The 57671-nt window shown below is 72.7% G+C and carries 43 protein-coding genes and 5 pseudogenes (1 of these 48 running past the window's edge); 25 read left to right on the forward strand and 23 right to left on the reverse strand.

All coding sequences use genetic code 11. The features are described from left to right. Positions 1-370 precede the first annotated feature (370 nt). Positions 371-1585, forward strand: a complete 1215-nt coding sequence (locus NPS70_RS08165) for an IS110 family transposase (RefSeq protein ID WP_374211961.1) — start codon at positions 371-373, stop codon at positions 1583-1585. Here the strand turns inward: NPS70_RS08165 and NPS70_RS08170 are convergent. Beyond that, the gene (locus tag NPS70_RS08170) at positions 1582-2004 is read right to left on the reverse strand and encodes a hypothetical protein (RefSeq protein ID WP_256523408.1); all 423 of its coding nucleotides are present in this window, start codon (positions 2002-2004) and stop codon (positions 1582-1584) included. The genes NPS70_RS08165 and NPS70_RS08170 overlap by 4 nt on opposite strands. Positions 2005-2164: 160 nt before the next feature. Beyond that, positions 2165-4996: a hypothetical protein gene (locus tag NPS70_RS08175; protein ID WP_256523409.1), complete on the reverse strand. Its 2832-nt coding sequence runs from the start codon at positions 4994-4996 to the stop codon at positions 2165-2167. A gap of 334 nt (positions 4997-5330) precedes the next feature. Between NPS70_RS08175 and NPS70_RS08180 the strand changes: the two are divergent. From NPS70_RS08180 to NPS70_RS08200, 5 genes and pseudogenes are all read left to right on the forward strand, one after another. Further along, positions 5331-6365: pseudogene (locus tag NPS70_RS08180) on the forward strand (IS256 family transposase); the annotation flags it as partial. Positions 6366-6402: 37 nt separating this feature from the next. Further along, positions 6403-7214 (forward strand): annotated as a pseudogene (locus tag NPS70_RS08185) (IS5 family transposase). Between the two features lie 40 nt (positions 7215-7254). Further along, positions 7255-7848 (forward strand): DUF4291 domain-containing protein, encoded by a 594-nt coding sequence (locus NPS70_RS08190; protein ID WP_256523410.1) that lies wholly within the window; start codon positions 7255-7257, stop codon positions 7846-7848. Between the two features lie 180 nt (positions 7849-8028). Beyond that, the gene (locus NPS70_RS08195) at positions 8029-8262 is read left to right on the forward strand and encodes a transposase (RefSeq protein ID WP_256523411.1); all 234 of its coding nucleotides are present in this window, start codon (positions 8029-8031) and stop codon (positions 8260-8262) included. Between the two features lie 234 nt (positions 8263-8496). Beyond that, positions 8497-9894: a hypothetical protein gene (locus NPS70_RS08200; RefSeq protein ID WP_256523412.1), complete on the forward strand. Its 1398-nt coding sequence runs from the start codon at positions 8497-8499 to the stop codon at positions 9892-9894. 301 nt (positions 9895-10195) lie between these two features. Here NPS70_RS08200 and NPS70_RS08205 read toward each other — a convergent pair whose 3' ends face one another. Beyond that, a complete protein-coding gene (locus tag NPS70_RS08205; protein ID WP_256523413.1) occupies positions 10196-10567 on the reverse strand; it encodes a peptidoglycan-binding domain-containing protein in 372 nt (123 codons plus the stop codon). Between the two features lie 1047 nt (positions 10568-11614). On the opposite strand from NPS70_RS08205, the gene NPS70_RS08210 reads away from it, so the two are divergent. The 4 genes and pseudogenes from NPS70_RS08210 to NPS70_RS08225 all read left to right on the forward strand — a co-directional run. Further along, positions 11615-12148 carry a sortase gene (locus NPS70_RS08210; RefSeq protein ID WP_256523414.1) on the forward strand — a complete coding sequence of 178 codons (534 nt, stop codon included), beginning with the start codon at positions 11615-11617 and terminating at the stop codon, positions 12146-12148. A 963-nt stretch (positions 12149-13111) separates the two neighbouring features. Beyond that, the gene (locus tag NPS70_RS08215) at positions 13112-13753 is read left to right on the forward strand and encodes a carbonic anhydrase (protein WP_256523415.1); all 642 of its coding nucleotides are present in this window, start codon (positions 13112-13114) and stop codon (positions 13751-13753) included. A 40-nt stretch (positions 13754-13793) separates the two neighbouring features. Continuing rightward, positions 13794-14120, forward strand: a pseudogene (locus NPS70_RS08220) (transposase); the annotation flags it as partial. Between the two features lie 260 nt (positions 14121-14380). Continuing rightward, a pseudogene (locus tag NPS70_RS08225) lies at positions 14381-14620 on the forward strand (RNA ligase); the annotation flags it as partial. Positions 14621-15062: 442 nt separating this feature from the next. Here NPS70_RS08225 and NPS70_RS08230 read toward each other — a convergent pair. From NPS70_RS08230 to NPS70_RS08265, 7 genes and pseudogenes are all read right to left on the reverse strand, one after another. Beyond that, positions 15063-15641, reverse strand: a pseudogene (locus tag NPS70_RS08230) (IS5 family transposase); the annotation flags it as partial. Between the two features lie 417 nt (positions 15642-16058). After that, entirely contained in the window at positions 16059-17336 is a 1278-nt protein-coding gene (locus NPS70_RS08235; protein ID WP_256523416.1) for a protein-glutamine gamma-glutamyltransferase, read from the reverse strand. A 1482-nt stretch (positions 17337-18818) separates the two neighbouring features. Continuing rightward, positions 18819-19139 (reverse strand): YkvA family protein, encoded by a 321-nt coding sequence (locus NPS70_RS08240; protein ID WP_256523417.1) that lies wholly within the window; start codon positions 19137-19139, stop codon positions 18819-18821. 2190 nt (positions 19140-21329) lie between these two features. Then, positions 21330-21596 (reverse strand): hypothetical protein, encoded by a 267-nt coding sequence (locus NPS70_RS08250; protein ID WP_256523418.1) that lies wholly within the window; start codon positions 21594-21596, stop codon positions 21330-21332. Further along, on the reverse strand, positions 21596-21991 hold the full coding sequence (locus tag NPS70_RS08255; RefSeq protein ID WP_256523419.1) for a hypothetical protein: 396 nt from the start codon (positions 21989-21991) through the stop codon (positions 21596-21598). The genes NPS70_RS08250 and NPS70_RS08255 overlap by 1 nt, the downstream gene beginning before the upstream one ends. 54 nt (positions 21992-22045) lie before the next feature. Then, on the reverse strand, positions 22046-23677 hold the full coding sequence (locus NPS70_RS08260) for a HAMP domain-containing sensor histidine kinase (RefSeq protein ID WP_256523420.1): 1632 nt from the start codon (positions 23675-23677) through the stop codon (positions 22046-22048). Next, on the reverse strand, positions 23674-24408 hold the full coding sequence (locus tag NPS70_RS08265) for a response regulator transcription factor (RefSeq protein ID WP_256523421.1): 735 nt from the start codon (positions 24406-24408) through the stop codon (positions 23674-23676). Before NPS70_RS08265 ends, NPS70_RS08260 begins: the two co-directional genes overlap by 4 nt. 352 nt (positions 24409-24760) lie before the next feature. Here NPS70_RS08265 and NPS70_RS08270 point away from each other — a divergent pair. Continuing rightward, a protein-coding gene (locus NPS70_RS08270; RefSeq protein ID WP_374211962.1) for an IS5 family transposase occupies positions 24761-25695 on the forward strand; the annotation gives its coding sequence in 2 pieces (ribosomal slippage) (positions 24761-25148 and positions 25148-25695; 936 coding nt in all). Positions 25696-25702: 7 nt separating this feature from the next. Here NPS70_RS08270 and NPS70_RS08275 read toward each other — a convergent pair. The 3 genes from NPS70_RS08275 to NPS70_RS08285 all read right to left on the reverse strand — a co-directional run bounded on the left by NPS70_RS08275 (position 25703) and on the right by NPS70_RS08285 (position 27126). Next, positions 25703-25918, reverse strand: a complete 216-nt coding sequence (locus tag NPS70_RS08275) for an e9imm peptide (RefSeq protein ID WP_256523700.1) — start codon at positions 25916-25918, stop codon at positions 25703-25705. Between the two features lie 69 nt (positions 25919-25987). Beyond that, positions 25988-26233 carry an integrase core domain-containing protein gene (locus NPS70_RS08280; protein ID WP_308314993.1) on the reverse strand — a complete coding sequence of 82 codons (246 nt, stop codon included), beginning with the start codon at positions 26231-26233 and terminating at the stop codon, positions 25988-25990. 359 nt (positions 26234-26592) lie between these two features. Further along, entirely contained in the window at positions 26593-27126 is a 534-nt protein-coding gene (locus NPS70_RS08285; RefSeq protein WP_256523422.1) for a 2'-5' RNA ligase family protein, read from the reverse strand. A gap of 615 nt (positions 27127-27741) precedes the next feature. On the opposite strand from NPS70_RS08285, the gene NPS70_RS08290 reads away from it, so the two are divergent. From NPS70_RS08290 to NPS70_RS08300, 3 genes are all read left to right on the forward strand, one after another. After that, positions 27742-29295, forward strand: coding sequence for an MFS transporter (locus NPS70_RS08290; protein WP_256523423.1), 1554 nt, complete (start codon positions 27742-27744; stop codon positions 29293-29295). Between the two features lie 197 nt (positions 29296-29492). Then, complete coding sequence (locus NPS70_RS08295) at positions 29493-30635, forward strand: serine hydrolase domain-containing protein (protein ID WP_256523424.1); 1143 nt, start codon at positions 29493-29495, stop codon at positions 30633-30635. A 474-nt stretch (positions 30636-31109) separates the two neighbouring features. Further along, entirely contained in the window at positions 31110-31751 is a 642-nt protein-coding gene (locus NPS70_RS08300; RefSeq protein ID WP_256523425.1) for a cyclase, read from the forward strand. Positions 31752-32190: 439 nt separating this feature from the next. Here the strand turns inward: NPS70_RS08300 and NPS70_RS08305 are convergent, their stop codons facing one another. The 6 genes from NPS70_RS08305 to NPS70_RS08330 form a co-directional block, all read right to left on the reverse strand. Next, a complete protein-coding gene (locus NPS70_RS08305) occupies positions 32191-33843 on the reverse strand; it encodes an alkaline phosphatase (protein WP_256523426.1) in 1653 nt (550 codons plus the stop codon). Between the two features lie 538 nt (positions 33844-34381). After that, entirely contained in the window at positions 34382-35626 is a 1245-nt protein-coding gene (locus tag NPS70_RS08310; protein ID WP_256523427.1) for an MAB_1171c family putative transporter, read from the reverse strand. 12 nt (positions 35627-35638) lie between these two features. Continuing rightward, positions 35639-36172, reverse strand: a complete 534-nt coding sequence (locus NPS70_RS08315; protein WP_256523428.1) for a ParH-like protein — start codon at positions 36170-36172, stop codon at positions 35639-35641. A 250-nt stretch (positions 36173-36422) separates the two neighbouring features. Next, on the reverse strand, positions 36423-37691 hold the full coding sequence (locus NPS70_RS08320) for an MFS transporter (protein ID WP_256523429.1): 1269 nt from the start codon (positions 37689-37691) through the stop codon (positions 36423-36425). 18 nt (positions 37692-37709) lie between these two features. Continuing rightward, positions 37710-40322 (reverse strand): class III lanthionine synthetase LanKC, encoded by a 2613-nt coding sequence (gene lanKC, locus NPS70_RS08325; protein ID WP_256523430.1) that lies wholly within the window; start codon positions 40320-40322, stop codon positions 37710-37712. Between the two features lie 132 nt (positions 40323-40454). Next, positions 40455-40613, reverse strand: coding sequence for a hypothetical protein (locus NPS70_RS08330; protein WP_256523431.1), 159 nt, complete (start codon positions 40611-40613; stop codon positions 40455-40457). Between the two features lie 301 nt (positions 40614-40914). Between NPS70_RS08330 and NPS70_RS08335 the strand changes: the two genes are divergently transcribed. The 8 genes from NPS70_RS08335 to NPS70_RS08370 all read left to right on the forward strand — a co-directional run bounded on the left by NPS70_RS08335 (position 40915) and on the right by NPS70_RS08370 (position 50053). Then, positions 40915-42774 carry a BTAD domain-containing putative transcriptional regulator gene (locus NPS70_RS08335; RefSeq protein ID WP_256523432.1) on the forward strand — a complete coding sequence of 620 codons (1860 nt, stop codon included), beginning with the start codon at positions 40915-40917 and terminating at the stop codon, positions 42772-42774. Between the two features lie 55 nt (positions 42775-42829). Continuing rightward, a complete protein-coding gene (locus NPS70_RS08340) occupies positions 42830-43948 on the forward strand; it encodes a radical SAM protein (protein ID WP_256523433.1) in 1119 nt (372 codons plus the stop codon). Next, on the forward strand, positions 43945-44670 hold the full coding sequence (locus tag NPS70_RS08345; RefSeq protein WP_374211963.1) for an iron-containing redox enzyme family protein: 726 nt from the start codon (positions 43945-43947) through the stop codon (positions 44668-44670). Before NPS70_RS08340 ends, NPS70_RS08345 begins: the two co-directional genes overlap by 4 nt. Continuing rightward, on the forward strand, positions 44667-44900 hold the full coding sequence (locus NPS70_RS08350; RefSeq protein ID WP_256523434.1) for an aroma-sacti cluster domain-containing protein: 234 nt from the start codon (positions 44667-44669) through the stop codon (positions 44898-44900). Before NPS70_RS08345 ends, NPS70_RS08350 begins: the two co-directional genes overlap by 4 nt. A 20-nt stretch (positions 44901-44920) precedes the next feature. Continuing rightward, a complete protein-coding gene (locus NPS70_RS08355) occupies positions 44921-48085 on the forward strand; it encodes an adenylate/guanylate cyclase domain-containing protein (protein WP_256523435.1) in 3165 nt (1054 codons plus the stop codon). Continuing rightward, a complete protein-coding gene (locus NPS70_RS08360) occupies positions 48082-48924 on the forward strand; it encodes a S8 family serine peptidase (RefSeq protein ID WP_256523436.1) in 843 nt (280 codons plus the stop codon). The genes NPS70_RS08355 and NPS70_RS08360 overlap by 4 nt, the downstream gene beginning before the upstream one ends. Continuing rightward, positions 48921-49493 carry a GAF domain-containing protein gene (locus NPS70_RS08365; protein ID WP_256523437.1) on the forward strand — a complete coding sequence of 191 codons (573 nt, stop codon included), beginning with the start codon at positions 48921-48923 and terminating at the stop codon, positions 49491-49493. Before NPS70_RS08360 ends, NPS70_RS08365 begins: the two co-directional genes overlap by 4 nt. A gap of 131 nt (positions 49494-49624) precedes the next feature. Then, positions 49625-50053 carry a helix-turn-helix domain-containing protein gene (locus NPS70_RS08370; protein WP_256523438.1) on the forward strand — a complete coding sequence of 143 codons (429 nt, stop codon included), beginning with the start codon at positions 49625-49627 and terminating at the stop codon, positions 50051-50053. Between the two features lie 78 nt (positions 50054-50131). On the opposite strand, the gene NPS70_RS08375 is transcribed toward NPS70_RS08370, so the two are convergent. Then, a complete protein-coding gene (locus tag NPS70_RS08375; RefSeq protein ID WP_256523439.1) occupies positions 50132-51031 on the reverse strand; it encodes a LysR family transcriptional regulator in 900 nt (299 codons plus the stop codon). A gap of 277 nt (positions 51032-51308) precedes the next feature. Here NPS70_RS08375 and NPS70_RS08380 point away from each other — a divergent pair, with 277 nt between their 5' ends. After that, on the forward strand, positions 51309-52187 hold the full coding sequence (locus tag NPS70_RS08380) for an EamA family transporter (RefSeq protein ID WP_305885642.1): 879 nt from the start codon (positions 51309-51311) through the stop codon (positions 52185-52187). A 144-nt stretch (positions 52188-52331) separates the two neighbouring features. Here NPS70_RS08380 and NPS70_RS08385 read toward each other — a convergent pair whose 3' ends face one another. Together NPS70_RS08385 and NPS70_RS08390 are read right to left on the reverse strand one after the other, a co-directional pair. Continuing rightward, positions 52332-52805, reverse strand: a complete 474-nt coding sequence (locus tag NPS70_RS08385) for a hypothetical protein (protein WP_256523440.1) — start codon at positions 52803-52805, stop codon at positions 52332-52334. A 174-nt stretch (positions 52806-52979) separates the two neighbouring features. Further along, entirely contained in the window at positions 52980-53639 is a 660-nt protein-coding gene (locus tag NPS70_RS08390; RefSeq protein WP_256523441.1) for an NADPH-dependent F420 reductase, read from the reverse strand. A 398-nt stretch (positions 53640-54037) separates the two neighbouring features. On the opposite strand from NPS70_RS08390, the gene NPS70_RS08395 reads away from it, so the two are divergent. After that, positions 54038-54634: a GNAT family N-acetyltransferase gene (locus NPS70_RS08395; RefSeq protein WP_256523442.1), complete on the forward strand. Its 597-nt coding sequence runs from the start codon at positions 54038-54040 to the stop codon at positions 54632-54634. 648 nt (positions 54635-55282) lie between these two features. Continuing rightward, positions 55283-55954, forward strand: coding sequence for a triacylglycerol lipase (locus NPS70_RS08400; RefSeq protein ID WP_256523443.1), 672 nt, complete (start codon positions 55283-55285; stop codon positions 55952-55954). A 595-nt stretch (positions 55955-56549) separates the two neighbouring features. On the opposite strand, the gene NPS70_RS08405 is transcribed toward NPS70_RS08400, so the two are convergent. Then, positions 56550-57671, reverse strand: partial view of a globin domain-containing protein gene (locus tag NPS70_RS08405; protein WP_256523444.1) — the 3' portion only. Its footprint extends 249 nt past the window's final position; the window shows 1122 of its 1371 coding nt (coding positions 250-1371); its start codon lies off the right edge, out of view; it ends in the stop codon at positions 56550-56552.

The following is a 57671-nucleotide window of genomic DNA, read 5'->3' on the forward strand; positions in this document are numbered from 1 at the left end:
TACCGCCACGCATTACGCCTCTGAACCTTCGCGACACTCAACATGCCCACAGAGGACACCCGCTCTGACCTGCAAAAAAGCCCGATCCCGTGAGGCGGGACAGTTCACCGGAACTTCACGGCCGATCCCCCCCGTTACCTTTTTCGTGGCTCCGCAATGGGGCCTCCGGCCTTCGGGTCCGGCATGACTTCCCCCCCCTTGTTGGTGATGATCCGGGGGGTGGTGTCACCGGGCCCGGAGGCATCGACGGACCGCTGATGAGGGGCTTGAGCACCGGCTTCACCCGAGCCGGAAGAGCTCTCCGTAACGTGGATGTGGCAGCTCGGTGCCGAGGCAAGGCCGGACGAAAGCGTGATGGAGGGGCCTGCACGTGATCGACACCGGCAACATCGACGTCTTCCTCGGCCTGGACGTCGGCAAGGGCGAACACCACGCCACAGCCGTCACCCCGGCCGGCAAGAAGGCCTTCGACAAGCGGTTACCCAACACCGAACCCAAACTCCGCGAGCTCTTCGCCAAGCTGAAGGCCAAGCACGGAACCGTGCTGGTCGTGGTCGACCAGCCCGCCTCAATCGGGGCCCTGCCGCTGGCGGTCGCGAGGGACATGGGCTGCCCGGTCGCCTATCTGCCCGGCCTGACGATGCGGCGGATCGCCGACCTCTACCCCGGCGAGGCGAAGACGGACGCGAAGGACGCGTTCATCATCGCGGACGCGGCCCGCGCGATGCCGCACACGCTGCGGGCGATCGACGGCGAGGACGAGACGATCGCCGAGCTGGAGATGATCGTCGGGTTCGACGACGACCTGGCCGGCGAGGCCACGAGGGTCGCGAACCGGCTCCACGGCCTGCTGACCCAGATCCATCCATCGCTGGAACGGGTCCTGGGACCGCGATTGCAGCACCCGGCTGTCCTCACGTTGCTGGAGCGGTTCGGCTCACCGGACCAGATCCGCAAGGCCGGCCGGCGACGGCTGGTGACGCTGCTGCGGCCGAAGGCGCCGAGGATGGCCGAGCGGCTGGTCGAGGAGATCTTCGCCGCTCTGGACGAGCAGACCGTCACCGTTCCGGGGACCGAGGCGGCAGCGCTGATCGTCCCGAGCCTGGCCGGGTCCCTGGCCGCCGTCCTTGACCAGCGGAAACTGCTGGCCGCACGGATCGAGGAACTGCTGGAGGCCCACCCTCTTTCGAAGGTCCTGACGTCCATGCCTGGCATCGGCGTCAGGACCGGAGCCAGGATCCTGATCGAGGTCGGCGACGGCAGCACCTTCCCGACCGTCGGCCACCTCGCCGCCTACGCCGGTCTCGCACCCGCGACCCACAGTTCCGGGTCCTCGATCCGCGGCGAACAGCCCTCCCGAAGAGGGAACAAGCAGCTCAAGAGGGCCTTCTTCCTCTCCGCGTTCGCGGCCCTGGGCGACCCGGCATCGCGGGCCTACTACGACAAGAAGATCGCCCAAGGGAAGCACCACACTCAGGCCCTGCTCTGCCTCGCCCGACGACGGGCAGACGTCCTCTTCGCGATGCTCCGCGACGGCACCTTCTACGAACCGCAGCCCGTTAGGGCCGTCGTTCCGCAGACCTAGACCATGGTCAGGAGGTGATCCGTGGGTCCGTAATCGATCTTCCAGTCGGCATAGACCCCCGCGGCGCCGTCCTTCTGGCACCGCAGCCCAACGGTCACCCAGCGGACCGATCCGTCGTCGGCCAGGGAGAACGCGGCCGCGGTCTCGAACTCCTCGCTCCCGCACGGGCAGCAGGCCTCGCCCGGATCCGCGTCCTCCCAGAACTCCTCGCTATCCGCGATGAACGCGCGGACGCCGCAACCAGCGCACACACGCTCGGCTCCGCCCTCGACATCGTCAACGAGCACGAAGAACACGCGCCCGCCACACCCGCCGCAGACGGAAGGAACGATCTTCACCGGACGGCCCTCGGCGGCGTTCCGGAGAAACACCGCGAGCTCCGCAGAGACACCCTCGCCAACCTGATCATCAGCATGCACGGGCACATCGTTCCAGACGCCCGGACCAGCACCCATCCACCTTGACCAAAGTGATAGGGGCACCCCCCCCGGGCGGGCGCCCGCGGCGACACCGTGCCCGCCCGGCGGACACCACCGGGGCCATGTAAATGCTGCGCATCGGCGGTCGACCGAGTTGACCTCACGGGATGTTCGGGCGGCTCCTGTGGCGGGGGCACCTCACAGTTGATGCTGGGATACGACTATCGGGGGCCGGTCCGAGAGGCAGGGACCATGCCTTGCGAATGCTGTCGATCAGAGGACGGGCGCTGTAGGGCGATATCCCGAGTTCCTGTCGTGCATCGGATAGCCGTTCAGGATCGCCGTCCTGGCCGTGCCCGGCTGCCAGTTGCGTACGGCGCTCGAGTCCGTCGGTGCTGAAGATGTCGAGCAGGGTGAGTGAGAAGTAGGCGTACGTGGATGCTTCGTCGATGAGCTGGCGTGCGCTGATGCTGATCTCTGGATCGTCTGGTGGTCGATGTGACGAGTCGCCGGCGGTCGCAGGAAGAGGGCGGGCGCCGTAGGCGTGGAAGGCGAAGTGATCAAGCGTGCGGAGTACATCCGCTTCTACGCATGGACAGGGGTCACGCAGGTAGCTGCTGAGCGTGCGGAAGGAAGCGAGGATGCCGTTGGTGTCGTGCGACCACTGCAGTTTGCTCAGCAGGGTGCGGAAGCCAGCAAAGGTCTCCGCGAGTTCTTCCAGGATGAGTTGCCGCGAAATGTCTGTGAGCTCGTAGGACTGGGTCTTGTCCTGTGTCTCGCGGAGCTGTAGGCCGTAGCGGAGCAGGTCGCGCAGGATGCCGCCTGACAGCGCGTGGGCGAGCAGGATGTGGGGTTCCTTCAGTGTCTGGGAGCGCTTGGCGAGGATGGCGCGTGAGTCGCTGAGGGTGCTGGGCTGGACATGGATGATGTCGTCGAGGGAGCTGTCGGTGGCGTCCCGGTGCGGAAGTCCTCTGCGGACGAAGGCGGCTCCCACGTCCTCAGCAACCGAGATCAGGTAGTGGACCAGAGGAACGCCCAGGATGGCTTTGATCTCCCGAAGGAACGCGAGCGCATCGGTGTCCGCGCCCAAGCGGTCCACTTCGTCGATGGCGATCACGACGGTCTTGCCCGCTTCAGTCCTTTCGATGGCGATGCACCTGAGCAGTTCGCGAAATTCTTCAACCAGTTCCGGGTAGTTCGGGGGGACGGTGGACACAGACGCGGAGTGGTTGGTGCCCAGGCTCAGGATCTGGGCAGTGCTCCCGGTGGTCAGGCCGTGGGTGGCCTGCTGGATCGTCTGAAGACGGTAGAGGTGGCTCTGGCATCGCGTGACCAACTCGGGTTCTTCAGACTGCGGCTGCCAGTCCCCCAGCTTCGACACCAGGACTCCGGCGATGAAGCCTGCCAGTCGCAGCGGGTTTTCCGGGTCCTCCAGAAGGGACCGTATCTGCGGGTTCGTGATGAGGAAGAACAGCAGGTAGATTCCCGCGGCGGCGCTGATCGGGCGGAAGATCCTCTCCAGGAAGATGTGCCACCTTCCAAGAGGAAACTCGACTCCCATGTCGCGAACGAAGCGCAAGAACCACCACATGAGCAGCAGCCCTCCTGCGTAGCCGACAGCGCGGTAGAGGGCCTCGGGCTGGGTGGCATGGAGTTTCAGGGCCTGCTGGCGGATCTGTTCGTCGAGCAGCAGAGTGGCTGCGGATGCCCAGGCCAGGAGCAGACCGATAGGTCTGATGCCGCGCATCCACAGGCGTCCCAGCATGCGGGGCAGCCAGGCGACGTGCCGTGACTTCCACCAGGCGATCCCGCCGATCGTGACGGCCAAGCTCGCGACGACGGCGTGGCCCTGCCAGATGGCCGTGACGTCGTCGTGTATCGAGCTGGTGTACGCGTGCGCGGCGTCCGATGCGGACGTGGCGTACTGCTTGTAGAAGGACCGCACCGAGGCGGAAAGCCCCAGCACCACCAGGGCGGTGGCGGGCAGCGCGAAGGAGCTCCACCGGCTCAGCCGTTTGACTTGGAGCCTTATGCGCCGCAGGGCTCGGCGCGCGGGCGACAGGCGCGCGAAGCCGGTGGGCTCATAGCCGCGGGCCCGCATGTACTTCTCGCACAGCTGGACCGACAGCGACAGCAGGAAGTCGTGGGGGGCGTAGGTGGCCGGTGCTTGGACGATCACGCCGAAGCCGGCCTTCTTGACGCACTGCTCCAGCAGCGTCGATTTGCCTGCACCGCGTGGGCCGCAGACGGCGATGGTGCCGTCCTCAAGGTGTGTGAGCTTACGCTCGAGTTGACGCCGGGCCGCGTTCTCGATGATGAAGCCGGGCGCTCGGGGCGCGCGCAGGCCCCATTCGTAGTCGTCGGGGATGAAGAGGGAGTCGGGGTCGTCGCCCAGCATGTGGCGGACCAGGTCGGCCACCACGGGACCGGTACCTGTCTCTTGCAGCTCTTCACCCCAGCGTGCGGCGCACGCTCCTACCTCTATGCGCTGAACGAGCCACGCGCCCTTGAGCCCTGCGGCTATCAGGCACTGCCTCAGGTTGGACCACAGTCGGGACCCACGCCAGATGAACAGCGTGACCATGATGACTGCCGCCACCACAACCGCTATGAGCAAGGCGATTAGGCCACTGAATACCAGCAGGGCCAAAGAGCCGGCAGCGACCAGCGAGCAGACCACTCGCCAGTTCCATTGTGTCGCTCGAGCCGCTCGCTCGTGTTTGTCCCGGGCCTCGGCCAGGTCCTCTATCGCTCTGTCGAGCGGGGTTGATGGGCAGCGGAGGGTGGTATAGCGGTGGTACCGCGTCGTCATCATGCGCTCTACGACGGCGTCGCGGTCTACGCCGGCACGTTTGCCGAGCAGCCGCTTCGTCTCGGGCGCGTCAACTGCGGCCAGCACGCACCGTTGGTAGATCGCCGGCTTGTCGACACCGTCGACGAAGTCGAAGGCCCTCGCCGCCCATAACTCCAGCCAGGCCTGCAGCCGCAGCATCCGTCCACCTTCCCCCGAGTGCAGAGCCTGCGGATGCTACTCCCGAGGCCAGCACGGTGGGAGGCGTTCTCCTGAAGGTGGCGCAGTTTGTGCACACCAAGCAAGAGGATGGCAGGCATACCCGCAGCGAATCCCCCTTGAGCAGCTCGATCAGTTGCTCCACCTGCTCTGGCGTCAGATGGTGTCCCTTGAAGTGGTGTAGCCGTTCTTGGCTGATGTGCGCCCCCGGCTCGCCACCACGTTGCCCCTGGTGGACCGCTCGTGCGCCCTGAACACGGACGGGCCACCGTGCAACTCTCCGCGGTGAACGGTGAATCCGACCGGGAGGTGCACGATGGCCCTGGCCCATGATGACCTGCTCCGCCTTCTGGAGTCACTCCGCTCGGCGAACGAACTGGAGATCGTCCGGACCGCGGCCGAACGAGTCCTGCAAGAACTGATAGAAGCCGAGGCGACACAGCACATCAGTGCCGCATGGGGCGATCACACCGAGACCCGCACCGCCTACCGCAACGGCCACCGCGAACGGACCCGGACCACCCAGGCCGGCGACCTGGAACTCGCGATCCCCAAACTCCGCGCCGGCACCTTCTTCCCCAGCCTGCTCGAACGCCGACGCCGCGTCGACCAGGCCCTCTACGCCGTCATCATCGAGGCATACGTCCATGGTGTGTCCACCCGCAGCGTCGACGACCTGGTCAAAGCCCTCGGCTCGGACACCGGCATCTCCAAGAGCGAGGTCTCCCGAATCTGCGGCGACCTCGACGAAAGCCTCAACGCCTTCCGCAACCGCCCCCTGGACCACACCCGCTTCCCCTACGTCTACCTCGACGCCACCTACCTCAAAGCCCGCGTCGACCACCAGATCGCCTCCCGCGCCGTGGTCATCGCCACCGGCGTCACCGAGGACGGGGGCCGCGAAGTCCTCGGCATCATGGTCGGCGACAGCGAGAACGAGACCTTCTGGACCACCTTCCCGCGTGACCTGCGCAAACGCGGTCTGAACGGGGTCCGCCTCGTCATCTCCGACCAGCACCTCGGCCTGGTCGCCGCGATCGGCAAGGTCATGATCGGAGCAGCACACCAGCGCTGCCGCGATCACTTCGTCCGCAACGTCTTCTCGGTCATTCCGAAGCAGCACGCCGAGATGGCCGCCGCGACCATCCGCACGATCTTCGCCCAGCCCGATGCCGTCTCGGTCCGCGCCCAGCTCGACACCGTCGCCGACGCCTTCGGCAAGCAGTTCCCCAAGGTCAAGAAGATGCTCCTGGACGCCAAGGAGGAGCTGACCGCCTTCGCCGACTTCCCTCACCAGCACTGGAAGAAGATCCAGTCGACCAACCCGCTGGAGCGCTTAAGACGTCATCTCATTTGGTTGAGTAGGTAGCCTGTCGGTCGTGGTGGGGATTGTTGAGCAACTGGTGCCGGACGAGTTGTGGGAGCTGTTCCAGCGGGTGGTGCCGGAGGCGCCGTCGCGGCCTCAGGGCGGTGGCCGGCGGCGGCATGGTGACCGGGAGGTGCTGGCCGCGATCGTGTTCGTGGCCACGTCGGGATGTACGTGGCAGCAGTTGCCGTCGGCGTCGTTCGGGCCGTCGGGAGCGACGGCCCACCGGCGTTTCTCGGAGTGGACGAAGGCCTGCGTGTGGGCCAAGCTCTACCGCCTCGTCCTCGACGAGCTCGGCTCCCGGGGCGAGCTGGACTGGTCCCGCTGCGCGATCGACTCGGTGAACATGCGGGCCATGAAAAGGGGGACCTGACAGGCCCGAATCCTGTCGACCGGGGTAAGTACGGCTCGAGGATCCACCTGATCACCGAACGGAACGGTCTGCCCATCTCCGTCGGAATCTCGGCAGCGAACCTGCACGACAGCCGGGCCTTGATCCCGCTGGTGAAAGGCATACCCCCGATCCGGTCCCGCCGCGGGCCCCGGCGGCGTAAGCCGGGCAAGCTTCACGGCGACAAGGGCTACGACTACTCCCACCTGCGGCGATGGCTGCGTGAACGTGGCATTACCCACCGCATCGCCCGCAAGGGCATCGAGTCCTCGCAGCGGCTGGGCCGTCATCGCTAGACCGTCGAACGCACCATGGCCTGGCTCGCCGGCTGCCGCCGCCTCCACCGACGCTGCGAACGCAAGGCCGACCACTTCCTCGCCTTCGCCGCCATCGCCTGCACCCTCATCTGCTACCGCAGACTCGGCGGCCTCCCGCCTCGGTAATTCGTTGGCGCCCGTGAAGTGGGGTGATCACCCTGATCCAGTGACAGAACCCAAGCATCAGATCCGAGCCCTTCACACGGACGCCACGGTCACCGTCTACCAGGCGTACTCGCCGGAGATCGGTCTGGCGGCGGCCCGCGACGGCCGCTTCCCAGCAGTGTGGCAGCGGGACCGGATGACGTGGATCAAGCCGTCATTCCTGTGGATGATGTACCGCTGCGGTTGGGGCACCAAGGAAGGTCAGGAACACGTCCTCGCCGTCGAGATCACCCGGGAAGGCTTCGAGTGGGCGATGCGGCACTCCTGCCTATCGCACTATGAGCGCGGACTCCACACCGACCGCAACGCGTGGAGACGCCAGCTGAAGCGGGCCCCTGCCCGCGTGCAATGGGACCCGGAACGCGACCTGCACCTTCAGCCGCTTCCTCACCGAACACTCCAGCTGGGCCTGGCTGATGAAGCCGCCCACCTCTACGCCGACGAGTGGATCGTCTCCATCACCGATGTCACGGCGTTGGCCCGCCTGGTGCATGCCCGTGTGCAGGGCGGAGAGCTGGACGCCGCCCAGCAACTCCTACCGCATGAACGTCCCTACCCTGTGAGTGATGAGGTTCTGGCTCACCTATACCGGTAGCTACAAACCACCAAATGAGATGACCTCTAAAAACTCCACCGGCATGCGGCGGACGGTAGCCATGCCCCGGCAGCGATCGAAGATCTTCCTCCGAACCCCCGCACCAAGCCGATCACGTGTGCTAAACGACCATGATCGTTCTCACCGGGATTTCCTGTACGTCAACTACTCACACCCGTTGTGCACGTCAACACGCTTCTGGTCCAGCAGGTCCTCGCCGATCCGGCCTGGGCGAAGAAGCTCTCGGACGAGGATCGGCGCGGGCTGACCGCACTGTTCTGGTCGAACATCAACCCGAACGGCACCTTCCGCCTGGAGATGGACAAGCGGCTCGACCTCGCGCCCTCCCTGTCCGTTCCCCGCCCCCGCACCCCAGCGGACGCCGTCGGCCAGGTCCTGACGGAGCCGCGGTGAACCCCGTGCTGACGGGCCCCGTCCCGCAGATGCTGCGGGTCGCGGGCTTCGGCCTGGTCGAAGGCATCGGCGACGACCTGCTCGGAGGAACTTCACTTCCAGGGAAAACTGCGATGTATTGCTGGCACCGCACGTGCGTGGTCCCAAGGATGGTGAGCACGGTTCGGCAGACCTGGAAGGCAAACCATGCAGCACGCGCGGCACGAGGTGATGTGGGCGACCGCGGTACGCGCTATGGACGCGCAGCATCAGACCACCACCTGGCTCCGGTTGGGCCTTGTGGCAATGCTGTGGTCGGTGCTGCCGTGGGCGGCACCCGATCAGGTCGTCCACGCAGTCCTGGCTCTGGCCGTGGTCACGGTGGGGACGGTGGCCTCTCATGTGCATGCCCGCCCCTGGCTGATCGAGTACCTCGACCAACTGCCCGGCATGCGGCGTCTGGTCTCGCACCTGACCGGCACCAGGGGCCGTGCGACGGTGGATCTGCCCGGCCTGCTGGAGGGCGCGGGCATTCTGATCGCGGGATTGGCGTACGTGGGCCCGTGGGGGGTTGCAGGCATCTCGCGAGAAGCTGAGATCGTCGCACTGGTCTCGGTGGTGGCGTACACGCACTCGGTCTTCCTGAACGTCGTACTCGATCCTGGTTTCTACGCGCCCTCAATCCCTGTGGAACTGGGCCCCGACCGCAGCAGCGGTGCGCCACCCCTTCCCCTGCAATGGGTACGGCACGCCGTTCCTCCTGGCCTGACTCTGATCGGCGCGACTCTGTTCACACCCGACTGGAACCCGGAGCTGGCGGCCATCCCGATCGGCCTGCGCGTACTGCTCAGCGCCAGCTTCCTCCTGTTGTGGGTGGCATGGACGTGCTTCGATCAGGTCCTGAGTGCGGCGGCAGCCACGGTCAAGGACTGCGAGCAGGTCGTACGGCTGGGCGCCGCCCAGGATCTGCACAGCCTGGCGAAGAACTCCATAGTGTCCATCCTGACGGCCGTGGGGAGCCCCCACTACCAGCGCAGTGAGGTCCGGGGGCTGACGCGTAACGCCTTGGTGCAGTTGGAGGAAGTGCGCCGGGCCTGGCTCAGTCACGACACCACCGGCGCCGGTGGACGACTGGAAGATCTGTGGGAAGCCGCCATCGCAGTGCTGACCCGTGAATGGCGCGAGAGATGTCACTTGGACGAGGCGGCCCGCGACATCAAACTGCATGCGACCGACTACCAGCTCGTGCGGCGCATCCTCTCGGATCTGGTGACCAATGCACTACAGGCCAATGCCGAGCACGTCACCATCAAAGTCGCGATGCGGCACTGGAATCAGGCCCTGAGCCCTTTCCATCATCGGCCTGAGCTGGCTAAAATGAAGGGTGAGGACAGCTCGGACGAGGGTCGCCCGCCTCGACGGCGCCACCTACCCCACCGCCCTCACTCGCGCCGCCACCACCTTCACCGCGGTCATCACCCTCGCCACCGCAGCGGCCACGGCCCTCGCCGCGCTCCTCGCGTGACCACCACACACACCGCCCACCCCACCGAGCCACGGGACACGGATGCACGCGAAGAGGTACGTCCCGTCGCCCCGGCCCAGGTCGGGGCACGAGGCGCACACCGGGAACCGAGCACCGGCACTGGCTGAGGGAGGGGCCTGCCGTCGGAGACCTCGCCATCTACCCGGTACCGGGCCGCCCCCAGGACGAGGACTTCCTGAACTGTCCCCCGGAAGGCACGGGATACGGCCGGTCGTCCCCGTGCACGGTGCACCGACGCTCCCCAACCCCTGGGGTTGCCCGGCCCTGTGACCTCCCGAAGGCGACGCAGATACGAGGCTCCCTCCCTGCGAGGGGGCGACCGCTCTGGGAGGCCTGGCTCGCGCCCGTGTGGTGGGCCGGCCGCGGTCGGGGGCGAGCGGCCGTTGAGCGGCCCGGCTGAGGTGTCCGTCAGAGCTTGTAGTGCAGGCAGGCCCAGGTCTTGTTGCCGACGATGCCGTCCCACTCGGCGGGCCTGTTCGGGTAGCAGCGCTTCTGTGCCTTGATCACCGCACTCCTGGTCTTGGCCCCGAAGATGCCGTCCATGGCCACGTTGTAGCCCTTGACCTTCCTCAGCAGGCACTGGGCATGCTTCACGTGGCGGTTGCTGTCACCGTACTTGACCACTGCGTGTGACCCCACGTGCAGGCACCCGGGCACGGACATCACCGCGGCCTGGCCGTTGGCGGCCGGGGCCGGGCTCGCCACTGCGGGGGAGCCGAGCGCCCCCACCCCCAGGAGGGCCGCGGTCGACAGTCCGAGGGTCAGCTTCTTGGTCAGCACGACGTGTCTCCTTCTCATCATGTGCCTGCCTGGGCATCGGTTGCCCGAAGGGCAGGGGCCGGGCGGGAGCAGGAAGCGCGGTTCCCGCCGGGCGCCGAGACAAACGGTGATCGCTGTCCGCACGCCCCGGAAGGGCCGGCGGGGTTCCCGGGAGTTCCTGGGACGTTCCCGCCCTTGATCAGGGCCCGGACTGCCCTGAGACGGGACTTCCCGGGACGGGAAAGTGGCCTGGCGGTGGTGGCCGCAGTTGTTCACGGCAGTGCGCGGGTCGCGGGGCACTCTGGTCTGGCGCCTGCCACGGAACGTTGGAACGGGACGGCGACAGGGCTGCTCATAAAGCCGGCAGAGCGGGCCGCGCTCCGGGGCGAGCAGCACGCCGAGCGGGATGGCGGAGACCGCCTGCCACCTCGCCGGCATCGCGGGCCCGGGCACCTGGAGCGCGGCAGCCGTCGAGGGCGTCCTCCGCACGATCGACACTCGACCGACGCACTGGGAAGTTCCGGGCCAGAGGCGGCGCAGGCCCTCGCCGCTGTGGCGGCCACGAGCCGCGACGTCCCCCGACGCCCGGGCATCGCCGTCGACGACCACGACCGACCGCCACCGCGGTGACGGTGACCGCCGCACGGAGGCCGCCGAAGCGGCGCGGGATCGGGCCGGGCTTCCAGGGCATCCGCACGAGCCGCGGACCGCCGCGCACGACGACGAGCCCTACTGGACCCGCTGGGAGAACCAGAGTCTTCGCGTACTCATCTCATGGCCCCTCAGGCGTCGTGAGCCGCAATGGGAGCGGCGGGGCCACGAGTGAACCCACAGCCGGAACCCTCGCCCATTCGCCTCTGAGGCAGCGTCACTTTCTCCCTGCTGTGTCCATCGTCGTGACCTGCGGCAATGCGAACAGAAGCGCCACTCAGGAGCCCGACCGGGCGAAGCTCGCGCACCCTTCCCACATTGCGGTGATCACGCTCCGGGGTTTGCCTCGTCAGAGGAGCACACAGCACAGGCGCCGCATGGCTTAGCGGCCAGGGAACGTCCCCCGAAGGAGAAGGAATGCGTCTCGCACACGTTGGCCCCCAGGTCGCCCTGATCATCGGCGCCCTCGCTCTATCCGCCCCCGCCGCCATGGCCGCCACGTCGGAACCGGCCACCGGCGAGTCCACCGCCGACGTCAGCCTCAGCCCGCGGCAAGCATCTCCCGGCAGGACCGTCACCGTCACCACATCCGCCTGCGGCAAGGAGACCTACGGCAAGGGTGAGTCGGAGGCAGGCGGGAAGTTCCACCTCCTGGCGGGCGACCGGAAGGGTGTTCTGGTGGGCACGTTCAAGGTGCCCGAGAATGCCGCTTCCGGCACGGACACCGTGACCCTCAAGTGCCCGCCTCGGATCAAGCAGACCGTCACGTACCAGATCGTCAATCACCCCAAGGGCGGCATCGACGCGGGGCACGGCTGGGCCGCCGGCGCCGGGCAACTGGACGACGCGAACTTCCGGCTCACTCTGGGCGTGCTGCTGCTCGGCGGAGCCGTCGCCGGCGGAGTGACCACATGGCGTCGACGCTCCACAGGCACGCGAACAGCTGCCTGATCCATACGTCCACCCGGCCCCCGGCCCCAGGGCTCCGTCGTTCTCGTGGCTCGGTGAGCGGCTCCCCGGCCATCAGTTAGCCCATGGGGTCATGACAAGTTCTCTGGGCACCGAAACGCGGGAGCACCGCCCGGGGCCGCAGTCCTCGGTACCCCCCGCCAGGGCGAACCCCTCGACGTGACCATCACCTCGTCCGACAGTACGGCCGACCCCCAACCGCGAGCGGTTGCAGCGCGCATGACGCCCGCCACCTCCTGACGCCCCCCGCCGAGGCCGCTGCGGGGCCTGGGTCGAGGACGAGACCTACTTCGAGGAACTCCGGTGCGCTGCCCCCTCCGCACGCTGCGGAGGGGTGAAGAGGCCACGGCTCAGGGGGACGGCCGCGGCCGGTTCTCGTGCCGGCCCCCGCGCTGCCCCCGCTTGCCCCGCAGCCAGTGGCGGACATGAGCGTCGACGCCCTGCCGCCGCGGCTGACCGCGCTACGCGGAGGCCCCGCCCTCCCCGTGCCGGACCTCCCCCAGGCGCCGGCAGCCGGGCACGGGCTGATCCTTCCGGGCGGGGAGCCATGGTGGCCGGCAAGCGCAGCAGCCATCCCGGCCGCGCCGCCAGCCCGTGAAACCAGTCCCCCCGCCTGCCCCGGGGTGGTACCGGTCTCAGTGCTGTCGGCCGGGGCTGCTCCTGGCTGAACGCGTCCGCAAGAGGAAGAAACGACAAGATTGTTTGGCCGCAGCCGGTACGGCACGTCCTCAAGACCGGGGACGGATGGTCTGCGGGCGGTCGCCAGGGGCAATCACCACTGCGCGCCGGACGGCGAGCATCTTCCCCAGGAGTAGCAGGACACGGCTGCTCCGGCGTACACGCCGGGCGGTGACCGGGATCGACGGAGTCTCCAGCGTCGCCCGTTCCGGGCGCTGTCCGGCCGGACCGGTCGCTGCGAGGGTAGGCGCCCCGTAGGCTGCGGCCATGATCGAGACCCATAATCCGACGCCCCACGACGCCTTCGAGCTGCTCATGGCGGGCAACCAGCGTTTCGTCGCCGGCACTCCCGAACACCCTAACCAGGACGCCGCCCGCCGCACCCAGACGGCACCTGCCCAGCAGCCGTTCGCCGTACTCTTCGGCTGCTCCGATTCCCGGTTGGCCGCCGAGATCATCTTCGACCGCGGCCTGGGTGACCTGTTCGTGGTCCGCACCGCCGGGCACGTCGCTGGTACGGAAGTCCTTGGCTCGATCGAGTTCGGGGTGAGCGTCCTGAACGCCCCGCTGGTGGTCGTCCTCGGCCACGACTCGTGCGGCGCGGTCGCCGCGGCATGCTCCGCCCTCAAGGACGGACAAACGCCCGGCGGTTTCGTCCGCGACGTGGTCGAACGGGTCACCCCGAGCGTGCTGGCCGCCCGCGCCGCCGGACGTGAGAGCGCCGAGGAGATTCTCGCCGAGCACATCGAGCAGACCGTCGACCTGCTGCTGGAACGCTCCCGCGTCCTAGCCGACGCGGTGGCCACCGGCCGGACCGCCGTCGTAGGACTGTCCTACCGGCTGGCCGACGGCAGCGCGCAGCTCGTCGCCACCCGCGGCCTCGATACGGGGATCCCCACAGCATCCTGACCGTCCCGGCCATGCCCCATCAGGCCAGGACGTTGCGCCAGACCTCCTGACCGCCGCACACCAGCAGCTCGGCGACCCCATCTTCCTCGTCTGGGACAACCTCATGTCCGCAAAGCCGCCGACCTGCGGGAATGGGCGGCAGCCCAGGACTGGCTGACCATCTACCACCAGCTGCCTCACGCACCCGACCTCAACCCCGTCGAAGGGATCTGGTCTCCCCTACGACGGGGTGCCCTCCAACGTCGCCTTCTCCACCCCCGAACACCTCGTCCAGCGCATCCGGCGCGGCCTACAGCACATCCAGTGCCGTAGTCACCTCATAGAGGGCTACCTCGCCGCGACCGGCCTGACCATCAAACCCGTCTGAACCAACACGACATCACGACACTCCCAGGGGGCGTGCCACGGCTGGGGAGCCGCACTCCCCTTCGGTTCCGTCGCCTCGAGAAGACCGCACACGCCGACCCCTGCCGCACGTGGGTGATCGGTCACTCCGCCCCAGTTCAGGAGAGGCTATGCATTCCCACATAGGTGACCTGCTCGACCCCGCTCTTCTCGCGCACAGCATCGATGCCGACTACGTTCGCGAGCAGACTCACCCCCCTGCTGCTGCGCATCTTCGACTACATGGAGAAGGCCGTCTTCGAGCGGGAGTGGAACGAGGTCACCCGGCAATGCCGGGGGCTGGTCATCGACCGCCAGGGACGGATCCTCGCCCGGCCGTACGCGAAGTTCTTCAGCTACTCCGAGCACCCCGAGGGCACCTTCGACCCGGACGACGGGGTCGTGGGCACCGACAAACTCGACGGCTCGCTCGGCATCCTCTACCCACTGCCCGACGGCGGCCATGCCATCGCGACCCGCGGCTCGTTCGCCTCCGACAGGCGCTGCACGCAACGAGGATCTGGCACGAGCGCTACGCCGACACCGCGTCGATCAAGCCCGGGGTTACCTACCTCTTCGAGATCATCTTCCCGGAGAACCGGATCGTCTGCGACTACGCCACCCTGGACGACCTTGTCCTCCTCGGCGGCATCGACATCGCCACCGGTACCCCGCTGCCCGCTGACGAGTTGCCGTGGGACGGCCCCCGCGTCGACACCTTCGTTTTTCAGCACGCTCGGCGACGCCCTGGCCGCGTCGCCGCGCCCCGGCGCCGAGGGTTTCGTGCTGCGTTTCCCCGGCCATGACAACACCGTGATCAAGATCAAGCAGGACGACTACGTGGCGCTGCACCGGATCACCACCGGACTCAACGCCCGCGCGGTCTGGGAGCAACTCGGCGCAGGCGACACCGTGGCCGAAAGGGAAGTCGGTCGAAGTCGTATCCCTTGTGTCCGTGCAGCTTGGCCGGTCGACGGCGGCGCGGCCCGCGGCGGGACCGGATCGGTGGGATGCCCCGCACCAAGGGCTCCAACCCCTGGCTGTCATGGGTGTTCGCAGCCGAGATTCCGATCGATAGCGGCAAACCAGTCCGCTCGCTGATCACATGGATCTTTGATCCCTTCTTGCCGCGATCTACGGGATTCGGACCTGTCAGGTCCCCCTTTCGTCGCCCGCATGCTCACGGAGTCGATCGCGCACCGTGACCAGTCCAGGGCGCCGCGGGCTCCGAGTTCGTCGAGGACCAGGTGGTGAAGCCTGCCCCACACCCGGGCCCGGCTCCACTCGGTGAACCGGCGGTGCGCGGTCGGCCCGGACGGGCCAAAACCCGGCGGCAGTTGGCACCACGTGCAGCCTGTCGTGGCCACGAACACGATGGCCGCCAACACCTGCCGATCTCCATGCCTTCGCCGGCCACCCCCTGGGGTCGTACTGGAGCGGGCGGAACCACCCGCTGGAACAACTCCCCCAACCCGTTCGGCACCAGACGCTCCACCATCGCCATCACGGCCGCCAGCCTAGTGATCAGCCAGTTGAGACGACGTCTTAGACGGCCTCGCCTCCCGGGGGCGCCCCAGCCCTCGCGAAGGCGTCGTCTCGATCCGCCGATGCATCCGGCTCGGCGAGGACGAGACCCGCGCCGCAGCAGGGCTCGTCAGCGCCGACCCAGGGGCTGCCGTCCTGGCAGCGCCCGTCGCCTCAGTCCTGCCTCCTTCCCATCCGCACGGCCGAAAGCCGGATGCCGTCGCGCGCGTTGCGCCGCACCCGGTGCTCGCCGTGTCGGTGGAGCTGTGGCGGATGCCTATCGGAGCCCAGGTCACCGGGAACCTCGCGAGGTTCCCGGTGACGTCGGAGCCTGGCCCTCGGCCTGCGGCGGGCTGGGAGGCATCGGGCTCGGGCCCGGTACTCCCGCCCGGTTCCGTCACGGCCAGCCCTGCTCCACCTTGGCGGGGGCGGTGTTCCAGCTCTTGGGTACGAACGTGATGACGTAGGTTCCGCGGTCGAAGTCGGTGTACCCGGCGGACCAGTTCCGGAACGTGCTCTCGTATACGCGCATGGGGCCCACGTCGCTGTTGGGCGCGTGATAGTGGTTGGCGTGGGTCCAAACGGTCTTGTCGGCATCCGCTTCGGTCTGAGCCCCGAACCAGCCGTAGTCGAAGTTGACCCATCGTTCGCCAGGCTTCGCGGGACTGCGCGGGACGTTCCTGTCACCCGACATGTCGACGAGACCCGTGTCCGGGTCGGGGCGGAAGGCCTCCGGGTCGCCGAACATCCTCTTCTCGGGCGATGCCCACCAGCTCTGCCCGCTCCAGAAGTGCTTCGAGTAGATCACCGCCTTCATCCTGGACGGGTCGTGATTTCCCCCGCTCCTGTTCTTGAAGGACGGCGTGTCCCTGAGTGCCGAATAGAAGTTCGAGCGACTGCTCTCGTGGAGCAGATCGTCATTCCTGTTCTCCAGCTCCTTCTTGAGGTTCTCGATGTAGGCACCCTCGTCGTGGGCGTTTTCGAGAGCCTTGTTCATGATGGACGCCACGTCCCGAGCCCGCTTGAATCCCTTCTCCTCGTCGAAGCTGCCCTTGGCGATGCGCCCCTCAAACTCGGCCCGCGTTTCGTTGGGCCGGGGGCTGGAGTTCTCCAGGCCGTTCTCGTACTTCTCCTCGTCGAAGAACGCGAATGCCAGCCTGTTCGTCGGGTAGGGGCCAGAGTTGACCCACGTGATGCCGACACAGCCGTAGGACAGCTTCTCCCGCTGATCCTCGGTCATCTGCCGTATCCTGCCGTCGCGGTGACTGTAGGCCTGCTGCCACTTGCGTATGTAGTTGTTGACGACCGTGGTGGCCCTGCCTCCGTAGGCGCGGTACGCGTCGGGCATCCTGTCGAGCGGCTCGGCGGGAGGGGTTTCCATGCCGGAGCTTCGGGAGAACGCATCGGCGCCCGGCGGCAACCCTGCCGGGGACTTGCCGGGCCGGCCCAGGTACAGGGCCCTTTCGTTCAGAGCGTTGATGCTCTCAACATCAGCCGCCGTCAGACCATGTGTTTCGGCATAGGATCCCTTCCTTTCCTCGCCACCGCCGCCTTCGGCCGGACTGCCCGACGGCATGAACCCGGTGGTGCACACGATCGCACCCAAAGCGGTAAATGCGAGAAAACTCTGACCTTTGTTCATGAAAATCGCTGACTCCTTTGTCGTGTGATTCATGAAACGAGGGCATTCCGGGGCCCGAACCCGACGGAGGGTTCCGGCGGGCTCTCGCTCAGGGCCTCGGACGCACCGTCCTGCGTCGGCTCCGGCCAAGGCGGGAGCCCCGGCGCCGCCGTGGAAGACGGCGGGCGGTGAGTGCGGGCGAAGCCCGCGGTGCGGTCGCCGCCCGTCGTCACCGTGCTGGTCGCCGGGCGGCCCGGGTGCGACGCGGTGCCCCGCTTCCGGGCCGGCAGCCCGAGGCGGTCCAGGTCGGTCGGCTCTCTGCATGAGGGGCGTCGCCGAGGCGACGACGCGGCCTGTTCCAGGTGACCGGGGTCGCCGTAGCGGCCCTCGACACGCGGGGGCGTATGAAACCGGTGTCGGCCAGACGGACCTGACCAGGGTGACCGACCGTGCGCACGGCGACGTCCGTGTCGAGGAAGGCACGGGACTCACCCGTGACCGGCGCATAGACGAAGTACCTGCCCCCCTCGAACTCGTGCTGCATGACGTTGCCCGTCAGGACCGGAGACCAGAGACCCGCACAGTGGCGCGCGGGGCACATCAGCCGGAAGGCGGCTCGCAGGCCGTGCAACCCCATCCGGTGGAACGGGCCGGCGTCGTCCGCCTCGACCATGGAAGCGGTCTGCGGAGCTGCCGCGTGGGCTCCCTGAGGGAGGCTGGACGAGGACCGCGGTCACGGCGGTGAGCGCGCGGACAGTGGTTCGGCGTATCACGTCTCGAGCTCCTGGATGAGTGATCAGGTTGCTACGAGTGGTGATCGTCTCTGCACGCTGATTCCCCGGCAACACCAGGGCCTCATATTCGGCCACTCCGGTATGAAGAGCGATATCTGGCCGTTTATCCGCGCCAGACGAGCGTGAAGGGAGGACTCGGTACGGCAGCGTTTTTCCACTCCTGGCAAGCGGCGTGTGGCGAGGGCTCTGGCGATGTTGTCGGGAACCCCACGGTGCGGTGGACGAGATCGTGGGCGATCGGCATGCACTGCGCCCCTGTGCCCACGTGACATCGCAGGTCAAGAGAGTGGTGTGAGACTGCGGAGCAGGCCCTCCGCCTGCGGGGTCGGTGCCGGGCCGACGTGTGCTCGGCGGGATCCGTTCACATCCGGAGCCGCGTGTGTGAGGGGGGCACCTGCCGGGGCGTCAGCCGGCGACCCACCTGATCGCGCCGCCTCCGGGCCTCGCACCGCCACGCGTTGTTCTTCCGGAGGTGCTTGCGGTGCACGGGACTTCAGGAGAGGGAGACGAGGGCGCCGTGGAGTTCGGTGCGGCGTTCCCGGCAAGCAGCGAGGCTCTCGAACCGGTGGAGGAGGGCGACCGTCCTGCTCGACGGCATGGCGGCGTTCGCCCCCGCCCACGGCGATTCGGTGCGCCGGATTGGGCTCCTGCCCCGGGCCCGACCGGCTCGACGCCCCCTCCTCCGAGTCGGCAGGCCCGGCGGATCTCCTGCCGCTGCGGCTTCCGCGGTGGCGCAGGGCACTCAGCAGTCGTCGCCGTGCACGCGTCCCTCACCCATCACCAGCTTCTGCCGGGCCTCGGCGGCGGCCTTCCCGAGAAGGCTCAACGCCGCCGTCAAGAGTCCGACATCGTCCAGGTAGATCGGGTCGGGCAGCAGATCCAACGGCATGAAGAAGTACGCGATCGCCCCCCAGAAGGCAGCCTTCGGCCCGAGCGGCACCTGCAGTTCCTTGGCGGACCGGTACACGCGCACGAGGCGTACCAGCAGGAAGACGGCGATTCCCAGGATGCCGAGGCAGGCCAGCGCCACCACCGAGAGCAGAACGACGATCGCGGTATCCATGGTGTCTTCTTCCTTCCTGTGGTGCTGTGCGGTGGATGCCGAAGACGTCGCGCGGCACGAAGAGCGGTCCGATCAACCCGCCTGGGGAGACCACGGTGGCGGCGTTGAACGGCGGACGTACGCGGAGGCTCTCCTCGTCGAACAGCCGCCGACCAGGGACCGCGACCGGGACCACCGCCCGCTGCCACAGCGGCATCACGCCCGCGGCCGACGCGGACGGCAGCAGCAACCCCGGCGCACTCGGGACGACCAGCCCCACGAGCGCAGACGAGCGCTCCCTTCCCCCACCCCTCGGGTTCCCCACCGGCCCGCGTCGCACAGCGGAGAGTGACGTCCGGCCACCCGGTTTCTCCGACATTTCCTGATGCCACCTCAATCATGTCTGCCACCGCCGCCGCCGGGGCCAGACGACCGGGGATCGACCACCCGACGCCCCGGAATCGCCCGGTCGGCCGGGGGGAGCATGCTCGGCAGGGCCGCCGGTCCGCGACGGCACGAAGAACGTGCGGCGACAGGAGCGGCCTCCGCCAGGTGGAGGCGTCCCGTATCAGCGCCGAAGCCACGAGTCCGCTGCCGGAACGCTGTCGGCAAGCGGTACCCCGAACCGTGTGCGCGGGTCCGCGCACCTGTCTGCTGTCCTTGCCGAACTGGGGGCGCCCTGCAACGGCATTGCGAGAGTTCCCCATGCCGTGCAGGGCATCGCCGTCGAGCGCATCCCGTCCGGATCGCGTCGCTGGTCGTGGAGGGCCACTGCGTGGCGCATCCCGCCACCCGAACCCTCGCTTCCACCCTCGCCGGCCCGAGACCATCCGGCTGTCCGGGCCGTCCTCGCCGACCACCACCGGTGCGTGCCAGCCGGCCCGGCTTCGATGTCAGCGGCGGCGGGCGCGCCCTCGGCAGCGGACCCGTACGCCAGTCCCTCCCGCGACCGCGCGCCGACAGCGCCCCTGCCCTGGTTGCCACCGCCCGCCGACGGCCACGCAGCATCTGCTCCCCGCCGGAGATCCGGGTGAACGCGCGGTCCGGCCAGGGCCGTCGTCGAGGTCCCTTCGCAACAGATGGATGCGCCCCGAGCGCCTCGGACACGACACCCTGAAGATCGCGCCTACGGAACTCGCTCGCGCCCGGAGACGGAAGGCGGTGCGTACGCGGTGATCACGGCTGTGCCGGCAACCGGCCTGCCCTGGTGCATGGTAACCACATCGCCAGGCCGCACATGGCGCCACCGTTCGGGGCTGAGTGGTACCGAACGGACCGTCGCGCGTTCTCCCGGTGCCAGGCCGGGCCCGCCCTCGACCCACAGTCGCGCAAGGTTCACCGCCTGCCCGCCATCGGGCGCCCGGTGGCCGATGTCCCAGAGCGGGCGCAGCCGCCCCTGACCGGAGAGGGCGGTCCGACGCCCGCCCTCCTCCGCGCTCAGCAGGCTCAGCCGGGCCCGCAGGGTGCCGTGCTGCACCTACCAGGCCCGCCACCCGCACCAGCCGGCACTGTGCTCCGGCGGCATCTGGCGGGCTGCGTCCTCGAGCAGCGACCAGGATCGCAAGGGAACCGGCTGCTCGTCCGCGATCTCCATCAGAAGGTCGAGAACGAGCTCCCACTCCTGGTGCCGTTGAGCGCCCCGTCGCGTACGTCGTCGACCGTCACACCGTTCTCGGCCCGGGCGCCCTCGGGGAGCAGAGCAGTCGCTCGCCGAAGGAGCGTGAAGGCATCGTCCGTGAGGAGCATCTTCCAGGGCGCCAGCGATGTCCTCGTCGGCCACCCTCGCGGGAGCCGGCTCGGCGGCATGCCGGCATCTCCCCTACGAGGGACCAGGGCCATCGTGTGATGCGGGTAGGCCGGGTTCGCCGTCCCATGGGTGACGTGACGCCATGTCCCTTGTGTGGCACGGCCCAGCGGTTCCCGCCGCTCCGATGCGCCCTGCCGTCCGGATCCGCAGAAGCGGTAGCCGGTCACCCCGGCGTGGCAGCCTCCGTGACCCTTCCCCCGGCGCGTGCTGGTCCGCGCGGCAGCGCCCGGCTGGGCGACCCGTCGCACGGTCCCGCCGCCATCGGTCAGCGGGTGCGTGCGACCGGCTCAGTCCGTGGCTCGAAGGCCGGCCGCCGACGTGCCGTGGTCCCGGCGGCGGCCGCCCGGGTGGGCCCGGCCGCCCCCGACGGGGGCGGCCGGGTCCGCTGCCGGAACGTCGGATGCTCAGTCGTCGACGGTGCTGTCGGCGTCCGCGGCGTCGGCGGCGGATTCCGCGGCGTCCACGAGCCGTTGCATCCGTGCCAGTTCCCCGGGATCGGTGCCCGGCGGTGCACCGTCCTGTCCGGGGGCCGCCCCGGTCGGGCTTCCGGCGCCCGTGGGCGGGGGGTCTGCGGCGGTCCTCCCTCCTCCGTCGGCGCAGCCGCCGAGGAGCAGGGCGGCCAGCACCGTGAGCGCGACGGCGGCCGGGCCCCGGCGCCGGATCCCGTGCATCAGTCCTTGCTCCCCTCGCCTTGGGCCCCGCACCACGTGCTGACCGCATCCAGGTCCTTCCGGCGCTGCTCGAGCGTGGTCTTCAGCGTCGTGCGGGCGGTCAGCCGGTGGCTGAGGAAGGTGTGGACCTCCGTGTGGCCCGCCTTCTCGGCCGCTGTCACGCGCTGCCGGAGCCGGGCCAGTGAACCGCGCCCGGCTGCGTCGTCGTCGATGCGCCGGAGCGCGCGCTCGATGCGCTTCTCGATCGTGGGGACGCGCTTGCACAGGGCCTGAGCGCCGTCACCGGAGCGGGTGTCGCGTGCGGGGGTGCCGCCGTCCGCCACGGCGGCCCCGGCGCCGGCGAGCAGGGAAGCAAGGGCGGCGAAGGACACGGCCGCCCTCTTGAACGTCGACATGACTGTTCCTCCTGGAGCGTTGGACGACGGGCGGTTGCCCGTCCGCAGCGGACGCTAGGAGTGGTCCTTGTGGGAATCCTGTGGGCCGCTGCCGCGCGGCGGCTGTTCGGGCGGCCTCGGGTGGGCCGCCGTCTCGATCATCCAGTCGCGGCGCGGGGGCGGCTGGTCCTCACTGCTGTGCGCAGTGCCGCCCTGGTCGGCCCCCGAGGCCGGTCCGGCCGCCCCTGCCGAGGTACCGGCCATCGTGCCGCCCGTCGGGATGCGGACCTCGAAGCGGGTCCCGGTGCCGCCGGGTCCGTCGAGGACCCGGACGTGCCCCCGGTGGAGGGCGACCTGCTGGGCGACCAGGGTCAGACCGAGCCCTGAACCGGGGCTGCCGGGCCCTCGGCGGAACCGCTCGAAGACGCTCTCGCGTTCGGCGCTCGGAATGCCGGGGCCGCGGTCGTCCACGGTGAGGACCGCCACGGGCCGTCCGTCCCGCCCGGCGCCGCCGCGCAGGGCCACGGCCACGTGCGCGGGCCGTGCCTCGCCACGGCCGTGGACGACGGCGTTGGCGAGCAGGTTGTCGACCATGGTGCGCAGCCCCGGTTCCCAGCCGTGGAGGGTGGGCACGCGGTCGCAGGCGAGTTCGAACCGGGCCTCGGGGTGTACGCGGCGCAGGGAGGCGACCGACGCCTCGGTGGTCTCCACCAGGTCCACCGGCCCGAAGGTGTCGGTCTCGACCAGGTCACCGCGCCCGAGCTCACGCAGCATCATCAGCAGGCCCCGCAGCCGCCGGTGCTCCCTGCGCAGGTCGTCGAGCACCTCGGCCCGGTCGGTTCCGGCGAGATCGGGGTGGTCGGCGAGGATGTCCAGGTTGGTGCGCATGCTCATGAGCGGGGTGCGCAGTTCGTGCGAGGCCGCGGCGGAGAAGGAGCGGGCCGTCGCCAGCCCCTCGGCGGTGCGGGCGGCCTGCTCGTCGTAGCGGGCCAGCACCGTCTGGAGGGCGCGGGCCAGGTCGTCCACCTCCGTGACGCCGGTCGGGGTGTGCTCCAGGCGGGTCGAGGACGAGCGCGGGTCGAGTCCGCTGGTGCGCCGCTGCAGGCGCCGCAGTGGTCGGGTGGCGCGGGCGGCGACCGCGCCGGTGAGCACGCCTCCGAGCGGTGCGGCCACGCCGGCGACGGTGAGGACGCGGGCGCGGACGGCGCCGAGTCGTTCGTCGCTCGCCGTGTCGGGGGAGAACAGCCAGAGCGTGCCGTCCACGCCGCTGCGCGGGCCGGTGATCGGCACGGACAGGGCCCGCCAGCTCGTGTCCCCGTCCCGGACCGTCACCGGCTCGGGGGCGGCGGCGGGCAGGGGTACGTGGGCACCGGGTTGCGGTCCGCCCGAGGCGGTTCCCTCCGGTCCGACCAGCCTGATGCCCACATCGAGCGCGGAGCCGTACAGGCGGCGCTCCCGGGCCCGCTCGACGGCCGGGGTGCGGTCCGCCGCCACCGCCTGGAGCAGACCGCGGGCGTTTCCGGCGACAGCGGCGGCCCGGTTCTGCAGGTGGGTGTCCTGCTGGGAGTGCAGGTCGGCTGCGACCAGTCGTACGAGCAGCCAGCCGGCGGCCAGGACCAGCAGGAGGACGCAGGCACCCATCGCGAGGGCGATCCGGGTGGAGAGGCTCAGGTGCGGGGAGGGGCGCAGACGGCCGGGGAGCCTCACCGGTCCGCCGTCGCCTGGCTCGTGTGCGAGGTGGTGGTGCCGCGCAGGACGAAGCCGACTCCGCGGACGGTGTGGATGAGCCGGGGCCGGCCGCCGGCCTCCAGTTTGCGGCGCAGGTAGCTGACGAACGTGTCCACCACCCCCGTCCGGACGGCGAAGTCGTAGCCCCACACCCGGTCCAGCAGCTGGTCGCGGGTGAGCACCGCACCGGAGTTGCGGGCCAGCATGCTCAGGAGCTCGAACTCCCGCCGGGTCAGGGTCAGCGGGGTGCCGTCCAGCCGTGCCTCCCGGGCGGTGAGGTCGATGGTCAGCGGCCCGGCCCGCAGGCGGCCGGAGCTCTCCGGTGGGCGGCGGCGCAGCAGGGCCCGGAGGCGCAGGTCGAGTTCCTGGAGGGCGAAGGGCTTCACGAGGTAGTCGTCGGCGCCGGCCTGGAGGCCTGCTATCCGGTCCGTGGCCTCGTCCAGGGCGGACAGCATCAGCACCGGCACGTCGCTGCCTTCTGCCCGCAGGGTGCGGCAGACGTCGATGCCGCTGAGGCCGGGCATGGATATGTCCAGCACGATCGCGTCGGGCGGACCGTCGCAGATCCTGCGCAGGGCGCTGGTGCCGTCCTCCGCGAGTTCCACGGAGAAGCCGCCGAGTCTCAGCCCCCGGGCGAGCGAACGGCGGATCGCCGCGTCGTCGTCCACCACCAGGACGAGTCCGCGTTCCTCTTCTGCGGCGCCGGGCATCCGCACCTCCTGCCTCCGGGCCGTGGGCCCGGGTTCTCCGCGTTCCGCGGCGACCATCGTGCACCGAGGGAAGGGGCGCCGTCGGCCGTGCGGGGAGGGAAGCGGCACAATCACAGGAAATTCCCAGGCACGGTTTCTCGTCTCCGCTGCCATGGCACGTCATCGAATCCCCGGGCGGCCGGGCCCGTGCCTCGCGGCGACCGCGGCGCTCCTCACCCCGAGCGTGGCACTGCTCGCCCACCGGGCCGGTACCGGAGCGGGCAGGACCGTCCCGGCGGCTGCGACGGAACGGCGATGAGGAGCTGTCCGGCCGATCATGTGACTTTCGCTTGCCCTGGTCGTTGATTCGGGCATGGGGCGGGGTGATCTGACAGATACCGAGTGGGAACGGCTGCGGCCGTTCCTGCCGGTCGGCAACAGGCGTTGTGGCAGGTGGCGGGACCGCCGACAGGTGATCGACGGTATTCTGCACCGGGTGCGGACCGTCGTGCACTGGCGCGACCTGCCCGAGCGGTTCGGGCCGTGGAGGTCGGTCTACGAGCGCCATCGCCTCGGGTCCGCCGACGGCACCTGGGAACGGCTCCTGCAACAGGTTCAGACCGCGGCCGACGCAGCCGGCGACATCGACTGGGACATCTCGGTGGACTCCACCATCGTGCGCGCCCACCAGCACGCGGCCGGTGCCCGCACCACCCCGCCGCTGGCGCTCACCGACTCAAAGGGGGGCGAGGCGCTGGAACACCAGGACGAAACTCCGAGGCAGAGCCTCGTCGGCCGGCTGATGGAGGTGGTGCGGGAGGCGAGGACCTGGGCCGTTCACGCGGCGGCTTCACCAGCAGAATCCATCTGAGCGCGGACGGTTTCTGCCGCCCGCTGTCCCTGATCGTCACGCCGGGACAGCGGGCCGACTGCACCCAGTTCATTCCGGTGCTGGAGAAGATTCGGGTCCCTCGGCTCGGGTTGGGCAGGCCCCGCAAGAAACCGGACAGCGTCGTGGCCGACAATGCCTATAGCAACGGTCCTTGCCGCGAGTACCTGCGGCGGCGCGGCATCCGGCACACGATCCCGGGGAAGGCCGACAGCCAGGCCGCCCGCCTGCGCAAGGGATCGCGAGGCGGGCGGCCACCCGGCTTCGACGAGGAGCGGTACAAGAGGCGCAACACTGTCGAGAGGGCCATCAACAAGCTGAAGAACTCCCGCGCCGTCGCAACCCACTACGACAAGTGCGGCTACGTCTTCCTAGGCACCGTCACCGCGGCCACTCTGGTCATCTGGCTGCGGGCTTGAGGTCCTCTCACAGGGCGAAGGGCCGGTACTCCAGAGCCTGGTCGACGACCTCGGCAGCTGTCAGCTCCCGCCCCTTGGGCCAGAAGATCAAGTCGCTTACGTAGCCGGTCGGACAGCCAAGGGCCCTCCCCAGCGCCTCCAGCGCGCCGTACGCCTCGGCATCGTCGGCATAGTCGGCATTCATGATCTTCTGCACCAACGCAACGGTCGCTGCGCGAGCCATCACCGTCACAGCCACCCCTTCCAGATGAGTGAGCTTGCTCCGCTTTGACGGACACCTGCCGTGTGGTGGTCAGGCCGCGAGGACGGTCTCATACTCGGCGGGACTGCGGTAGCCGAGGCTGCTGTGCAGCCTGCGTATGTTGTACCAGCTCTCGATCCATTCGAAGATCGTGGTGCGGGCTGCTGCCCGGCTGGACCACGGGCGGTCGCCGATCAGCTCCCGCTTCAGCGTGGCGAAGAACGACTCCGCGAGGGCGTTGTCCCAGCACTGGCCGGTGCGGCCGACCGACAGCCGGACACCGAACTTTCGTGCCAGATCGGCGAATTCACGACTGGTTGAACCTGGGTTGGCAGCAGCGGTCCGAGTGGAAGATCACCGGGCCGTTGGGGCGGCGGTGGCGGGCGGCCCGCAGTGCTTGGGAGACGAATGCGGTCCGCAGGTGGTCGGCGGTGGCCCAGCCGACGACGCGGCGGAAGGCGATGTCGATGACGGTGGCCAGGTTCTGGACCCACCGCCGGCGGTTCCGGTCACGGCACCGGACCTTGACTCGGCGGGGGAACCCGCTCCGTGGCCGCCGCTCCGGTCCGGGCGGTTCCCCCGCGGCGGGGTCCCGGGGTGGGTGGAGGCGCGGGTCGCCGGTCGGCCCCGACGCGGTGCCGAACGTCCGGCGCGCCTCAGGTGCGGGGCTCCAGCACCTCCAGGTCGCCGGTGTCGGTGTCGTAGCTGCGCAAGGTGGTGAGCCGGGCCGACAGCGGCGGCGCCGGCAGCAGCTCGGGGACTCGCCGGTCGGCGAAGGCGCCGGGCCGCTGGCTCCGGCCGAGGGTGATGTGCGGGCTCCAGCGTCCGGGTGCGTGCAAGGGGTTGAGGGTCTCGGGCCGGCTGTCCGAGGCGACCGCCTCCCAGACGCGGCGGTGGAGGCTGGCCAGCGCAGGCTCCCGGTCCAGTCCCCAGGCCAGCACGGACGTAGGCCGCTCGAAACGGACCAGGCCGGTGAGGTGCACCGGCAGCGGGAGGGCGGCGACCACCTCGGCGAGCCCCCAGCGGATCGGGGCGGTCAGCTCCGGGCAGGAGGCAAGGGTGAGGTGTGGGCTGTTCGTCGGCGAGCGGTGCCGTGCCTGGCTGGGCAGCCCCGCATCCGCGAGCCGCCGCCACGCCTCCCGAACCGCCAGCTCCGCCTCCTCGTCCAACAGAAGCTCGACCGTGCGCACCTGGGCAGCCTACCGCCGTGGCGGGCAGGCGGGTACGACCGGGGTTGCCGGCCGTCGCCCTCGCCGCGGACAGCGACGGGGCGGTACCCGCGGCCGGCGTTACTCCAGCCCGAGAGCAGGGGCCCGGCCCCCGGCCCGTGACGGATGCGCCGAAACCCCGGCACCGCAGGCGGGCGTGGTGGTGCGCCTCCCCTGCTCCCCGCGAGCGGGCGCGGGCCCCCTGGGGGGCGGTGGGGCGGGAGCAGCACGCCGCTCCCGCCCCACCGGCCGGAGAGAAGGACGGTGTCCCGGCCCGCCGGCCGCCGTCGGCACCACCGATGCCGCGAGCGCAAGGCTGCCCCTCCTGGAAGTGACGCCCCCTGAGGTCGTGCCTCCCGATGCTTCCCACCCGGATCTGCCGCCGCGCGCGTCCCGCCCCGGAACGCGGGACGTCCGGCGAGCCTGCCCTGCCGTCGCACGGCCGTCCTTCTTCGGGGCGGGACGGGCGCGGCGGCGCGGTATGACGGGTTCCGATCTTCTATGGTGCGTGTGCCGCTGCCGCGATCCTCCCGTGCACGCCGTGCCGGCGCCGAGCGGACGGCCGGTGAGCCGGGGCCGACGTGCAGGGAGCGCGCGATGACAGTTCCGACCAGCCCGGCGGCCGGTGACTATCCCGAGCACCGGTGGCGGGCCCTCACGGGCATCTGCCTGGCGGCGACGCTGGTCTGGCTGGGCTTCGCGGACTTCGCGGTCGCCATCCCGACCATCGCGCGGGAGATTCCGGCCACGCTGCCGCAGCTGCAGTGGGCGAACAACGCCTTCGGTCTGGCGACGGGTGTGCTCGTCCTGGCGGCCGGGCGCCTGTGCGACGCGTACGGCCAGCGCCGGATGCTGGAGCTCGGGCTCGTGGGCATGTCGGCCTTCTCGCTCGTCTCTCTGTTCGTTCCGGGGTACACGGGTCTGGTGGTGGGCCGTGGACTGATGGGGGCGGCAGCGGCGTTCGTGCTCCCGGCCACCCTGTCCCTGATCCCGGCGTTGTTCCCGCCGGCAGAGCAGCCTCGGGCGTTCGGTGCCTGGATGGGAGCGACCTGGTTCGGGCAGGCGGCCGGGCCGGCCGTGGGCGGGCTGCTCACGGTCCTCCTCGGCTGGCGGTCGATCTTCTGGATCACGGTTCCGCTGGGGCTGGCTGCGCTGTGGCTGGTGCGGCGGAACGTGCTCGAGGTGCGGGACGCCGAGGCCTCCCGGCGGGTGGACGTCCCCGGGGTGCTGACCAGCGGGGTGGCCTTCTTCCTGCTCATCTACGGCTGCACGCTGGGGCAGGAGCGCGGGTTCGACGACCCGCTGGTCCTGGCGATGCTCGGTGCGGCAGTGGTCCTCGGTACGGCGTTCGTCCTCATCCAGAGGCGGGTGGCCGAGCCGCTGCTCGACCTCGTGCTGTTCTCCTATCCCTCGTTCCGGGGCTCGCTGCTGGCGAACACGACGATGAACGCGGTGTTCGCCGGTGTCGTCTTCCTGCTGGCCGTCTACTTCCAGGACGTGGCGGGCTACTCGGTGTTCGCCACGGGGCTGCTCCTGCTGCCGGCCAGCGCGACGGTCCTGCTGTTCATCCCGGTGGGCGGCATGTTCGAATCCCGGTACGGTCCGCGGCTCCCCGTCGCGACGGGGCTGGTGTGCCTGGGGGCGGGGGCGTTGGTGGCGGGCCAGGTCGCGCACGGTGCGGGGTTCGGTGTCGTCGTCACGGGCCAGGTGCTGGCGGGCATGGGCCTGGGGGTGCTGTCCGTCCCGATGTCGCGTGCCCTGGTCGCGGGGCCTCCGATCCGGCTCGCGGGCACGGCGTCGGGGGTGTTCAAGGAATCCAGCATGATCGGGAGCGCCCTGGGCGTAGCGGTGTTCTCCGTGGCGCAGCGCCTGTTCGAGGACGACACGGCCGTGGACACCGCCCGCGGGCAGGGCCTGTCCGAGGCGGACTCCGAGAAGCTCGCGAACGCCGTCACCGACTCCGCCGCTGCGGACGCGTTGCTGTCGGGGGTCTCCGCGGCGACGCGGGAAACCATCCGGACCGTTCTGCGCGACGTGCAGGAAACGGGGACCGGGGATGCGATCCGGGTGGCCGGGCTGGTGGCCGTCGCCGCCGGGCTGGCTCTCCCGCTGGTCTGGCGCCCCTACCGGCGGCACAGCACCCCGTCCTGACGGGAGCACCCCGCGCGCCTCCGGGCCCCGCGTCCGGACGTGTCCGCCCCGCCCCGGACGGCGTGGCGAGCAGGGCCCGGGGGCGGACCGCCTCGTCGACCGAGCGCCGGCAGCGACCCGCACCACCGCAATCTGTTCATCAGTCCGACCGGTCGGTATGATCGGCGCCCCGTCAGGTCACCGAAGGGATGTTCGGCATGGACGCGGTGTACGGCACCTGCGCGGACCGCTTCGCCGCGGTCCGTTCGGCCTTCGAGGAGAACTTCCGCGTCGCGGGCGAGGTGGGCGCCGCCGTGGCCGTGTCGGTGGACGGCGTGGTCGCCGTGGACCTGTGGGGCGGCTGGACGGACGCCGCCCGCACCCGGCCGTGGCAGCGCGACACCCTGGTGAACGTCTGGTCCACCACCAAAGGGGTCACCGCTCTCGTCGCCCATCTGCTCGTGGAGGCCGGCCGGTTGGACCTGGACGCCCCGGTGGCGCACTACTGGCCGGAGTTCGCCGCGGCCGGCAAGGAGAAGGTGCTGGTGCGCCACCTCCTCTCGCACCGCTCCGGGCTGTGCGGCCTGCGGGACCCCCTCACGGTGGAGGACCTGTACGACCGGGAGTCGACGACCGGTCGACTGGCCGCCGCCGAGCCCTGGTGGGAGCCGGGCACCCGCTCCGGCTACCACGCGCTCACCTACGGCTTCCTGGTCGGCGAGGTGGTACGCCGGGTGACCGGCCTGAGCACCGGCAGGTGGCTGGCCGACCACGTCACCGGCCCCCGCGGCATCGACTTCGCGATCGGCCTGTCCGCGACGCAGGACCACCGGGTGGCCGAGCTCCTCCCCCTCCCCACGGAGGCCGGCACCCCCGTGGAGCAGCCGCCTCCCGGGGCGCCGCATCCGGCCGCCCTGGCGGCGCTGGCCAATCCCCTCGTCGGGCCGAGTGAGGCGAACTCCGCCGCCTGGCGCCGCGCGGACCTGCCCGCCGCCAACGGCCACGGCACGGCGCGGGCCGTGGCAGCGCTGTACGGGATGCTGGCCGGGGGCCCCGGCGGCCTGTCGGGGGAATCCGTCGAGCGGGTCCGCGAGGGCCAGGGAGCCGGCACCGACCTCGTCCTGGGGCCCGTCACGGGGCCGGGGACCGAGTGCGGCCTCGGCTGCTGGCTGAGCGGAGACCGGGGCTGGTACGGCCCGAACCCGCGCGCATTCGGCCACGACGGCCTCGGCGGTTCCTTCGGCCTCGCCGACCCGGAAGCGGGCGTCGGCGTCGGCTACGTGATGAACGGCATGGGCACCCGCCTCGTCGACGACTTCCGCAAGCGGGCACTGGTGGACGCGGTGTACGCGAGCCTGTGAGGGGGAGACGGCGGGGGCACGCCCTCGGTGCTGCCGGTGAGGGCCCGCCCCAGGATCCTCGGCCCCGAAGGAGCGCCCCGCGGCCCCCCTCCACGCCCCCGTAGCACCGGGCCGTTCGGCCGCCGGGTGCACAGGGGCCGCCGGCCGGGCCCGGCCGGCGGAACCCGAGTGCGGCCCGACGCCGACGACTCCCGCGGGCACGTTCCGCGGCCACCGAGGGGCGGCCGACAGTGCGGCCGTAAACACACCTGTACACCACACTGAAATCGTGCTGCCATGTTCATGTCAGATTGCTCTGTGTGGCTGCTCCCCCGTGGTGTGCCACGAGACGCGGCGGATGCCGTGCCTCCCCGGCAGCACGGCGAGCTGCGCACCGGGCGTGCGGACCTCGCCCGGCATCCCCATCGGCCGGAGAAGGGCCAGCGGACGCAGCCGGTCCGCGCGGGGTCCACCCCCACCCCCCGAGGAGAAGCCATGGGACTCAGATCCGCGCTCTCACGTGTGCCGGCCACGGCGGCAGGCGCCCTGGCGCTGGCAGGACTGGCGGCCGCGCCCGCTTCGGCCGCCGGCACGGTCGTCGGCCTGGACTGCCGGGCCAAGCCCCCCGTCGGCTCTGCCCAGACCTTCGACCTCGACGCCGAGGTCGAAGCCACCGCTCCGGCGTCCGTCGCCTCCGGCGACTCCTTCACCATCACCCTGGCGACCCAGCAGATGACCGTGCCGGGCTCCGTAGGCGGCTACACGGTCAAGTCGCTGAAGAACATCAAGCTCACAGCGCCCGTCCCGGAGAACGCCGCGCTGAACGGTGTGACCCTCTCCGGGGGTTCCGGCACCGGTCCGGGCGAACCCACCGTCTCCGTCGGCGGCGGCACCATCGTCCTGACCGTGCCCGGCCCGATCAACGGCGGCGCCGACTTCACCCTGCCCGCCCTGACGCTGGACCTCACGGCCGGCCCCTCCGGCGGCACCGTCGAGACGCGACTCTCCGGGACCGGCTACGACGACCCCGGGCTGACCTTCACCGCGCGCGTGCCGATCCTCTTCGTCACCGTCAACGTCCCCACCTCCTGCTACCCGTCCCCCAACCCGGTACTCAGCTCCACGTCCATCACCTGACACCGGCCGCCACGACGAACTCCGGCACGCGGGCCACGGCGCGCCGAGGGCCCCCGCGGCTGCCGGCCCCACCGCGCCACCCCGCCCGGACCGCCCCCCGGCGGTCCGGGCACCCTGCCCCGACGACGGACACCGCGCCGGGTCGCCCGCGGCGGCCACCCCGTCGAACGGCCCGTCCTCACCGGCCGGTTCGAAGCCACACGCGAGACGCTTCAGCGCCGGTGGGCAGCCGGGCGGCCGCGACGCACTACCGCAGGGGCGGGGCGCTGCCCCCGCCACACACGGCGGTCGGTGCATCCTCAGGTGTGACGAGGCACGATCACCTGCTGCTCCGGCATCTCCCGGATGGTCGAGGAGCGGCCCCGGAGCGGTCGGCAGCACGCGCGCAGGCCGACGGCACGGGCGGCGCCTCCCCCGAGCGACGGCCGCCCGCACGCCGTCAGCGCACCGGCCGGTCGACCCGCTCGACCCGCTGGGTGCCCGTGCGGGTCCGGTAGGAGCGGAGCCAGGCGGCCGTCGCGTCGGCCCTGGTCCGGTCGGACAGGACGTAGTAGTCCATCTGTGACCGTTCGGCCGTCACATCGAGGATCCCGTACCCGTGGCCGTCCAGGTCGGCCCACTTCACATGGCGGTTGGCCAGCTTGATGGCGGAGCTCGCGACCCGCGAGACCGTGCCGGGGGCCACGCGCAGGACGTCGTCCAGGTTCTCGGTGGTCACCGAGGCCACCACGAACTCGGTGGCGGCCGACGGGGAGAACGGGTAGGTCGCCGCCTGCACCGGAACGTCGTTGGCCCAGGCCGTGTGGATGTCGCCGGTGAGGAAGACGGTGTTCGCCACGCCCCGGCGGGTCAGGTGGTCAAGGAGTTCCCTCCGGTCGTCCGTGTAGCCGTCCCACTGGTCCACGTTGACCGCGAGACCTTCGCGGGGAAGGCCCAGCACCTCCATGAGGGGCCGGAGCAGATGGGCCGGGAGCGAGCCGAAGGCCACCGGGGAGATCATCACCGAGGTGCCCACCAGCTTCCAGGTGGCGTCCGAGGACGCCAGGCCCGCCTTCAGCCAGTCGAGCTGGGCCCGGCCGGTGATGGTGCGGTCCGGGTCGTCGACCTTCCCGCTGCCGACGCCGACCTGCTGGGAGCGGAAGGAGCGCAGGTCCAGCAGGTGCAGGTCGGCCAGGCGGCCGAAGCGCAGGCGGCGGTAGACGGTGCCCTCGGTGGAGGTGCGTACGGGCATCCACTCGAAGTAGGCCCGCTTGGCGGCCGCAGCGCGGTCGGCGTAGTCGCCCTCGGCTCCGGGGGTGTGGTTCTCCGCCCCTCCCGACCAGTTGTTGTTCGCGATCTCGTGGTCGTCCCAGATGGCGATGACCGGGTGGGCGGCGTGCAGCGCCTGGAGGTCGGAGTCGGTCTTGTAGGTCGCGTGCCGGAGCCGGTAGTCGGCGAGCGTGAGGATCTCGTGCCGGGGCTCGTGCCGCCGTACCACGTACCTCTCGGCAGGCAGGTGGCCCGTCCCGTACTCGTAGATGTAGTCACCGAGGTGGACGACGGCGTCCAGGTCGGCGCGGGCGGCCAGGTGCCGGTAGGCGGCGAAGTGGCCGGACTCCCAGTTGGCGCAGGAGACCACGCCGAAGCGGATGCCGGGAGCGGAGGAGTCGGGGGCGGGGGCGGTGCGGGTGCGGCCCACGGGGGAGACCGCGGTGCCGGAGGTGAACCGGTAGTGGTAGGCGGTGGCCGGCCTGAGGCCCCGTACGTCCGCCTTGACGGTGTGGTCGTCGGCGGCCGTCGTGGTGGTCCGGCCCCGGGCGACGACGCGGGTGAACCCCTTGTCCTCCGCCACCTCCCAGTCCACGTCGGTGTCCGGGCCGCTGCCGGAACCGGGCACGGAGTCCGGGGTCGGGGTGACCCGGGTCCACAGGAGCACGCCGTCGGGAAGCGGGTCCCCGGAGGCGACGCCGTGGAGGAACACCGCGGCCGGTTCGGCTGCGAGGGCGGGGAAGGCCGACGTGGTGCCGGTCATGGCGGACCCGGCGATCGCCGTACCGGCGGCGGCCTTGACGACAGTCCGGCGACTCGTGGAGGTGCTGGCTCTGTTGGTCACGTCCGGGGAGGCTACTGACTGGTCATGCCAACCGTTAGGCGGTTTTCGGCGAGTTCGCGCTCCCGGCGCGCGGCGCCGCACACCGTGGCGCGGGCACAGCCAGCCTCAGGGAGCACACGGACCACGCACGGCCGGGGGCCATGGGTCGCGAGGTCCCCCAGGGGCGGCCAGACGCCCGCTACCCGGGGGCGCGAGCACCGCGCGCGGGACGGGGCCGGCCTCGGCCGCCCTGGGCATGACCGGCGCCTGGGCGTCCCGGCTCCGGCCCGTCATCGAGCCGAGGGACAGCGCATGGCGCCGGGGGCGCCGGACGGACCCGGCGGGGGCCGGTCCGCAGCCGGTGGAGGTGTGCGTGCCTGCCCCGTCCGCCCCGGCCCTGCGTCCCTCTCCCGGCGGGGAGACGGGCACCGCCGGTCACGGGCTGCCACCGGTGGCCGCAGGCGCGCGGGGGCGGCGTCATGCGGCCTTGCGCGAGCCGGGGAACTCGTGTCAGGAGCACGGGTGCCGCCGGTCGCGCGCCGTCCGCCGCCGGTGTCCCTCACGGGGTGCGGCTCACATGGCGGCACGCGCAGGCACGGGCGTACGCCACGGCCGGGGAGCAGGTCAGCTCCCTGGCGACGCGGGTGAGCCAGGCGGCCTCCGCATCCAGCGAGTCGCGCACGGCCTCCGGGCACGGGGTGGGCGGGGTGCCGATGGCCTCCCCGGTACGCCCGTCGGCGGCTGGGCCACCGCCTCGGGCCCCTGCGCACTCCAGGGCGACGGCGATGGCGGCGGCCTCGACGACGGCCGGCCGCCGCGGCCCGGGCACGGGGTGGCGGTCGAGCGCCTCGGCGGTCCAGCGGGCCGTCCGGGGGTGGAGGTAGGGGCGCAGCGCCAGGTAGCCGTCCCGGATCTCGATGACCCTGCGGTAGCGGGCGAACTCCACCCCCCGCCCCCGGCCCGCGAGAACGGCGTCGTCCGGCAGCACCGCGCGCAGAGCCGACCACAGCGGACGCAGCATCAGATGCTCCTGGCAGGCGCGCAGCCACCGCAGAGCGCGTGCGGTCAGCGGTTGCCAGCGGGCGGCCGTGGCCCCCATGCCTCCGAGGAGCAGGCAGCAGCTGCTGAGCACGACGGCCACCGGGTCCTGTCCGGCGCTCTGGCGTCCCCGGGTGAGCATGCCGGCGACCGAGGTGAAACCCCACAGGGCCCACAGCAGTCCGACGAGGCCGCCGGCGAGGACCAGCCGCAGTCCGGTGCGCAGCACTCCGCGACCCAGCCCCCGCGCGTGGCGGTGGACGACGAGGACGAACACGCCCAGGCACCACAGGCTGTACAGCGTGAAGACGCTGTCGAAGGCGGCCACCGCCAGCCGCCCGGAGCCCCGGGCGCTCACATACCCCTGCGCGGACCGCGCCCGCCCCAGGAGGAACGCGACCGTGCACAGGACCAGTGCGGCCGCGGTGAGGCGGAGGTGCCACCGGCGGGTACGGTGCCGGGTCCAGGAGGGCGCCGGGCCGGGGAGCTCCAGGGCGAAGACGGTGAGGACCAGGAAGCAGAGCGCCACCATCTCCAGTTCGCGTCCCAGGAGGTAGACCAGGACGCCGGGCCAGGCGGGCGGGAGCTGCGCGAGCGCTTCACGCGTCGGCGGAGCGAGCAGCGCCGTGGCCGCGCCCATGGCGAGAGCGAACAGGCACAGGGCCCGTGCGGCGGCCGGCGAGGCGGACGTTCGGCACTGCCGGAACTCGTACGCGGCCACCATGAGAGCGAGGGCCGTGGGCAGGTAGGCCGGAACACCGCTCACCCGGTCGTCCGCTCAGCCACGGTCACGCAGGCCCACGACGCCGCCGACGAGCGGGCCCGCAGCGCTCCCCCCGGACACCGGCGGCGGCAGCGCCGCATCCTTGCGCAACGCCCGGTGGCGCAGCAGAGAGGCCAGCAACTCGGCCTCACGCTCCGCCGGTTCGGGGAACGCCGTGCGCCCGAGGACACGACGCACGAGGTGCGGGGAGAGATGGCCGACCAGCGCCCGCGGCACCGCCGGATCCCCGCCCGCCACCCGGTCGTGCCCGAGAAGCAGGTGCGCCGCCTCGTGCAGCAGGATGTGCTCCCGGTGCAGGGCGGTGGTCTGCCGGGTGTGCAGGATGTAGTCGGCGCTGTCCGTGGTCACCAGCACTCCGCACGGGCCGGTGGACGGAAGGTCGACGGGCAGGACCGTGATGGGACGCCCGCGCCGTTCGGCCAGCGAGGCGATGAACCGTGTGGCGTCGAACGGCGTCGGGACGGCGAGACCGTCCACGATCCGCCCCGCGCGCCGCCACATCCGCCTGTCCGGCCGACCGAGCAGCACGGCACACTCCTCTCGATCCGGGCCACGCGGCAGGACGGAGCCCGACCGCAGGCCAGGGACGGGGCGGCACCCCGGCACGGCCACCACGCGACGGGCGGCGGGACGCACGGCACGAGCGTAACGACCGCTCCCACCGCAGGCGAGGGCGCCGACGGGGGCCGGCGAGCGGACCCGTCGGGTTTCGGCCGGGTGGGTGACCTTGTGCGGTGGCGGGCGGTAGGGGCCGTCCGGGCGTTGCGCAGGGGTGCGGTCAGCCGGTGGAGGCGGCCTCCGCGGGACTCTCCGCCTCGGGGGGCCGGGCGGAGCGCAGCCGCCGCGCCGCCCGGACGGCCGGCGGAATGGCGACGGCGACGACGCCCAGCCGGGCGAGGTTCAGGGCCCACAGGGCCGGGTGGACGCCGATCCACTGCCCCAGCAGGCCGCCGCCCAGGGCACCCAGGACGTTGGCCGCCGCGACGAGGACCTGTACGGCGGCCATGGCGCGCCCGAGTTCGTCCTCCGGCACGTCGGCGGTGAGCACCGAGCCCAGCCCGACGTTGGCGATGGCCCCGAAGAAGACCGGAAGGGAGATGCCGAGCGCGGCGACGGAGGCCGCCAGGGGGAGGGGGCCGACGGCCATCGGGAGCAGAAGGGCGCTGCAGGCGGCCAGGGCGAAGCTGAGCGCCGTCACGCGGCGGGCGTCGCTGCCGGGGCGGAGCACGCGCCCGGCGACGAAGGACCCGGCCATCCCGGTGACGCCCGAGAGGGCGAACACCAGGCCGTAGGCGGATTCGGGCAGTCCCACGCCGCGCAGCAGGAAGATGCCGGTGAGTGCGGTGACGCCCGAGAGGCAGACGGCGGAGGAGAGCAGGAACGTCAGCAGCGCGCGGTGGTAGGTGTGGCCGACGAAGAACCGCAGCCCCGCCGTGGCGCCCCGGGAGCGGTCGCCGGGCGTCCTCGTCTTCGCCGAGGAGCGGTCGGCGCTGCGCATGGCCAGCAGTGCGGTGGCGCTCAGGAGGTAGCTGGCGGCGTCGACGGCCAGGGCCGCCGCGCCGCCGAAGAGGGCCACGGCCGGTCCGGCCAGGGAGCGGCCGACCAGGGAGGCGCCGAACTGCCCGGCCTGGAGCCGGGCCCGCGCCGGTCCGACGCCGTCGGCACTGACCAGTGCGCGCAGGTGCACGAAGTAGAGGGAGCCGGCCATGCTGCCCAGGGCGGCCCGCACGGCGCTGAGGCAGGCGAGCCAGACGAGGGTGACGGAGCCGGCGGCCAGCCCGAGCGCGACGGTGCCCACGGCCAGGGCGGAGGCGGTGTCGAGCGCCACGAGCACCCTGCGGGGGCGGGTGACGCGGTCGGCGAGGGCGCCGAGGGGCAGCCCGAGCAGGAGCACGGGCAGCATGCCGGCCGCGCTGAGGAGGCCGGCCTCGGCGGCCGTGGCGTCCAGTTGGACGACGGCGATGAGGGGGAAGGCGACGGCGGTGAAGAACGAGCCGAAGGCGGAGGTGGTCTGCCCCCACCAGTACAGGGTGAGATCGCGGCGCACGGCGGTCCTCCGGAGGGCTCAGGCCGGTGTGGGAAGGGGGGCGCCGGCCAGGGCGTCGACGGTGAACAGCGCGTCGGGTCGGGGGTCGAGCAACTGGGCCAGGAACAGCAGCACTCCGGCGGAACCGCTGTACAGGTCGGCGCTGTAGCGCAGTGACTGGTCGCCCAGCATCCGGACGCCGGTCCCGTGCGGTATCGCGTACTTGAACAGCCCCCGGGCGGCCCTGACGGCGGCGCTGCGGGTCGCCGGGTCGCCGGTGATCCGGGCGTGGTCGGCCAGGACGAGCCCGTAGCCGGACAGCCCCTGGTAGAGGCCGGGCATGACGGTCGTCAGCAGGTGCAGCGGGGCCAGCAGCCGGGGCAGTGCGTCGGTGAGCCGCTCGTCGTCGACCAGGCCCAGGTAGCGGGTGGCCGTGTGCGCGAGGCCGGCCGAGCCGGAGTAGAGGTACGCCACCACGCGGCCGTCGGCCGCCGAGACGGGGAAGGTCAGGTCGGGGGCGGCGGGGTCCGTGGCCCGGTCGAGTTCGGCGTGGAGCAGCCGGAGGCCCCGGGTGAGGTGGTCGGCGTCGCCGGTCACGGCGGCGAGTTGCTGGAGGAGCAGGGCGACGCCGCAGGGGCCGTGCAGCAGCCCGGTGGCGTCGTCGGGGCCGAGCCGTTCGGCCAGGCGGTCGTCGTCGGGTGGCAGGGCGCGGGTGAGGGCGAGCGCCCGGTCGACGTGGTGCTCGTCGCGGGTGTGGCCGTACAGGGCCAGATGGGCCAGTGCGACGCCCGCCGACCCGCCGTAGAGGGTGGCGCTGCCGGCGGTGAGCGGGTGCCTGTCCGCGGCGGCCAGCAGGTCGGCCGCCTCGGTGACCATTCCGTGGTCGGCGAGGACCCGCGCGATGCCCGCGGTGCCGACGTAGAACCCGGGGGCCAGTGCGTCGGCGGCGTCGAGTGCGTCCCGGCGCAGCCGGTGCAGGACGCCGTCGGGCAGCGTCCTGCCCGCGTGGCGCAGCGCGTGGGCGACGCCGGCCGTGCCGTAGGCGACGCAGAGCGTGTTGCTCTGGTAGCCCTCCATGATGGTGGGGAAGACCCGTGCCGGGTGGTCGGGTTCGGCCATCGCGAGCAGCGCGTCCGCGATGCCGTCGCGCAGGGCCGTCAGGTGGGTGGCCGGGTCGCCGGCGACCTCTTCGGGGCCGGGCAGGGGTGAGCGGCCCTCCGGGCGGTGGTAGCGGGTGACGCGCGCCCACAGGGACCGCGGTACGGGGGCCCGTTCGGCCAGCTCCGCGTGCTGGTGGGCCAGGGCGTCGGGGTTGCGCCGGGCCACGTGCTGAAGGGGGCCGAGGAGCAGGTGGGTCAGCGCGCAGAGGCCGTAGTGGTCGTACACGACGGGGTCGTCGCCGCGCAGCTCGGCGGGCGGGCTGTAGCCGGGCGTTCCCAGCGGGGTGAAGGGCGTTCCGGCGGGCCGGGCGGCCTCGAAGTCGACCAGCCGGACGCGGTCGTCGTCGTCGACCAGGACGTTGCCGGGGCTGACGTCCACGAAGAGGAGCCCGGTGGCGTGCAGCCGGTCGAGGGCCTGCCCGATCGCCGCGATGATCCGTTCGCAGCGTTCGTAGTAGGCGAGGATGTCCGCGCGGGTGGCGGTGACGTGCAGGAGGGGGCTCGTGCCGGACATCCAGTGCGACAGCGGGCGGCCGTGCACGAGTTCCGTGACCAGGAAGTCGTGTTCCCAGACCCGGAACCGCCCGACGGGCCGCGGGGCCAGTCCGGGTGCGGCGCGGTGCAGGTGGCGCAGGGTCTCCCATTCGGCGTGCAGCGCCTCGGTGGCCGTGGTCCCGTCGGCGGCCACACCGCAGTGGGCGCGTGCCTCCTTGATGAAGACCCTGCGGCCGGTGGCCACCTCGCGGCCGCGGTAGGTGCCGCCCGCGTTGCTGAACCGGATCGCCTCCTCGAAGGCGAAGCCCCCGAAGATCGGCGGCCGGTCCGCGGTCCGGGGCCCTCGCGGCGCGGTCGGGCCGGGCGTGTCCGCGGGCCGGAAGGGGTCGGTGAGTCCTTCGGGCAGGGTGAAGCCGAGTGCGCGGCGGTCCTCGACGAGGTTCCCGCGGCCGTCGGCGACGAGGTACAGGCTGGTGCCGTCGGCCCGCACGCGGCGCCGGGAGACGAAGGCCCCGTAGCGGTAGTGGACGGTCCGCGAGGTGCCGAACCGGCGGTCGGTGAGGATGAAGGGGCCTTCCTCGCCGTCCAGTTCGGCGCTCAGGTGCTCCATCAGGCGGCGGGCGGCGGGCGCGTCGTGCGGATAGGCCGCGATGAACTTCCCGTTCTGGACGCGCGATGCCTGCTTGGCGTGCGTCCGGTAGTGGAGGACCCGGTCCGAGAGGTGCTTGAAGCGCACCTCGTGGGCGAAGCACACGCGGGCGACGGTGTCGAGGACGTGGGCGAGCCGGTCGGGGCGGGCCGAGACGTGCACCTTCCAGCCGTCCTCGGCACCGCGGGTCCCGCCGCGCCTCCACACGGTCCACGGTCCGGACGCGGTGCCCTCCCATCCGTCGGGCACCGCGGCGGGCCGCAGGGGCTCGCCCCGCCCGGAGCCGCTCTCCAGGGGCGCGTAGAACTCCTGGTCCGCGACGACGTACGCGAAGGGGTTCTTCTTCATGACGTTCCGCCACCTCGTTCGTCGCCGTTGGACCGGTCCGATGGGATCGTGGGCACGACGGACGGTGGTGTGCCGCGGCCTGCGGCACCGGTGCGGCACACCACCCCGTTCCGGGTCAGATCCGGCCCGGCGTCAGCACTCCCCCAGGCTGACGGTGCTGATCAGCTCGTCGCCGGGGGCGTCGGCCGAGAGGTCCTGCAGTTCCCGCACGGAGTGGGCCTCGACCTCGGCCTCCTCCTCGCTCTCGACGCCCGGGGTCTCCTCGGGGGTGGGCTCGTTGATCTCCGACATGGCCGGTCTCCTCGTCCGCTCGGGGATGGCGGTCACCTGCGGGTCTCCGCCTGTGCCCCGACGTTAGGGCGAGGGTGTTCGACGACGGCTTGCCATCGGTATGGCGCCGGTATCCCGGCCAGGTCCGGCGGGTGGCGCGGCGGTTGCGGCCGGGAAGCGGGCGCCGGCGCGGAGCGTGCACGGTGCCTGGCGCTCGACCGGCGGGTGACCTACGCTCCCTTAAGGCATCAGCTGAAATGAATGACATGCGCGATCTCATTGTTGCTGGCAGGGACCTGGTCCCGCTCAGGGGGGAACATTCATGGAAGCTCCGCACGCCCGGCCCCCGGTGCCCCTGCGGTTCACCGTCCTCGGACCGCTGACCGCCCGGTGCGGCCGGGACTCCTTGCCACTCGGGCCGCTCAAGCAGCGCCTGGTGCTGGCCATGCTGCTGTGCAACCCCGACCGCCCCGTCCCCGTGGCCACCTTGACCCAGGCCCTCTGGGAGGACGCCCCGCCCCGCACCGCGCGGAAGAACCTCCAGGTCTACGTCTCCACCCTGCGGGGGGTCCTGGCGGACGCGGGCGCGGGCGACCGGCTGACCCACCAGGCCGGGGGCTACCGGCTCCGCCTCGGCGAGGACGAGGTGGACGTCTCGCGGTTCCACGCTCTGGCGCGGGCCGGGAGGAGCGCGGCGGGCCAGGGCGCCCCGGCGGCCGCGGCCCGCCTGCTGCGCCGGGCCCTCGACCTGTGGCAGGGCGCGCCCCTGGCGGAGCTGAGCGCGTCGGCAGCCGTCGCGGCCGAGGCCGAGCGGCTGGAGCTGCGCCGGGTGCAGGTCCACGAGGACTGGGCCGAGGCCGAGCTGGGTCTCGGCAACGCCGGGGACGTCGCCGACGTCACCGGGGAACTGGCCGAGAAGCACCCTCTGCGCGAGCGGTTGATCGCTGCCCAGATGAACGCGCTGTACGCCACCGGCCGGCAGACGGAGGCGCTCGCCGTCTACGACGGGCTGCGGCAGCGGCTCGCCGCCGAGCTCGGTCTGGAGCCGAGCCCCCCGCTGTCCTCGCTGTACCGGTCCATGCTGTCCGGCGGCTCCGTCGCGGCGGGCCTCCGCCCGGGAGGGGGCCGGGAGGCGGCGGCCGGTGCCGGGCCGCGCCGCGGTGCACGCTGCCTCCTCCCCGCGGACCTGCCGGACTTCACCGGACGCGGGCCGTTGCTCGGGGAGCTGACGGACGTGCTGTCCGGCGGCTGGTGCCGTCTGGCGGTGCTGACGGGGCCGGTCGGCGTCGGCAAGACGGCCCTCGCCGTGCGCGGGGCCCACCGGCTCGCCCGGCGGTTCCCCGACGGGAGGCTCCTGGTGCGGATGCGCCGGGAGGACGGCGGGCGGCGTCCGGCCGCCGAGGTGCTCGGCGAGGTGCTCCGCTTCGCCGGAGCCCCCGAACCCCTCCCCGGCCATCCCGAGGAGGCCGCCGCCTCCTGGCGCGAGTGGCTCGCCCACCGCCGGGTCCTGCTGGTGCTCGACGACGCCGCGGGCGAGGGGGCGGTCCGGTCCCTGGTCCCGGACGGCGGAGAGAGCGCCGTCGTGGTCACCGCGCGGTCCCGGCTGTCCGGTCTGGCGGGGGCGTACCGCCTGGACGTACCGCCGTTCACCCGCGGCGAGGCCGTGGAACTCCTCGGCCGGCTCATCGGGCCGGGCCGGGTGGAGGGCGACCCGGTGGCCGCCGACGGCATCCTGGCCACGACCGGGCTGCTGCCCCTGGCCGTCCGTGCCGCCGGGCTGAAGCTCGCGGTGCTGCGGCACCTGCGGCTGCGCGAGTTCGCCGCCCGGCTGGCGGACCCCGGAGCCCTGCTGGACGAACTGGCCGCCGGGGACGTGGACGTGCGCCGCCGGGTGGCCGAGAGCTGGCGCGACCTCTCCGAGGCCGACGGCGCGCTCCTGCGCCGCCTCGGCGTGCTCCCCGGTCCCGTCTTCACCCTGCACCAGGCCAGTACCGCCCTGCGCTGCGAGGCGGAACCGCTCCGCAGGCGGCTGGAGGGGCTGATCGACGCGGGGGTCCTCAGTGTGCCCGACGCCGAGGTCACCGCCCACGCGGTCCGCTACGAACTGCCGTGTCTGACGCACCTGTACGCCGTCGCGAGCAGCACCCATACCGGTTCCGAACCGACGCCCGCCGCCGGGTGAACCCGCCCCGCCCACAGTGGGCGGGGCAGGGCACCGAGCCGAAGGGAGGACCGCCGTGGAACTCGCCGCGCTCATGGGCCTGCGCCCGGAGCCCGCCGCCGGGCTGCTGATGATGCTGACCCGGCGCTGTCCGCTGCGCTGCGCGCACTGCTCCACCGACTCGACGATGTCCGCAGGCGGGCCGGACCCCGGCCGGCTGCTCGGGTTCGTCGACTCCTTCACGCCCGGCGACCGGCCCGAGGTACTGATGATGACCGGCGGCGAACCGCTGCTGATGCCCGAGCTCAGCGCCGAACTGGCCGTGCGGGCACGGCGGGCGGGAACCCGCAGCGCACTGCTGACGGGCGCCTTCTTCGCCCGCGGTGCCGCCGGACGCCCGCGCCGGGCCCGGGCGGTGATCCCCGCCCGCATCCGGCGGGCGATCGGCGCCGTCGACCACCTGTCGGTGAGCGTGGACGCCTTCCACGAGCGGGAGGTGGCCAGGGCCGACGTCTTCCGGGTCGTCCACGAGGTACTGGACTCCGGGACCTCCGTCAGCCTCCATGTGGTCGGTACCGATGCGCGGGACCCCTACCTGGCGGACGTGACCACGGCCGTGCGCGAGGCCTTCGACGACCGCGTGCCGATGCTCGTGAACACCGTCCGCGCGGTGGGGCGGGCCGCCGGGCCGCCGGGCGCGCGGGTCGCGGGCCCGGCGCCGGTCGACCCGCTGCGCTCCGGCCCGTGCTCGATGGCCGCCTGGCCGGTGGTGGCGGCCGACGGCACGGTGGTGGCCTGCTGCAACCAGGACGTGGTCGACCGCCGTCCCGTCCCGGCCCATCTGCTGCTCGGTCACGTCGCCGAGGACGGCTGGGCCGCCGTGCGGGGGCGGACGCTGGCCTCGCCGGTGCTGCGCTCGGTACGGACCGGCGGACCGCTGCGGCTGCTGGCCCGCCACGGAGGCCCGGAGGCGCGGTCCGCCGGCGGTGCGGGCTACTGCGCGGGCTGCCGCACCCTGTCCGAGCACCCGGAGGCGATCGAGGGTGCCACGCGGGTCGCCTCCGGCGCCGCCGGGGCGCTGCTGGACCGCCGGGCCGCCCGCCGGCGGCGGGAGGCGGGGCCGGTGGAGTACGTGCGCCGCCACGGCTGCGCGGCCTTCGCGGAGCTCGTGGCACTGCCCGGGACCGCGCCGTGACCACTGCCCGGCCGCGCCCGACGGCCGCGGAGGCCCTGCGCGCGAGGATGCGGCTCACCGAACCGGCGGTGCGCGCGGCCACCGCCGCGCTGTGGCGCGCCCCCGGCCTCGCCCGGCGCTACCCGGAGTACCTCCGGCTGATGCACGGTGTGGTGCGCGCCTCCGTGCCGCTGATGGAACGGGCCGCCGGGCGCTGCGCCCTGCTGCGCGACCCCGTCGCGGGGCCGCTGGCCCGCTACCTCGCCGCCCACATCGAGGAGGAACGCGGTCACGACGCCTGGCTGGCCGCCGACCTGGCGGCTCTCGGCCACGACCCCGACCCGGCGCTCGGACGACCGCCGCCGCCCGCCGTGGCCTCGCTGGTCGGCGCCCAGTACTACTGGGTCGAGCACCACCACCCCGTCGCCCTGCTGGGCTACATCGCCGTCCTGGAGGGCAACGCCCCGGCGCACTGGCTCGCCGACCGGGTGGTCCGGGACGCCGGCGTGCCCGCGACCGCCCTGCGCACCGTCCGCGCGCACGCCGACCTGGACACCGGCCACAGCGACGCCCTCTACGCCCTGCTCGACGGGCTGGACCTGGCCCCCGGCCAGGTGGACGCCGTGACGACGAGCGCTCTGTTCACGGTCGACGCCCTGCTCGGGCTGTTCGGCACACTCACCCGCACGCCCCGCCCCGGTGGCCCGCACGGCTTCCCGGGAACCGCAGGAGGTACGTCTTGACGGAGCAAGCCCGCCCCGCGCCCGAAGCAGTCCCCGAGGCCCCCGACGTGCTCGGCGAGCTCCGGGCCCAGGGCTTCGACGTCTCCGCCCTCACCGAGGAGCAGCGGACGCTCATCCACGGCCTCAGCGTCGACGAACTCGCCCTGCTGCTGGACATCAAGGCCCGGCTGGAGGACGCCGGGGACGAGGTCCACGCGCACAGCGAGATCGCCGGTGGAGCCCTCTTCTGACGGGACGGGGAACAGCAGCCATGCACTGTGCCTCATGCGGCCGTACCGCACCGGCCGACGCGCGCTTCTGCCCGCACTGCGGCTCCTCCTGCGCCCCTGCGGCGCCTCCCGAGGAACGCCGGGTCGTCACCGTGGTCTTCTGCGACCTCGTGGGCTCCACCGCGCTGTCCGGCGCACTGGACCCGGAGGCCCTCCGCTCCGTCACGCTGGACTACTTCGAGGCGATGCGCGGCTGCGTCGAGGAGTTCGGCGGAACGGTGGAGAAGTTCATCGGCGACGCCGTCATGGCGGTCTTCGGGATTCCGGCCCTCCACGAGGACGACGCCCGCCGCGCCCTGGGGGCGGCTTCGGCCATGCTGGCGGCCGTCGAGGAACTCGACAGCGGGCTCCGCACGTCGCTCGGCGTCCGGTTGCAGGTGCGGATCGGGGTCAACACCGGCCCGGTGGTGACCAGCTCCGACGTCTCCACCCGGCAGAAGCTCGTCTCGGGCGAGACGGTGAACGTCGCGGCCCGTCTCGAGCAGAACGCCGGCCCGGGCGAGATCCTCGTCGGGGAGCCGACGCTGCTGGCCGCGGGCTCCGCCGCCCGCGTCGAGCCGGTGGGGCCGCTGCGGGTCAAGGGCAAGGAGGACCCGGTCACCGCCCACCGGCTGCTGGCCGTCGAGGGGGACGACCCGGAGCGGCTGCGTCGCTTCGACGTGCCCTATGTGGGGCGGGCCCGGGAACTCACCGAACTGGGCCTCGCCCTGGACGGCGTCGCCGCCGAGGAGTCGGCCCAGCTGGTCACCCTCTACGGGGAGGCCGGGGTGGGCAAGACCCGGCTGCTGCGCGAGTGGCACGCGCGGCTCGCCGCTCCTGTCGCGTTCGGTGCGGGCCGCTGCCGTCCCTACGGCGACCACGGCAGCCTCGCCCCGCTGGCGGAGGCCGTCCGGCGGCTGCTCGGCGGGCCGACGCCGCCGGCCCGAACCGCCGAAGGGGCGGAGGTGCGGAGGGCCACCGCGGTACTGGAGGCCGGCCTGCTGCGCGACGGCACGCCCAGCCCGTCGGTGGAGGACACCTGCTCGGCGCTGGTGGCGCTGCTGGCCGCCCTGGCCCGGGCCCGTCCCGTCGTCCTCGCCGTCGACGACTGCCACTGGGCCGGTGAGCTGCTCCTGGACGTGCTGGACCGGCTCGTGGAGGAGCTCGACCTGTCCGCGGTGCTGTTCCTGTGCGCCGCGCGGCTGGACCTGCTGGACCGGCGCCCGGGCTGGGGCAGCGGACGGCCGCGGTCGCGCTCCCTGATGCTGTCCGGACTGCCGCCCGAGGAGTCGAAGGCCCTGGCCGCCGTGCTCGCCGAGGTCGGCGCCCACCGGTCGGCCGTACCGGCCCGCGCCGTGGAGGCCGCCGGGGGCAACCCGTTCTACCTGGAGCAGCTGATCGCCGCCGGGGGACCGGGACCGGACGGGGACGCGTCCCTTCCGCCCTCCCTGCAGGCGCTGCTCGCGGCCCGCATCGACGCCCTGGACCGGCCCGAACGCGCGGTGCTGGACCTCGCGTCGGTGCTGGGCCGGGACTTCACCGACGGCGAGTTGGACGAACTGGCCGCCGCCGGCGGGGCGGAGCCCGGACGGGCAGCCGGGCAGGCGCGGCAGGGCGGTCCGGCCGCCGACGGGGGCGGCGTGCGTCCCGCCCTGTCCCGGCTCAGCCGGCGCAGGCTCGTGCAGCCCCTGCGCCGCCCCGCCTCCGAGGAGCGCCCCTACCGGTTCAGCAGCGGGCTGGTCCAGGAGGTCACGTACCGCTCGCTGGCCAAACGGGCCAGGGCGCGGCTCCACGAGCAGGTCGCCGCTCTGCTGACGGTCCGGGAGGCCGGCGACGCGCGGGTGGCCGACCACCTGCGCAGCGCGCACCGCTACCGGGTCGAGCTGGGCCTGCGCGACCCGCACACCGAGAGCCTGCGCCGCCGCGCCGCCGGGCTGCTCACCCGGTCCGGTGCCCTCGCCGTGGCCCGGGCCGACCTGGCCCGGGCCGGTGTCCTGCTCCAAGGGGTCATGGGCCTGCTCACCGAGGGCGAGGAGGGCTGGACGGGCGCGGCCCTGCCGCTCGCGGAGGTGCGGCTGGCCACCGGCCGGTCGGAGGAGGGGATCGCCCTGCTCCGGGCGGTGGGGGACCGCTCCTGCGCGCCGGTCGAGGCCGCGCACGCCCGGCTCGCGCTGGCCGTGGCGACCGCCGCGCCCAGCGAGGTGGTCGGGGCCGCCGAGGAGGTGCTGCCGGTCTTCGAGTCCGCCGGGGACCACCTGGGCCAGGCACGGGCCCGTGTCAGGATCGCCCAGGAGCTGCAGCTCCAGGGCCGCCACGGGCAGGCGGACCGCCAGCTCACCCTCGCGCTGCGGGAGGCGGAGCTCACCCGCGCCGAACCGGAGCGGGCCGTCGTCCTGGGCGCCATCGGCGTCTCCCTGTGGCGGGGCCCCGAGCCGGTGGGCACCGCCGTGGCGCGGTGCCGGGAGCTGCTGGCCGTGCACGGCGGCCCGCGTCCGACCGTCCGGCTGACCCTGGGGTGCCCCCTGGCCGTCCTGCTCGCCCTGGGCGAGGACTGGGAGGGCGCCCGTTCCTGCCTGGACGACGTCCGGCGGCTCGCGGAGGGCCTGCACTACGCGGAGAGCACCGTGGTGGTGCCCCTCTTCGCCGCCTCGGTCGAGTCGTTGGCGGGACGGCCGCTGGAGGCCGCGGCGCTCCTCGCGCGCGCGGCCGCCGCCGCCCGGCGCCTCGGGGCCGACGCGCTGCTGGGCGCGGTGCGGCGCGAGTGGGCCCGCCTGCTGCTGGACGGCGGGGACGCCCCGGGGGCCGCAGGCCACCTGCCGTCGCCACGCGGTGGCGGCACGGGCGGGCCGCTCCCCCGGGCCGACGCGGCGGACCTGGCCGGCCTGCGCGCCCGGCTGGCCGCCTCCGGGGGCCGTGCGCGGGAGGCGGCGCGGCTGGCGGAACGGGCCCGGGAGGCGGCCGAGGAGACCGACTCCCCCGTCGTGCGGGCGACGGCGGCACTGGACCGGGCGCTGGTGCTCCGGGAACTGGGCTGCTGGGCCGAGGCCGCCCGGGCGGCGGACCGGGCGCGGACCCTGTTCGGGGCCAAGGGCCACCTGCCCGGTGTGCGCCGTGCCCGGGAGATCCGCGTGCGCGCCGCCGCGGAAGGGGCCGGGGTCGCCGGATGAACGCCTCACCCAGGAGAACGGCGGCCCGGCTCAACTGGAACCTCCGCGGCAGGGGCCCCGGCGACGTGGCCGTCGTCGCCGACGGGGAGCCCGTGGCACCGGCGTGGGCCTTCGACGGGGGGACCGGGCGGGGGGTGCGGGTGTGCGTGGTGGACTCCGGCGTCGAGCACGGCCATCCCCTGATCGGGCGGGTGGAGGGCTCCTGGGCCGTCGTCACGGCGGAGACCGGACCCGAGGTCCGTGTCAGCTCCGACGGCGACGCCTGCGGCCACGGCACCGCGTGCGCGGGGATCATCCGCCGCGTCGCGCCCGAGTGCGAGCTGTACAGCGTGCGGGTCCTGGGCGAACGCTTCACCGGCACCGGGGACATGCTGATGGCCGGTCTGCGCTGGGCGGTGCGGCAGGGCTTCGACGTGATCAACCTCAGCCTCTCCACCACCAGGGCGCGCTTCGCCGCCGAGCTGCACGCCCTGGCCGACGAGGCGTACTTCCGGCGCACCGTGATCGTCGCCTCCGCCCACAACATGCCGGTGGAGAGCTTTCCCTGGCGGTTCGCCTCGGTGATCTCGGTCGGCAGCCACCAGGAGGACGACCCGGACCTCTACCTGTACAACCCTGCTCCACCGGTCGAGTTCTTCGCCCCGGGCCAGAACGTGACGGCCGCCTGGCTGGGCGGGACGACGATCCGCACGACCGGGAACAGCTTCGCCACCCCGTTCATCGCCGGACAGTGCGCCAGGGTCCTCTCCAAGCACCCCCGGCTGACCACGTTCCAGCTCAAGAACACCCTCTACCTGTCCGCCGCCAACGTGCGCATCGGCACCGGAGGTGCCCCGTGACCGAACCCCACCCCGACGCGGCCTCCGATCCGCTGTCCCGGGAGCTGCTGCAGTCGGTGGTCGAGGTGGCGCGGGCCATCTTCGGCGCCCAGGCGAGCTCCGTGTTCCTGTACGACCAGGCGGCCCACGAGCTGGTCTTCCAGGCGGTGTCCGGCCAGGGCGAGGACCACCTCGTGGGGCGGCGCTTCCCCGCGGGCCGGGGCATCGCCGGGTGGGTGGTCTCCTCGGGTGAGCCCATGGTGGTCGACGACCTCGCCCACAACGCCGTCTTCGACCGCGAGTTCGCGGAGTCCACGGAGTTCGTGCCCGACGCCATCATGGCCGCACCGCTGCTCCACGGCGAGCGCGTCCTCGGGGTCCTGGAGGTCCTGGAGCCCGTGCCGCAGTCGCGGTCCAGCCTCGGGGAACTCGACCTGCTGGCCCTCTTCGCCGACCAGGCCGCCACCGCCCTGCGGGTGGTGCTGGACCGCCGCGTCGAGGCACCGCGCGCAGCACGTGAGCGCGCCGCGGCGCTGGACCTGGTCGGCAGTCTCCAACGGCTGCTGGAGAGCGGGACGCCGGCGCCGTGATCCCGCCGGGCACGCTCGCGTACCCTCCGGACGCGCCGCGGCGCGTCGCCTACCATGAAGGCGGACGCGACGCGGTCACCCGCCGGTCGACGCGCGCGCCCGGCGGGGGACGGAGCGAGGGAGGGCGGGCGGTGACGGAGCCGGAGTCCGGGAGCGCGGACCTGGCCGCGAAGATCGACGCGCTCTTCCGCGTCGTGCGACGGCCCAACCGCGAGCAGTACAGCCACGAGGAGGTCGCCCGGGCCTGCCGTGAGGCCACCGGGGAGACCTTCTCGGCGACCTACCTCTGGCAGCTGCGGACCGGGCGGCGCGACAACCCCACGAAGCGGCACCTGGAAGCGCTGGCCCGGTTCTTCCAGGTGCCGGTCTCCTACTTCTTCGACGACGCGCAGGGGGCCGAGATCGCCCGCGAGCTGGAACTCCTCGGGGCCCTGCGCGATGCCGGGGTACGCAGCGTGGCGCTGCGCGCGGTCGGCCTCTCCCCGGAGGGCGTGGACACCATCAGCGACATGATCGACGTGATCGCCCGCCGCGAGCGCGGCTCCGGCGCACCCCGCTGACGCGGGTCCCCGTCCACCGGATGCGGGCCGGGCGCTGTGCCCCGCCCGGCCGCCGCGGCACCGCCGCGCCCCCGGTCACTACCCGCCGTCCGCAGCGGGGCGGGGGGCGTGGCGGTCCAGGACGTCGAGGAAGGCACGCAGAGCCGGTGTGGGGTTGAAGTCGCTCCAGACGAGGTACTCCACGCGGCGCGGGCCGTCGGTGACGGGGACCGTGACCAGCCCCGGGCCGGCAGGGAGGGCGAACATCCGGGGCAGGAGCGTGACGGCCAGCCCCCGGCGGACGAGCCGCAGGAGCAGGTCGACGGCGGATGCCTCGAAGGCGACCTCGCGATGCAGCCCTGCGGCGGCGAAGGCAACGTCGCTCTGCGCACGGCCGGGTGAGCCGGTGGGGAAGTCCGCGAAGGTCTCCTCGGCGAGCCGTGCCAGCGGGATCAGGGGCTGCCCGGCGAGGGGGTGGTCGGCCGGCAGGACCGCGACGGAGCGGTCGCGGGCCAGCTCCCGCGTCTGCACCCCGCGGGGCGGAACCCCTTCGGGCAGGCCGAGGAAGGCGGCGTCCAGCTCTCCGGCCGCGACGCGTGCGGCCAGGGCGTCGCTGGCGCCCGTCTGCAGGGCGATCCGGACCCGGGGGTGCCGGTCGCGGACCTCCTTGAACAGGTCGGGGATGTCCACGGCGGCGACGGTGGGGATGACCCCGACGGTGAGGCGGCCGCGGACCTCGCCGGTGGCGGCGGCCGCCTCGGTGACCGCTCGCTCGGCGCACGCGAGGGACTCGCGGGCCGCGGGCAGGAACGCCTCACCGGCCTGGGTGAGTTCGACACGGCGGCTCGTGCGCGCGAACAGCCTGAGCCCCAGTTCCCTTTCCAGCCGGGCCACTTGGTGGCTGAGCGCGGACTGGACGACGAAGCACCGCTCGGCAGCCCGGGTGAAGCTGCGGGTCTCGGCCACCGCGACGACGTAGCGGAGTTGCTGCAGGTCCATACATCCATCATGATTCACGATCGGTGGAATGAAAAGCATGTCCTGGACTCATGGATGCGGGGATTCGAGACTTGCCGGTGTGACCCAGCAGACCGCCGCACCCGGCCCTTCCACCGCGTCCCCCTCGGCACCCGCCACCACCTCCGCACCGGCAGCCCCCTCGACCACCCCCGCACCCGCCGACACGACGACCGGCGCCGCGGCCTCCGCCGACCGGCGGCCGACGGGCCCCGCGAAGGCGCGGCCGCGGGGCGGGCGGCGGGCCGCGCTCATCGCGCTGACGGCGCTGGCTCCCGTGGCCTGGGGCACGACATACGCCGTGACCACGGAGTTCCTGCCGCCGGACCGTCCGCTGTTCGCCGCCCTGGCGCGCTCGCTCCCGGCGGGGCTGCTGGCGCTGGCGTGGACACGGGTCCTGCCGGCCGGGGCGTGGTGGTGGAAGGCCGGGGTGCTGGGCACCCTGAACATCGGGGTGTTCTTCCCTCTCCTGTTCCTCACCGCCGAGCGGCTGCCCGGCGGAGTGGGGGCGACGCTGGGAGCCGTCCAGCCGATCGTGGTGGCCGGTCTGGCGGTCGTGGTACTGCGGGAGTCGCCGTCGTGGTGGCGGGTGGGCTGGGGCCTGGCCGGGGCTGCCGGGGTGGGGCTGGTCGTCCTCGGGCCGAAGGCCGGGCTGGACGCGACGGGGGTCGCGGCAGGGCTCGCGGGGACCGCGTCGATGGCCCTGGGCGTGACGCTGACCAAGCGGTGGGGACGGCCGCCGGGAGCGGGGGCGCTGACGCTGGCCGGCTGGCAGCTCACCGCGGGCGGACTGGTGCTCCTGCCGGTGGCCCTCGCAGTCGAGGGGATGCCGCCCGCGGTCGACGGCCGCGCCGCGGCCGGATACCTCTGGCTCGGCACGGTGGGGGGCGTCCTCGCCTACACGCTGTGGTTCCGGGGCATCGGCCGGCTCCCGGTGACCGCCACCGCCCTGCTCGTGCTGGTCTCACCGCTGGTCGCCTCGCTGATCGGGTTCCTCGCGCTCGGCGAGGGCCTCGCCCCGCCGCAGTGCGCGGGCTTCGCGCTCGCACTGACCGCGCTCGTCGCCGGGCAGGTGCCCCGCGAGCGCGGGCACAGGGAGGCCCCGAAGCGGCGACGGGAGAAGCACACGGCACGATGAGCTCCCGCCCCGGCTCCCCGCCGCCGCGTTCGGACGGGCCCGGCCCCCGGAGCAGGAGGGCGGCGAAGGCAACGGCAGGCGGCCCGCCTCTCCGCACGGAGGCGGAGACCCGGCGGGCCCGGTGGCGGCGACGTGGCAACGGGGCTACCTGAGCGGCCCCCGCTCGTCGACGAGCACCGCGGGCGTCGACAGGAACACGTCGTTCCCCACGGGACCATGTGCGATGTTGAACGTGTCCATCCAGTACGTCCAGCCCCGCACCCCTGCCGCACTGCTGAAACGGTAGTTGAGGTGCCATCGGACCCATTGGCCGGGCGCAAGGCGCACGGCCGGAGGCCGGCGCGGCCGAGGAGGCACGGCGTGCAGCGACTTCACGCGGGGCAGGACCAGCAGCCGGCCGTCGACTTCGCGGAGCCGCACGTCGACCGCGCGCAGGTGCTCCCGGCTCTCGTGGGGGGCGAAGCCGTCCCTCTCGTGCATCCGCACCGCGTGTGCGGACGCAGGCGGCAGCTGCGGAACGGTGAACCCGACCGGGGCCGCGTTCCTGCGAGCGGCGGCCTCGCCTCCCCGGCACTGCTTCGTCCACGACGTCCGTATCCACTGGACGGTGGTCTCCACGGCTCCCACCCCCCGGCCCGGCGAGTGCCCCACCCTACGTCCGCTCTCGGCCGCGCCGCCGCGGGGCGCCGCCTCCTCCGCCGGGCCGCCGGGTCCGCCCGCACCGGGGCCCCGGGCTCCCTCGCGGGGCAGGGTGCCCCGGCGAGCCGGGCACCGGGGTGCGAGAAGGCCGCCTCAGCGGACGATCTTGAATCCGAAGAGGTGGGTGCCCAGCGCTCGCGAGGCGTCGATCCACATGCGCAGCATCATCTCGGTGGCGCGTGCCGTACCGATGCCCCCCAGATCGAGGACGTCCCGCCACCCCAGCGCCCTGAGCAGGTCGCCGACCCGGGCCTTGGCCGTCTCGTCGTCGCCGCTGAGGAAGACGGTGTGGTCGGGCCCGACCGCGTCGGGCTCGGGCATCACCTGCGCCGCCAGCGTGTTGAGCGTCTTCACCACGTAACTGCCGGGCAGGGCACGCTGGATCGCCTCGCCGAGGCTGTCCGTGTTGACCGGATCCAGGACCGCGTCCGGCCGGGACCAGTCGTAGGGGCTGGACACGTCCATCACCACGTGGCCGGTGAGGCCGTCGGCGAGCGGGGCGAGCGCGTCGGGGCAGGCCGGCCCGGAGAGCGCGTTGACGACCAGACCGGAGCGCTCGGCAGTGTCCACGGCCGCCGGGAAGGAGGCCAGCCGCAGCTGCGGGTGACGGGTGGCCAGCAGGCGGTAGGGACGGTTCTCCGCCATGGTCGTCTCCGGATCACGGGTGCCGACGACGACCTCGTGCCCCAGGGACAGGAGGGCCGGGGCGAGGAGCCGGCAGACTTCGCCGGTGCCGAGGACGGTGATCTTCATGGTGTCGCCCTTCCGTGGGACGGAGTTCCAGTCGGTCTCGCGGACGCGCCGCACGAGGGCCGCGAGCCCGTCAGCGCCCGCAGAGGACGCGGCAGGCGGCCGTGCGCCCGCGGCCGGTGCAGCAGGGGCAGGTCACCGGCAGCCGGTGACGGCGAAGGCCCCCGCTCACCTCCCCGGCGGAGCACCCGGACGGGAGCCGCGCCGTCAGCGGCTCCGCGGGCAAGGGCCCCGTGGCACCGGCCCGGTGGGGCGGACCGGTCCCCGCAGAAGTACTCGCCCATGAACGACTACCGGTACCCTACATGGATCCGACCTGGGCCCCTGGGCCCCCCGGGCGTTGCGCCGCTCGCATCGGCGCGGTTGCCGGCCCGGGCCCTTCGCGAGTGGATTACGGGCGCATGACACACGATCACCACCACACGACGGCCGCCCCGGACGACCCGGCGACGATCTACCGGGAAGCGATCGAGGGGTTAGGCACCCTCAGCATGCGCCCCGTCGTCCCGGACTCGGACGCGACCCTCCTCCACTCCTGGGTCAGCAGGGAACGCGCCCGGTACTGGGGCATGCTCGGCGCCAGCCGGGAACGCGTCCGGGAGATCTACGCGTACCTGGACTCCCTGACGACCCACCACGCCCACCTCGTCCACCTGGACGGCCGACCGGTCGCGCTGTTCCAGACCTACGAGCCCGCACACGACCCGGTGGCCGACTGCTACGACGTCCTCCCCGGCGACTTCGGCATCCATGTCCTGATCGGCACGCCGGCCGGCCCGGCGCGGCCGGGCTTCACCGGGGCCCTGCTCGGCTCCTTCCTCGCCCATCTGTTCGGGAACCCGGGCCGCAGGAGGATCGTGGCGGAGCCCGACGCCCGCAACGACCGGGCGATCGAGCGCTTCGTGCGCACCGGTTTCACCAAGGGCCCGGAGGTGGAACTCCCCGAGAAGCGGGCGCAGCTGGTCTTCCTGAACCGCGAGGACTTCCGGCGCCCCTGAGGCATCGCCTGCCCCGCCCGGCCGCGGGCGCCTCCCCGCATCGCCCCCACCGGCAGCCCCGAGTCCGGCCTCACCCCGGGTCACCCGCCGAAGGCGAGCTGCCCGGCCGACGGTTCGGGCAGCTCGCACCCGACGGCAAGGGCCGCGTCCCCGGCCCTTGCCGGCGGGCCGGCCGGCGCCGCCTGCGCCTCCGGGCCACCGCGGATCGCACACCGCCGGAGCGCCGGTCCGCGACGACGCACACGGCGGGAACGGCGCCCCCTGCGCGGCCCTGCGCACGATGCCGTCCGCCCGCCGCTCCCGCGGACCGCTCCGATGGTGAGCCGGGCCCGGGACGCGGTCGGCCGATCCGCCGGGCCGCCCTCCTCCGGGCGGGCGGGTACCGCGTCCGGCGCCGCCGGCCCCACCCGGACACCAGGGTGGACAGGTCCCGAGTGCCCGGATCGCCTACGACTTGTCCCTGACGCACAGTCACCAGGGCACTCACAGCGAGTGTTGTCATCTGAATGAAACATTCGGCTACCTAGCGGTAACCAGCCGCCCTGTGCCACTTTTCCGACGCCACCGGCCGGTGTTGCTCTCCCCATCCCCCACCCACACCGCGCTCCCCCACGGGACGAGGTGTGGCCGAACGCTGGAGACAGCCAAATGAAGCGTTTCCTCCGCACCGTGGCCCTCGGCGCCGTGGCCGCCGCCGTCACCCCCCTCCTCGCGGCGGCGCCCGCGCAGGCCGACACGCGGGACCCGGTCATCTTCGTCCACGGCCTGAGCAGCTCGGCCAGCACCTGGAACACCTGGATCGGCAAGTTCAAGGCCGACGGCTACGACTCCTCGCAGCTGTTCACCTGGTCCTACAACTGGAAGCAGTCGAACAAGACCACGGCGTCCCAGCTCGCCGCCAAGGTCGCGCAGGTGCGCGAGGCGACCGGTGCCGAGAGAGTCGACGTCGTCACCCACTCCATGGGGGCCCTCAGCGCCCGCTGGTACGTCAAGTTCAACGGCGGGACCTCCTACGTCGACGACTTCGTCTCGGTGGCCGGCGTCAACCACGGCACGGACCTGAGCGTCCTGTGCTCCTTCTACACCTCGTGCTGGGAGATGGTCGCCGGCAGCAGCTTCCTCGGCGCCCTGAACGCCGGGGACGAGACGCCCGGCGGCCTCGACTACCTGGCGCTCTACTCGACGTGCGACGCCCTGATCAACCCGGACTCGTCGGCGAAGCTGAGCGGCGCCACGAACGTGTCCGTCGGCTGCATCAGCCACAACAACATGAACGACAACGCGGGGAACTACGCCAAGGTGCGGGACTTCATCGCCTGAGCCCGGCAACCGCGCCGGCCGTCCGCCGCATCGGCTGAGGCAGGCACCGGGGCGTACCTCCGGTGCCGCGTCCGGAGCCGGTCACGGGCAGCCGCGAGGGGTGGTTCCGGGCCGCGGCGTACGGGCCCCGGCCCGGAACCGCCCCCGGAACCACCCCTTCGGCCCGGCGGCGCCGAAGGGGCGCACCGGGCCCGGGGCCGGTGCCGCTCCCGGTCCCCGGCGGAGTGCCGACGCCGCCTCATCAGGCGGAACCGGGCGAGAGCCCGGTGAGCCGGGGCCGGGCGTCCTGGTGTCCGAAGGCCGGTGCCCCCGTGAGCAGTTCACGCCACGCGCCGACGCTCTCGGCCGGCAGGCCGGGCGCCGCCCCCCTCTGCGCGTCCTGCGTCTCCAGGGCGTCTGGGCACACCGGGTCCGGTGCCACCTGGACCAGGTGCCCGCCACAGACCCCCCGCGGACGCAGCCGCGGGCCGTGCACCCGCGACGGAGGTCGCCGCCCGGCGGGTGCCGGAAGGAACCGGCGGAGCCCGTCAGGCCAGGGCGATGCGCCCGTCACCGCCCGCCTCGCGGGCCGGTCCGGGTCCGGTACGGGCGCGGCTCATGTGCCCGGACGGAGCCCGGCGGACGGTACGCCGTCCAGCGGGGCATGCGAACCGGGGCCCTCGGTGGCGGGCCGCAGGGGCACGCGTGCGTGCGGGCCCGGGGGCCGGGTGCGCTTCGGCGGTCGCGGATCGCGGTGCACCCGGTGGGCGGGAAGGCCGTGACCGGTCAGGGTTCGCAGGACCTCCTCGACCACGGACGGGGGTCCGCCGACGTACGCCGTGCAGTCCGCCCAGCCCCGGTGGAAGGGCAGCTCCTCGCCGGGCGCCGCACAGGTCACCCGCAGCCACGGGCACCGGGCTTCGAGGCGCTCCAGCGCCTGCGCGTCGTACAGGTCGCCGCGGGTGCGGGCGCCGACGAGGAGCAGGTGGGCGGCCCTGCCCGGAACACGCCGTGCGGCCAGGTCCTCCAGCAGGGCCTTGGCCGTGGCCCAGCCGGTGCCCGCCGCCACGGCCAGCACGTCCCGTTCCGCGAGGTCGGCGTCGTCCAGGGTCATGGTGCCGCGCGCGGGGCCCAGCCGCAGCGTGTCGCCGGGCCGGGTGTGCAGGGCCAGTGCCTCGCCCACCCCGCCCGCACCCGCCGCCCGCACGTGGAACTCCAGCTCGCCGTCCGGGCGGGGTGCGTCGGCGAGGGCGTACGGCCGCCAGGTCTGCGGCAGCATCGGCGACTGGAGGCTCGCGTACTGGCCGGCGCGGTGCGCGTACGGCTCCGAGGGCCGTACCCGCAGCACGGCGACGGTACCGCCGCCGGTGTGATGCACCCGGTGCCCGGTCACCTCCGCGTTCCAGTGGGTGGGTTCGCCGGCCGCGGCCTCCGCTCCGGCCACCATCGCGGCGACACCGCAGCGCAGCATGCGCAGCCAGGCCGCCTCCAGCTCGGGCGTCCAGGCCGCGCCCGCGCTGCGGCGCAGCCCCTGGGCGAGGGCCTCCTCGAACACGGCCAGGTGGGCGGGCCGGACGCCCAGTCTCCGGTGGTCCCGGCCGAGGGCGGCGCAGTAGGCGGTGACGAGGACCGGACGGTGCAGGTTCTCGACGAGGTAGCGGAAGGCCCGCTCCAGGTGGGCCCGCTGGAAGTCCATGGAGTCGGGGAACAGGGCCCGCAGGGAGGGGTGGCGCTCGAA

Origin of the sequence: Streptomyces sp. C10-9-1, from assembly GCF_024497955.1 — a bacterium.
GTDB lineage: Bacteria > Actinomycetota > Actinomycetes > Streptomycetales > Streptomycetaceae > Streptomyces > Streptomyces sanyensis.

Coding starts and splice junctions, on each gene's coding strand:
- NPS70_RS08175 (WP_256523409.1), bottom strand. CDS start 4,996: ATGCTGCGGCTGCAGGCCTGGCTGGAGTTATGGGCGGCGAGGGCCTTC.
- NPS70_RS08200 (WP_256523412.1), top strand. CDS start 8,497: ATGGACGCGCAGCATCAGACCACCACCTGGCTCCGGTTGGGCCTTGTG.
- NPS70_RS08210 (WP_256523414.1), top strand. CDS start 11,615: ATGCGTCTCGCACACGTTGGCCCCCAGGTCGCCCTGATCATCGGCGCC.
- NPS70_RS08215 (WP_256523415.1), top strand. CDS start 13,112: ATGATCGAGACCCATAATCCGACGCCCCACGACGCCTTCGAGCTGCTC.
- NPS70_RS08235 (WP_256523416.1), bottom strand. CDS start 17,336: ATGAATCACACGACAAAGGAGTCAGCGATTTTCATGAACAAAGGTCAG.
- NPS70_RS08240 (WP_256523417.1), bottom strand. CDS start 19,139: ATGGATACCGCGATCGTCGTTCTGCTCTCGGTGGTGGCGCTGGCCTGC.
- NPS70_RS08250 (WP_256523418.1), bottom strand. CDS start 21,596: ATGCACGGGATCCGGCGCCGGGGCCCGGCCGCCGTCGCGCTCACGGTG.
- NPS70_RS08255 (WP_256523419.1), bottom strand. CDS start 21,991: ATGTCGACGTTCAAGAGGGCGGCCGTGTCCTTCGCCGCCCTTGCTTCC.
- NPS70_RS08265 (WP_256523421.1), bottom strand. CDS start 24,408: ATGCCCGGCGCCGCAGAAGAGGAACGCGGACTCGTCCTGGTGGTGGAC.
- NPS70_RS08275 (WP_256523700.1), bottom strand. CDS start 25,918: ATGGCTCGCGCAGCGACCGTTGCGTTGGTGCAGAAGATCATGAATGCC.
- NPS70_RS08290 (WP_256523423.1), top strand. CDS start 27,742: ATGACAGTTCCGACCAGCCCGGCGGCCGGTGACTATCCCGAGCACCGG.
- NPS70_RS08295 (WP_256523424.1), top strand. CDS start 29,493: ATGGACGCGGTGTACGGCACCTGCGCGGACCGCTTCGCCGCGGTCCGT.
- NPS70_RS08300 (WP_256523425.1), top strand. CDS start 31,110: ATGGGACTCAGATCCGCGCTCTCACGTGTGCCGGCCACGGCGGCAGGC.
- lanKC (WP_256523430.1), bottom strand. CDS start 40,322: ATGAAGAAGAACCCCTTCGCGTACGTCGTCGCGGACCAGGAGTTCTAC.
- NPS70_RS08330 (WP_256523431.1), bottom strand. CDS start 40,613: ATGTCGGAGATCAACGAGCCCACCCCCGAGGAGACCCCGGGCGTCGAG.
- NPS70_RS08335 (WP_256523432.1), top strand. CDS start 40,915: ATGGAAGCTCCGCACGCCCGGCCCCCGGTGCCCCTGCGGTTCACCGTC.
- NPS70_RS08355 (WP_256523435.1), top strand. CDS start 44,921: ATGCACTGTGCCTCATGCGGCCGTACCGCACCGGCCGACGCGCGCTTC.
- NPS70_RS08360 (WP_256523436.1), top strand. CDS start 48,082: ATGAACGCCTCACCCAGGAGAACGGCGGCCCGGCTCAACTGGAACCTC.
- NPS70_RS08375 (WP_256523439.1), bottom strand. CDS start 51,031: ATGGACCTGCAGCAACTCCGCTACGTCGTCGCGGTGGCCGAGACCCGC.
- NPS70_RS08390 (WP_256523441.1), bottom strand. CDS start 53,639: ATGAAGATCACCGTCCTCGGCACCGGCGAAGTCTGCCGGCTCCTCGCC.
- NPS70_RS08395 (WP_256523442.1), top strand. CDS start 54,038: ATGACACACGATCACCACCACACGACGGCCGCCCCGGACGACCCGGCG.
- NPS70_RS08400 (WP_256523443.1), top strand. CDS start 55,283: ATGAAGCGTTTCCTCCGCACCGTGGCCCTCGGCGCCGTGGCCGCCGCC.